The following is a 54488-nucleotide window of genomic DNA, read 5'->3' as shown; positions in this document are numbered from 1 at the left end:
CGGCCGTCTACAACTACCGCGGGCGGGCCGGGCCGTCGCCCTCGTCCTCGCCCGCACCCGCGCTCCGCGGCAGCAGCAGCCGGAAGACCGCGCCCTCGCCGGGGGCGGTGCGGACAATGGCGAGGCCGAGTCCCGTACCGCCGCCGTCGCTGTCACCGTCGCCCCATCCGCCCTCCCCTGCCCGGCCCGGCCGCGGGCATCGCCCGCCCGCCCGACTCCGATACGGACGGACCACCCTGCCCCGTTCCGGCATTCCGCCTATTCGGTACAACTCGGTGAAGCCGTTGATGCCGAAGATCGGCGTGCGCAGCTCGTAGCTGGTGTCCGCGATGAAGCGGCGCATCCGGTCGGCGGCGGCGGCCCGTTCGGCGTCGCTCGCTTCGATGCGGTCGAGCATGCCGTTGAGCGCGGCGGACAGGCGGCCGAGTTCGGTACGGGCCGTGGCGGCGTCCCGGGCCGTAAGGAAGAGGACGGGCACCATGGGGCCCGTATAAGAGGTGTGCCGCCCGCGCAGCGTTACGCGTCCCGCCGCCGGAAGGTGAGGAAGCTACAGCCCGGCGCCGTTAGGGCCGAGCGCCTCTCGCATGGGAGCGCGATGTACGAATCTGAGCGACGCATGTACCCGGCCCGGTCAACACCCAAGCACCACAAGGGAAGTGACGTATGCCACGTTGCATTACGGCTCAACCATCAATCCAGCCGAACCGCTTGGCCGGAGCCCCAGCGAGGTGATAACGGACCCTTATGCGCCCGAAACCTCGTGCGTACGCACATGATCACTGGTGGCCCACCGCCAAAGCCCGTGTCCGAATTGCCCGTTCGAGCCGGAGATTTGAAGGCGCGTACACGTCAAATGTGACGCACCCCACTTGCTTGAACCGCCCCTTAGGGGACTGGTAGCCATGAGCCCCATGTCCCCGAATGCTCAGATACGCAGCCACCGGAAACCCCGGAGCAGCAACCCCGCCACCAAGTGGGTTGTCCGCGCCGGGATCACCGGTGGCGCACTCACGACGATGGTGACGACCGGCGCCGCCGCCCCCGCTCTGGGCGACAAGGCACCGGCCGGAGCCGCCGAGACCACCGCTCAGCTCCCCGCCGTTCCCGTCGCCGACGCGGTCACCGCGCCGGCCCAGCGGACCGCGGAGGCCACCGAGCAGGCCGCGCTCAAGTACGCGCTGCAGGCCGAGCAGTCGGACGCCGCCAAGGACGCCCGCAAGGCCGCCGCCAAGGCCAAGGAAGAGGCCGAGCAGCGCAAGGCGGAGGCCGCGAAGAAGGCCAAGGCCAAGCGCGCCGCGGAGGCCCAGCAGGCCGCCAGCCGCTCCTCCGAGCGCACCACCCTCTCCGCCCCCGCGACGAGCAGCGGCTCCGGCAGCGCCGCGACCGTCGTCGCCTTCATGAAGGCCCAGCTCGGCGACGCGTACGTCATGGGCGCCTCGGGCCCCAACTCCTGGGACTGCTCCAGCCTTGTCCAGGCCGCCTTCAAGCAGGCCGGCATCTCCCTGCCGCGCGTCTCGCAGGACCAGTCGACGGTCGGCACCGAGGTCGGCACGTCCAACCTCCAGGTCGGCGACATCCTGTACTGGGGCGGCAAGGGCTCCGCGTACCACACCGGCGTCTACATCGGCGGCGGCCAGTACCTGGACGCCGCGAACCCGAGCAAGGGCGTCGTTATCCAGGACCTGTCGGGCTACCCGGCGAGCGGCGCGGTCCGCGTCCTCTGAGGCTCCTTTACGGCCACACATGAGTGAGGGCCCCCGGCCTGGCGGCGGGGGCCCTCACTCATGTCCGTATACGGGCGGCTGTCGTACGGGCGGCTGTGCGGCCTCTCAGGCGCCTCTCAGGCCTTAGGGGCCACCTTCGCCAGCCCGTTGATGATCCGGTCCATCGAGTCGCCGCCACGCGGGTCCGTCAGGTTGGCGAGCATCTTGAGCGTGAAGCGCATCAGCATCGGGTGCGACAGCCCGCGCTGCGCGGCCAGCTGCATCACCTTCGGGTTGCCGATCAGCTTCACGAAGGCGCGGCCCATCGAGTAATAGCCGCCGTACGTCTCCTTGAGCACCTTCGGGTACGCGTGCAGCGCCCGCTCGCGCTGCGCGGCCGTGGCGCGCGCCTGCGCCTGCACGACGACGTCAGCGGCGATCTGGCCGCTCTCCATCGCGTACGCGATGCCCTCGCCGTTGAACGGGTTCACCAGCCCGCCCGCGTCGCCGACCAGCATCAGGCCGTGGTCGTAATGCGGCTTGCGGTTGAAGGCCATCGGGAGGGCGGCGCCGCGGATGGGGCCGGTCATGTTCTCCGGGGTGTAGCCCCAGTCCTCGGGCATCGAGGCGCACCAGGCCTTCAGCACATCGCGCCAGTCCAGCTCCTTGAAGGCGGACGACGAATTCAGGATGCCGAGGCCGACGTTGGAGGTGCCGTCGCCCATGCCGAAGATCCAGCCGTAGCCGGGCAGCAGCCGGTCCTGCGCACCGCGCTTGTCCCACAGCTCCAGCCAGGACTCCAGATAGTCGTCCTCGTGCCGCGGCGAGTGGAAGTACGTGCGCACCGCGACGCCCATCGGGCGGCTCTCGTCCCGGTGCCGGTTCATCGCGAGGGAGAGCCGCGAGGAGTTGCCGTCGGCGGCGATGACGAGCGGGGCGTGGAAGGAGGCCGGGGTCTTCTCCTCGCCCATCTTGGCGGTGACGCCGATGATCCGGCCCGTACGCTCATCGCGGATCGGCCCGCTGACATTGCACCGCTCGTGCAGCCGCGCGCCCGCCTTCTGCGCCTGCCGGGCGAGCTGCTCGTCGAAGTCGTCGCGCTTGCGGACGAGGCCGTAGTCGGGGAAGGAGGCGAGGTCGGGCCAGTCGAGCTGGAGGCGGTGGCCGCCGCCGATGATGCGCAGGCCTTTGTTGCGCAGCCAGCCGGCTTCCTCGGAGATGTCGATCCCCATGGCGACGAGCTGCTTGGTGGCGCGTGGCGTCAGCCCGTCACCGCAGACCTTCTCGCGTGGGAACGCGGTCTTCTCCAGCAGCAGGACGTCGAGTCCGGCTTTGGCCAGGTAGTAGGCGGTCGTCGATCCGGCGGGCCCGGCGCCGACGACGATGACGTCGGCGCTCTGCGAGGTGTCGGTCACGGTCTCGGCTGACATGGCCAAAGTCTACGGTCGCCCGCTGACAGTCCCGCGCCGGGTCGCCTTTGAGCCGCCGCGGCCGTTACGCCGGTGCGTACCCTCGGTGCAGCGCCACGATCCCGCCGGTCAGATTGCGCCAGGCGACCCGGCTCCAGCCCGCCTGCTCCAGCCGGCTGGCGAGGGCCGGCTGGTCCGGCCAGGTGCGGATGGAGTCGGCGAGATAGACGTACGCGTCGGGGTTGCTGCTGACCGCCGTGGCGACCGGGGGCAGCGCGCGCATCAGGTACTCGGTGTAGACGGTCCTGAAGGGCGCCCACGTCGGGTGGCTGAACTCGCACACCACCACACGCCCCCCGGGCCGCGTCACCCGCAGCATCTCCCGCAGCCCGGCATCCGTGTCCTGCACATTGCGCAGCCCGAAGGAGATCGTGACGGCGTCGAAGACCCCGTCCGCGAACGGCAGCTTCGTGGCATCCCCAGCCGTCAGCGGCAGCTGCGGCTGCCGCCGCTTGCCCTCGCGCAGCATCCCGAGCGAGAAGTCGCACGGCACCACATACGCGCCCGCGGCGGCGAACGGCAGCGACGACGTGCCCGTACCGGCGGCGAGGTCCAGCACCCGGTCCCCCGGCTTGGCGTCGACGGCCTGCGCGACGGCACGCCGCCACAGCCGGGCCTGGCCGAGCGACAGCACATCGTTGGTGAGGTCGTACTTCGCGGCGACGTCGTCGAACATCGCGGCGACTTCGTGCGGCTGCTTGTCGAGCGTTGCGCGGGTCACGGAACCCATTCAAGCAGGGCGCTCTGACATCAGCGGCGCCGGTACACCAGCCGGCCGTCGATGACGGTGGCGATGCAGGTGGACGCGCCCTGCTCGGCGAGGGCGGCCTCGTCCCGTACGGCGAAGACCGCGAAGTCCGCGGCCCGCGGCGGCAGCCCGCCGGCCCGCGTGAGGTGCCGCAGCGGCGACCGCTCCACCGCCTCCCGTACGGCCGCGCGCCGGAACTCCCCCGCCACCGCCGTCGTGCCGTTCGCCAGCATCCGCTGCAGCCCGCGCCGGGCGCTCGCGCCCCAGCGCGTGTCGTCCATCTCGAGCCCGGCCGCGGCCGGGTCTAGCGGCTCGGTACCCAGGGTGTCCGCCTCGCGCGGATCCGGGTGGTAGAGCCGCTCCAGCAGCTCGGCGGCGTGCCGGTTGACCAGCCCAGGGGTCAGCAGACCGCCCGGCCAGCGGCGCATCCGGGCGTCGGGGTTGGCCTCGGCCAGCTCCTCGTACGGGCCTACGGCCACGATCTGGCGCCCGTCGACGAGGACGGCCTGCCCGGCCTCCGGCGGCTTCCCGGGCACGGACAGCACCGTGTCCGGGACGTGCAGTGTGCGCATCTTCCGGCGTCTTCCGGCGTCAGTTCGCGTCGACGAGCTTCAGCTCGGGATGCGCCGTGCCGCCCTCGATCGCCGTCGAGGAGAAGTGCGAGACGACGCGCTCGTCCACCGGGTCGTTCGCCGGGTCGTCGTGCACCACCAGGTGCTCGTACGTCGTCGCGCGCTGCGCCGGGATCCGGTCCGCGCCGCGGATCATGTCGATGATCTCGCGGAGGTTGGAGCGGTGCCGGGCGCCGGCGGAGGAGACGACGTTCTCCTCCAGCATGACGGAGCCGAGGTCGTCGGCACCGTAGTGGAGGGTGAGCTGGCCGATCTCCTTGCCGGTCGTCAGCCAGGAGCCCTGGATGTGCGCGACATTGTCGAGGAAGAGCCGGGCGATGGCGATCAGCCGCAGGTACTCCAGGTCGGTGGCCTGGGTGCGGCCCTTCAGGGCGTTGTTCTGCGGCTGGTAGGTGTACGGGATGAAGGCGCGGAAGCCGCCCGTACGGTCCTGGACGTCGCGGATCATGCGCAGGTGCTCGATCCGCTCGGCGTTGGTCTCACCCGTACCCATGAGCATCGTGGAGGTGGACTCGACGCCGATGCCGTGCGCGATCTCCATGATCTCCAGCCAGCGCTCGCCGGACTCCTTCAGCGGGGCGATGGCCTTGCGCGGGCGGGCCGGGAGCAGCTCGGCGCCGGCGCCGGCGAAGGAGTCGAGGCCGGCGGCGTGGATGCGGCGGATGGCGTCCTCGGCGGAGACGCCGGAGATCTTCGACATGTGCTCGACCTCGGAGGCGCCGAGGGAGTGGATGACGAGCTGCGGGTAGGCCTTCTTGATCGCGGAGAAGTGCTCTTCGTAGTACTCCACGCCGAAGTCCGGGTGGTGCCCGCCCTGGAACATGATCTGCGTGCCGCCGAGCTCGACCGTCTCCGCGCAGCGGCGCAGGATGTCGTCGAGGTCGCGGGTCCAGACCTTGTCGCTCTTCGGGGCGGCGAAGAAGGCGCAGAACTTGCATGCGGTGACGCATGAGTTCGTGTAGTTGATGTTGCGCTCGATGATGTACGTCGCGATGTCCTCGGTGCCGGCGTAGCGACGGCGCCTTGCGGCGTCCGCCGCTGACCCGAGGGCGTGCAGGGGCGCGCTGCGGTAGAGCTCGAGGGCTTCCTCGGGCGTGATGCGATCGCCTGCGGCGGCGCGGTCCAGTGCGGCGGTCAGATCGGCCATTGCATCAGCGTACGCTCCGCGCTGCGGCGGTCTGCGGTGGAGGGTTGTTTCCCACCCACCCACCCGTTGCTGTCGCTCGGGGTGGGGTGGGCACTCCGCCGGGGCAGGGGGCGCTCGGCCTTGGCGGGGGCTCCGCCTTGGCCGGGGGCCCGCCTTGGCCGGGGGCCCGCCTTGGCCGGGGGCCCGCCTTGGCCGGGGGCCCGCCTTGGCGGGGTGAGGACTCCGCCGGGGCGGGTGGGGGCTGCCCCGCCCTGTCAGGCGCGGCTACTGCGACCGCCTCAGTGTCGCCCTCGGGTTGCCGCCCGCGTCGTCGTCCGAGCGGTACTCCAGGACGTCGCCGCCCTTGTTCGTCAGGGTGACCGTCGACTTTCCGCCCGTGCACAGCGGCGCGCTCTGCTTGTTCGGGTTCACCGTCTCCGAGAGCGTCAGCCTCTGGTCCGTGGCCGCGGCCAGCTCGCCCTGGCTGTGGCACTCCAGGCCGAAGACGTTGTACGTCAGCACCGCCACGTCATCGCCCTTGGCGCCCTCCTTCACGACCACCGTCACCTGCCCGTTCGGCGTGCCGTCGTCCTGGATGACGTCGCCGCGCCAGGTGCCGGCGAAGGTCTTCGGGACCTCGCCCCTGCCGCCGCCGTCGGGGCGGGTGGTCGCCGAGGGGAGCGGCTCCTCGGAGCCGCCGCCCGTACTGCCGCCGCCACCCGTACTGCCGCCCGAGTCGCCGGGGGCCGTCGACACCGGCGGCTGCTTGCCCGCCTGATCGCCGCCGCCACCGCCGCCGTCGCCGGGAAGCACGCCGCCCAGGTAGAGCCCGAGCATCGCCACCGCCATGGCCGCGGCCACCGACAGCACCACCGAGCAGCCGAGCCGCCGCGACCGCCAGGCCGCACGGACCTCGCGGCCGGGGGCGGTGCCGTCGGCGGCCTCCGCGGGAGACGCGTGCGCGGGCATGGCAGCAGCGGACCCGGCGGCCGCGGCCGCACCCGCCGCACCCGCCGCACCCGCCGCACCCGCCGCACCCGCGGCACCCGCCGCACCCGCCGCACCCGCGGCACCCGCCGCCGGCCCGAAGCCCGGCGGCGGCACCACCGGCTCCGACGGATGCTCGGCCGGCGGCACGTCCACCAGCCCCGACTCCGCCTCCTGCGCCGCCTCCAGATCCAGCAGCTGGACCGCCGCCCGGCTGATCTCCTCGACCAGCGGCCGCGGCAGCCACCCCTCCCGTACCAGACCGGCCGCATTCCCGTCCGGAGCCAGCCGCCGGGCGAGCTCGCGCGGCTGCGGGCGGTCGGCGGCGTCCTTGGACAGGCACCGCTCGGCCAGCTCGCGCAGCTCACCGTCGATCTCGTCGAGGTCGTAGAGATAGGGGTCCTCATTCACGACCTGATAGAGCAGCGCATGCGCGCTCTCGCCCGGGAACGGCGCCCGGCCGGTGGCGGCAAAGACGAGCACGGCCCCCAGTGAGAAGACGTCGCTCTCGGCGGCCGCCCCCCGCCCGAGAATCTGCTCGGGCGCCATATATCCGGGCGACCCGACCGACACCCCCGTCGCGGTCAGCGAGGCGGTGCCGTCCGTCGCCCGGGCTATCCCGAAGTCGATCAGACGCGGCCCGTCCAGGGTCAGCAGCACATTGGACGGCTTCACATCCCGGTGTACGAGCCCCAGCCCGTGCACCGCCTCCAGCGCTTCCGCAAGCCCCGCCCCCAGCGCCCGCACACTCGCGGCCGGCAGCGCCCCGTGCTCCGCCACCGCCTGGCTCAGCGCGGGCCCGGCCACATAGCCGGTGGCCACCCAAGGCACCTCGTCGTCAGGCCCGGCATCCAGCACCGGCGCCGTCCACGCCCCGCCAACCCGCCGCGCCGCCTCGACCTCCCGCCTGAACCGCGCCCGGAACTGGTCATCGGTAGCGAAATGCGGATGCACCACCTTCACGGCGACGGTCCGCCCCCCGGCGCTCCGCCCGAGAAACACCCGGCCCATCCCGCCGGCCCCGAGCCGCCCGAGCAGCCGGTACGGCCCGATGCCCCGCGGATCCGACCCCGCAAGTGGCTGCACTGCCCCTCCCCCTAGCCCCAAGTCACCAGTGGCACAGCCAGCTTAGAGGCCCGCCCCAAGCGCCCGCTCAGGGATCCGCACCCACCCTTTCCACAGGCCGTGGTTCAGGGCCCTGGCGATGCGTAATATTTGCGGATCGAGGCGGTGGCAGCCGCGGTGGGCAAGGCGGTCGGCTGGATGCGCGGCGCCGGTATCGCCGGCAGCGTCGCGGGGACCGGGCTGGGCATCGCCGACCTGGTCGCCCAGGAGAACCCACCGGCTACGTGTCTATGGCGGGCTACTGGTCTGGAACAACAGGAAGGCCATCGGCGAAGGCATCCAGAAGGCCGGAAAGGCCATCGGCGACGGTGCCAAGAAGATCGGTGGCGCCGCCGTCGACGGGGCGAAGAAGCTCGGCAGCGCACTGAATCCGTTCGACTGATCTCACTGCAAGAGCGCAAGGGAGTAACCCATCGTGGCCAACGACTCGCCTCGCCGAGCGAGGCACGAGCAGCGGAAGTGGGAACAGGAGAAGGAGGACGGCCCGTGCATGAGCTGCATGGACATGCTGAGGCACCCATGCACCTGCCCTGACCTGGCCCTGATCTCCATCATGCTCCCGGCAGCCCTCCGCCTCCTCACCACCCGCGGCCCCCTCCTCCTCGGCGACGACCCGGCCGCCCCCGCCCCGAAGGGCCGCCTCGCCGCCCGCCTCTACGGCGTCGTCCGCTACTACCGCACCGAGGTCAGCCCCACCCGCGCCGCCCGCTGCCCGTACACCCCCAGCTGCTCGACCTACGCCGTGCAGGCCCTGCACCGGCACGGCGCCCTCCGCGGCCTGCGCCTGACGGCCGGGCGGCTGCTGCGCTGCCGTCCGGGCGCCGCCCTCCGCCTCGGCGGCGTCGACCCCGTGCCGAACCACTGACGAGAGTCCCTTCCACGCCTTCATACGACAGCGCCCGGGCCCGCCTCGCCTGGCGGACGACCACCTCACCGCGCTCGCCTTCCTGGTGCAAGGAGAAGAAGCCGCCGAAGCCGCTGCTGAAGGTGCTGGCCGAGCCGGCGCTGCAGATCCAGGTGGAGATCACCCGCGAGCGACCTGAAGGTGGTGCGTACGAGCGCGGCGGAGGTCTGGAAGCGGATCACGGCGCTGCTGCCGGACGCGGACCGGATGGTCACCCCGTAGCGGCGCAGATCACCCCGTAGGCAGCAGCTCCACCTTCACGTCCGCCGGAAAGCCCGTGTTCGGCCCGGTGCGGCGCGCGAACTCGGTGATGCCCGCCAGCTGCCGCTCGCCCAGGGTGAACTTCAGCGTTGTGAAGTAGCGCTCGAGCAGCGGGGCGTCGAAGGCCTCCCAGCGGGCCGCCTGCTCGGCCACCTTCGTGACCTCCTCGCCGGAGAGCTCCACCGACTCGAGGAAGGCGCGGTGCACCTCTCGTACGAGCTCCGGCCGGCGCTCGGCGTAGTCGCGGCGGGCCGCCCATACCGCGAAGACGAAGGGGAGCCCGGTCCAGTCCTTCCACATCTGGCCCAGGTCGTGGACGTGCAGGCCCAGCTCCGGGGCGTCGTGCAGCGAGGCGCGCAGCGCGGCGTCGCCGATCAGGACCGCCGCCTGGGCCTCCTGCATCATCAGGCGGAGGTCCGGGGGGCAGGTGAAGTAGTCGGGCGCGATGTCGTAGCGCTCGGCCAGCAGGAGCTGGGCCAGGCGGACCGATGTGCGGGACGTCGAGCCGAGCGCGACCCGCTCCCCGTGCAGCTGGTCGAGCGGCACCTGGGAAACGATCACGCAGGACATCACCGGGCCGTCGCAGCCCACCGCGATATCCGGCAGCGCAATGAGATCATCGGCATGCCGGAGGAATTCGACTAGGGTCACGGGACCGATATCGAGATCTCCGTCGATGAGGCGCTCGCTGAGCTTTTCCGGGGTGTCCTTCGTCAGCTCGAGGTCGAGCAGCGTGCCGGTGCGGGCGAGGCCCCAGTACAGCGGCAGGCAGTTCAGAAACTGGATGTGGCCGACTCGTGGCCGGGTAGGAGTCACAAGCCGCAGGCTACGCCTGATGCGATCCGCACGGGGGTGCGGGGGTTCACTGAAACGTGATCTTGGGCTCTTCCGCGCCTGCCGGGTGCGTGCTAGGCTCGCCGCAAGTTGCAGTTAGGTTTCCCTTGCAGTACAGAGCCTGCGGAGCTACTGACGCCGCAGGCTTTTGTAGTTTTCAGACTTCGCAGTTGCAGGTTCTGGAGCAGAGGGCAACCCTTTTTAGGCCCAAGGAGGGCTTATGGCTACCGGAACCGTGAAGTGGTTCAACGCCGAGAAGGGCTTCGGCTTCATCGCCCAGGACGGCGGCGGTCCCGACGTCTTCGTCCACTACTCCGCGATCAACGCGACTGGCTTCCGCTCGCTTGAGGAGAACCAGATCGTGACGTTCGACGTCACGCAGGGCCCGAAGGGCCCGCAGGCGGAGAACGTGCAGCCCAGCTGAAGCTGAGCTCGTTTCTCACGTAGGACGGCCCGGGACCGGAAGGTCCCGGGCCGTTTTGCGTTCCCGCAGCCCCCGCTACTCGTACAGCGCGTCGATCTCCTTCGCGTACAGCCGCGCCACCTGCGCCCGCCGCACCTTCAGCGTCGGCGTCAGCGCCCCCGAGTCGATCGACAGATCCTCGTCCAGAATCGCGAAGGCCCGCACTCGCGCCGGCCGCGCGACCTGCTCGTTCGCCGCGTCGACCGCCTCCTGCACCAGCTCCCGGACCCGCGGCTCCCGGGCCGGCGGCCCGGTGAGGTCCAGCCGCCCGACCTCCTCCTCGTCCAGCGTGATCAGCGCTACGGGATGCGGCCGCCGGTCGCCGATCATGATCGCCCGCGAGACCCACCGCGACTGCTGAATCGCGAATTCCACCTGCGAAGGCGTGAGGTTCTTGCCCGCCGACGTAATCACAATGTCCTTCTTCCGGCCCGTCACCCGCAGATAGCCGTCGTCGTCCAACGACCCCAGATCGCCGGTGTGCAGCCACCCGTCCGCATCCAGCGCCTCCGCGGTGGCGGCCGCATTCGCGTGATAGCCGGAGAAGATCATCGGGCCGCGGGCCAGGATTTCCCCGTCCCCGGCGATCCGGACCTCGCAGCCCGGGATCGGCTTGCCCACCGTGCCGTGCCGGAAGGCGCCCGGGTGGTTGAGCGAGATGACACCCGCCGACTCCGTCATCCCGTAGCCCTCGTAGAGCGGGATGCCGCACGCCCGCAGGAAGTCCAGGGTCTGCGGGGCGATCGGGGCGCCGCCGGAGTTGGCGTGCCGCAGCCGGCCGCCGAAGGCGGCGCGGACGAGGCTGAAGAGCTTGGCGTCGGCCTCCTCGTAGCGCTGCAGCAGCTCCCCGGTCGGCTCCTGCCCTGCCGCCCGCAGCTCGTCAACCTCGACGCCGGTACGTATCGCCGCCTCGAAGCGGTCGCGCCCGTCCGCGCCCTGCGCCTCCGCGAGCGCCTGGACCTGGGCGTGCACCTTCTCGAAGAGGCGCGGGACGGACGGCAGATGGGTGGGCTGGGCCTGGCCGAGCTCGGCGACGATGTTCTCTATCCGGCCGCCGAAGTAGTGCAGCGTCGAGCCGCCGAGCAGCGTCGCCATCTCGGTGAGCTGGGCGAGGAGGTGGGCGAGCGGGAGGTAGATGTACGTGCAGTCGCCCGGATTCTGCTGCTGGAAGCCCTCGGTGGCGTCGCGGATGGCGGCGGAGTTGCCGTGAGTGAGGCGGCAGCCCTTGGGCAGGCCGGTGGTGCCGGAGGTGTAGATGATCGTCGACAGGTCGTCGTCCGTGACGGACTCGGCGCGGGCGAGCTGCTCGGCCTCCGGTACGGAGTCCCCGAGGCGGTCCATGTGCAACGGCGCGTCGTCCCCGGTCATGTGCACCACGTGCCGCAGCCCCGGGAGCTGCGGCCGCAGCCGCGCCACCTTCTCCGCCTGCGCGGCGTCCTCTACGAGCACCACCGTCGCCGCCGAGTCGGACAACACCCAGGTGACCTCCTCATCACCCGCCGTCGGATAGACCGGCACCAGCACGGCCCCCGTGGCCAGCACCGCGAAGTGCGCGTACGTCCACTCCGGCCGGGTCTCGGCGAGGATCGCGACCCGGTCGCCCTTCGCCACCCCCAGCCCCAGCAGGCCGCGGGCGATGGCGCGGACGCGGTGGCGCAGTTCTTCGTACGAGACGTCGGGGATCGCCTCGGGCCCGCCGCGGAGCGCGGGCAGGCCGCCGAATTCATCGGCGGTCCATTCGGTGAAAAGGGCGAGGGTACGGGGGCGTTGTGGCTCGGACTGCGGCTCGTTCATGTCGGCTCCACCTCCGTAAAAGAAGCTAGGCAGCGCTGATCCAGCGGGTCATGGCCGGAAGTGTCACCTCCACTGACCTGACGGCTCATCAACAATTACCGTGCAGCACATGGCAGAGCCGTACGGCGGCAAGACCGTCACCGTCCATCACGTCCGCGCCGCCCTGCGCGGCGCCGAGCGCGGCGGGCTCGACACGCTGCCGCTGCTGCAGTACGCGCGGATCGCGCCGCTGCTGCTCGCCGACGACCGGGCGCGGGTGACGCCGGAGCAGTTCACGCGGCTGATCCAGGCGCTGCATGTGGCGACGGACGACGAGTTCCTCGGGCTGGGCCCGACGCGCAGCAAGCGCGGCACCTTCGCGATGATGTGTTACGCGGCGATCGGCTGCCGCGATCTGCGGTCGGCGCTGCGCCGGGCGGCCCGGTTCTACGCGCTCTTCCCGGGCGGCCCCGAGCTGACGCTTGAGGTGCAGGATGAAGACGCCGTCCTCGCCATACGGAACGAGGCCGAGTTCGCCGACCCCTTTCTCGCCGAATGCCTGATGATCATCTGGCATCGCCTCTCCAGCTGGCTGATCGGCCGCCGCATACCCCTGTCGGGCGCCGACTTCGCCTTCGCCCCACCGGTGTACGCCGCCGACTACCCGGCGCTCTTCGGCTGCCCGGCCCGCTTCCGCGCCGCCCGTACCGAGGCGCGCTTCGCCGCCCACTGGCTCGCCGCGCCGGTCATCCGGGACGAGAGCGAGCTGGAACTGCTGCTCCGGCACGCCCCCGCCGACCTGCTGTCCCGCCGCGAGTACGGCACGACGGTCAGCGAGCAGGTGCGGCACGCGCTCGCGGCAGCGCTGCGGGACGGTGGCCGGCGGCGGCCGCGGCTGCCGGAGCTGCGCGAGGTCGCGGGCCGGCTGGCGGTGAGCCCGGCGACGCTGCGGCGGCGGCTTGAGGCGGAGGGGACGTCGTTCACGGGGCTGAAGGACGCGGTGCGGCGGGACGCGGCGATCACCTCGCTCGCGCAGGGACAGGAGCCGATCGCCGAGCTGGCGGCGCGGCTCGGGTTCGCGGAGGACGCGTCCTTCCACCGGGCGTTCCGGCGGTGGACGGGGACGACGCCGGGGGCGTACCGCGGCCGCTGTGAGACATCGGGTCAGCAAAGCTGAGCCGTAAGGACAGCCCGCTCGTTACTGATGCGTCACTACGTTGCCCATCCGACCTGCTCCCTCACAGCAGACGAACGGAGCCAACATGCGCCGCAGAATCGCCGCCCTCGCGGCCGCGCTCGGCCTGGCCTTCGCGCTCCCGGCCACCACCGGCAGCGCGGACGCCGCCCCGAACGCCGCCCCCGGCGACCTGGTCAGCAGCTCGAAAACGGACTTCCGCACCATCAACCCGCAGCTGTCCAAGGCCTGGCACATGGAATACGCCTCGACCTCGGGCACCAACAAGCCGAACACCGTCTCCGGCACCATCATCGTCCCGCGCGACGGCCGCACCGGCACCCGCCCGCTGATCACGTACGCCGTGGGCACCGTCGGCCTCGCCGACAACTGCGCCCCGTCCGCGGGCTTCCCGACGGCCACCACGCTCGAGGGCAACCTCATCGCCCAGGCCATCTGGCGCGGCTACGCCGTCGCCGTCACCGACTACGAGGGCCTCGGCACCCCCGGCGACCACACGTACACGGTCGGCCGCGCCGCCGGCACGGCGATGCTCGACGCGGCCCGCGCGGCCATGAAGGTGCCGGGCGCCCGCGAGGCCGGCGTCAACGAGAACTCGCCCGTCGGCATCATGGGCTATTCGCAGGGTGGCCAGGCCTCGAGCTGGGCGGCGCAGCTGCACCAGTCGTACGCGCCCGAGCTGAAGGTGAAGGGCACCGCGACCGGCGGGGTGCCGGCCGACCTGATCAAGGCCGCGGAGTTCAACGACGGCGGGCTCGGCTCGGGGCTGATCCTGATGGCCGCGATCGGGCAGAACGCGGCCTTCCCCGAGCTGAAGCTCGACTCGTATCTCAACGACCGGGGCCGCTCGCTGGTGAGCATCATGAAGAAGAACTGCGTCGCCGTCGACGCGGTGGCCGGCTCGTTCACGAAGATCACCGACGTCACGACGAAGAACCCCCTGGAACAGCCCGACTGGCAGGCCCGCCTGGCCGAATCGAAGCTCGGCGGGACGGCCCCTGACGCGCCGGTGTACCTCTACCACGCGCAGAACGACGAGCTGATCCCGCGCACCCTGGGCGAGGGCCTGCGGGCGGGCTGGTGCGCGAAGGGGGCGCAGGTCTCGTACAAGACGATCCCGGTGCTGGAGCACATCAGCGGCGTGATCGCGGAGACCCCGGCGGCGCTGAGCTGGCTCGGCGACCGCTTCGCGGGGAAGCCGGCGGCGGGCAACTGCACCTGAGCCTGTGCGGGGGGCTCGGCCTGCTACACCCCGAGCCCCTTCGCCAGCACCGGCCAGCTCGCCTTGAACTCGGTCTGCCAGTGCGGCCATTCATGCGAGCCGCCCTGGTAATAATGCACGGTCGCCGGGATGCCGAGGTCTTCGAGCCGGTCGGTGAAGGAGTGCGCCTGCACCCACAGGGCGCCTTCGAGCACGCCGCCGACGATGAGGTTGGCGAAGTCCTTGTTGGGGCCGAAGCCGGTGCCCTGGGAGATGTAGAGGGAGGTGCCCTTGAGCTTCTCCATCTGGGTGTACGGGTTGTTCGCCTTCCACGTCCCGCGATTGAGAATCGGCCCGCCCCACAGGCTGGTGGGGAACTGGAACTCGCGGCCGACGATCGCGGAGACCGTCGTCGGCATCCCGGTGTTGAGGGTGTCGAGGATCCCGCTGTACGAGGCGACGGCGGTGTACGCACCCGGGTGCCGGACCGCGGCGGCCATCGCGCTGTAGCCGCCGGTGGAGATGCCGGCGACGGCGCGGGTGCCGTTGGCGCGGTAGTTCTTCTGCAGCAGCTGCCAGACCTCGGTGTTCTGGAAGGTGTCGTAGTCGGGGCTGTTGCTGCCGAAGTTCCACCACTTGCTGACGATGCCGGTCGGCCCGGCGTCGGGGATGACGGTGATGACGTCCTTGTCCGCCATGAATTCTTCGACGTCGGTCTGCTCGGTCCAGTCCGAGAACTTCCCGCCCGCGCCGTGCTGGAGATAAAGCACGGGATAGGTGCGCTCGGGCGCGGTCTCGTACGACTTCGGCAGCAGGATCCGTACCGGCGCGGACTTGCCGCCCAGCGCCGGGGACTGGACGGTGATGTCGACGGCCTGCGCGCCGGCCGCCTTGGTGGCGGTGATCCGCGCGCCGTCATCGGCCGCGAGTGGGGCAGTGCCCGCGTCGGCGGCGGTCCCGAGGGCGCCGCCGGTCAGCGCGAGAGCGGCGGCCAGCAGTACGGCGGCGAGCTTGCGGCGGGGGCGCCTGAGGCGGCGGGTTCCGGACACGACGCAAGGGTCGGTGGTCGTGGGCGCTGCGGAAAGACTCGGGACTGACAGTCGCCCCGGGCCGTTCTGTCACCGCAGTGACAACCACGTACGCTCATGCCTGACGGCACCGACCAGGGATGGGGCGTAACGGATCATGGACGCGGAGCGCAAGCGCCAGCTGGAACAGAAGATCGCGAGCGGGGCGCGCCTCGACCGCGCGGACGGCATCGCGCTCTACGAGTCCGGGGATCTGGCGTGGCTGGGCGGGCTGGCGCATGCGGCGCGGGTGGCGCGGCATGGTGACGCGGGGTATTTCGGCACGGGTGAGGCAGCGGAGCTGCCCCTCTCTTACGGGGCTGACGCCGGCGAGCTGGTCGACGAGCTGCTTCGGCTGCGCGACCGCGAGGAGAACGCCGAGGTCCTGGTCCCCACGCGCGCGACGGACGCGGTCACCGGCGCCCAGACCCTCAAGACCTACGCGCTCGCCCGCCTGCTGGTGGACAACATCCCGCACCTGCGCACATCGGCCGACGCCGACGGGGAGCAGGGCGCCAAGCTGGCGCTGCAGCACGGGGCGGACGAGCTGGCGTCCGCAGAGCTGCCCGACGACGACCTGGTCATCCTCATCCGCGAGGCGGGCTTCCGCCCGGTGCAGCGGGGGGCGCACTACACGGTGGTCGCGGAGCACCCGGGCCCGGACGCGTCGATCCGCGAGACGCCGCAGGCGATGCGCCTTTAGCCGTCGGCCGCATCGGACGCGCGCCGCCGCGCCGTTTCGATATCGCTGAGCACATCATCAGTGCTGAACTCCGCCGTTACCTGAGAGCGAAGGCGCTCAAGCAATTCGTCCAGCGACGGCGGGACTGGGTCACACTCCAATGACCTCGACCCCCTGCTCCAGACCTTTGAAATCGTCAACGTTACGGGTGTAGAGCGGCAGGTCATTCGCGGCCGCGGTCGCTGCGATCATGAGATCGAGATGTCGGGCACGCGGCTCCCGGCCAGCCTGGATGATGAGCGCGACCAGCGTGCCATACCTGCGGGCCGCTGCCCGGTCGAACGGTTTCGTCTCGAACTCGGCCTCGATGTCCGCGAGCCGCTGCGACCTGGCCAGTATCTTCACTGGGTCACGGGCCATGGCTACGCCTTGAGCCAGCTCTGCGAGCGCCACCGCGGGCACGGCCGCCACCACCGGGAGCGAACCGGGGTCGATCTCCTCCAGGTCGATGAGCACGCAGGTGTCCAGGAGTCCGTGCTGCCGTTGCGACTTCGTCACGCGCGCTCCCACGGGTCGTCGCCCTCATCGACGCGGCCTTCGTCGCCGAAGAACTCGTCCACCTCAGCCCGCATCTCCGCGTAGTCCACCTTCGGAGCCCGCCTCCACTTCCGCTGAAGCTCGGCCACGGGGACGAAGGTACGCCGGGAGCTTATGGGGCGGACCTCGGCAATCTCCGTCCCGTTGCGCGTAATGCGGTAGACCTCGCCGGTCGCGACGTCGTCCAGCACAGCCTTGGAGCGAGCAGCGAGTTCGCGCTGAGTAATGGTCTTCATGTAGTTCAGCGTATTGCGGTGTAATGCACTGTGCAACGTAGGTACCGCAGCGACGTCGTCCACACACCGATACTCCATCGCTGACGCACCCACCTCCCGATTAGCCTCGCCCCCATGCGCTTCCAGCTCGACCCCCCGATCGACCGCCTCCTCCGCGACCAGATGCTGGCCCTCTGGTCGGACGTCACCGACGCCGGCGGGGCCGTCGGGTTTCTGCCCGGGACTGACCCTGAGGTGATACGGCCCGAGCTCGTACGGCACCTTGTCGCCATCGCCGAGGGGCGAGCGCGGTTGCTGGTCGGGCGGGATGAGGAGGACGGGCGGGTGGTGGCCACCGCGTTCGTGTACTTCAACGGGCACCGGCTGATGAAGCACTGGATCTGGGTCTACACCGTCATGGTGCAACCGGAACAGCAGGGCGGCGGCAGCGGGCGCGCGCTCATGGAAGCCGTCGCGGAGGCCGGGCGCGGGTTCGGCGGCATTGAGGGGATCCGGCTCACCTGCCGGGGCGGGACCGGGGCCGAGCACTTCTACGCCGCGTGCGGATACAAGGAGGTCGGGCGGGTGCCGGGGGCGATCCGTACCGATGACGGGGACCGCGACGACATCACGATGTGGCTGCCCCTGCATACTTAGTGGGCGAAAGCCTCGCATAGCCCGTATTGCAGGAGAGAGAAGTTGTCCGCCGTGACCCCCAAGCCGAGCGCCGCCCTCCGCTACACCACGATGCGTCTGGGCATCTTCATCCTCTGCTTCGTCGTCCTCGCGGGCCTGGTCCGGCTGCGCGTGCTGCCCTCGGGCCTGGGCGACTCCAATTACCTGTGGGTGCTGCTGCTCGCGCTCGTCGTCTCCATGCCGCTGAGCCTCGTGCTGCTGCGGCGCCAGCGCGACGAGATGTCCGCGCAGATCGTGGGCCGCATGGATCGCGCGAAGGAGCGCCTCGACGCGAACCGCGGCATGGAGGACGAGGCCGTGGACGAGGCCGAGGACGAGACCGCCGACGCCGCTGAGCGACGGAACGAGTCGCAGCAGTAACGTCCAGTAGCGACACGCACACCAGGCCTGTGCGCCTGGTCACAGTGGGCCCCTATATCAAAGCCTGGCTTTGGGTATCCCAAAGTGCCGGTGTTAACGTAATCGACATGAGGTCTTCCGCTTTCGTGCTGCCGCAGCCCACGAGCCCCCTGCTCGTCGGGCGCCTGCACGTCGACCTCTGCCGCCGCGTGGCCGCGGCCTGTACGGGCCGCTGACCTGCGCGCTTTCCGCGCCGCAAAGGTCCCCGGCTGTCCCCGTCTCTTCATCCCCACGGAGTGCCCGCGTGTCCACGCACACCCCTGCCGCGCCTGAGGCAAAGCCCACCGGCGGCATACGAATACCCAAGGTGCCCTTCTGGGCGCAGATCCTTGCCGGTCTCGTCGTCGGTGTCCTGCTCGGCTGGGTCGCCCGCAGCGGCGACGTCGGCTGGCTCAAGGACACCCTTGAGCAGATCGGCAACATCTTCGTCCAGCTGCTGAAGCTGGTCGTCGCCCCGCTGGTGTTCTTCGCCATCCTGGTGTCGATCACCAATCTGCGTAAGGTCAACAACGCCGCCCGGCTGGCCTCCCGCACGCTGCTGTGGTTCCTCATCACCTCCCTGATCGCGGTGGCGCTCGGCCTGGCGATCGGCCTGCTGACCAACCCCGGCGCCGGTACGGGCCTGACCCCGAAGGACGGCGCCAAGCCCGACCAGGCCGGCTCCTGGATCGACTTCCTGACCGGGATCGTCCCGACGGACATCATCACGCCGTTCACCGAGCTGCAGGTCCTGCAGATCGTCTTCATGGGCGCGGTCATGGGCATCGCGGCGCTGAAGCTCGGCGAGCGCGCCAAGCCGGTCATCACGCTCAGCGAGACCGTGCTGGAGCTGCTGCAGAAGGCCCTGTGGTGGGTCATCAAGCTCGCCCCGATCGGCAGCGTCGGCCTCATCGGCTTCGCGATCGCCGACTACGGCTGGAACCTGATCTCGAAGTACGCGACCTTCACCGCCGACGTCTATATCGGCTGCGCGATCGTCCTCTTCGGCGTCTACCCGCTGCTGCTGGCGACCGTCGCCAAGGTCAACCCGCTGCAGTTCTTCCGCGGCGCCTGGCCCGCGATCCAGCTGGGCTTCGTCTCCCGCTCGTCGGTCGGCACCATGCCGGTCACCCAGAAGGTCACCGAGCGGCTCGGCGTGCCGAAGAACTACACCTCGTTCGCCGTCCCCTTCGGCTCCACGACCAAGATGGACGGCTGCGCCGCGATCTACCCGGCCATCGCCGCGATCTTCGTCGCCGAGATCTTCGACGTCAGCCTGGGCCTGCAGGACTACATCCTGATCGCCTTCGTCTCGGTCATCGGCTCGGCGGCGACCGCGGGCCTCACCGGCGCCACGATCATGCTGACCCTGACCCTGTCGACGCTCGGCCTCCCGCTGGAGGGCGTGGGCCTGCTGCTGGCCATCGACCCGATCCTGGACATGATGCGGACGGCCACGAACGTCGCCGGCCAAGCAGTCGTCCCGGTCATCGTGGCGGCCCGGGAGAACATCCTGGACCGCGACGCGTTCGACTCGGCCACCAGCTTCGACGTGTCCGACCTGGACAACGACGCCGACGCCACCCCGGTGCAGGACGCGGCCGAGCAGAAGCCGGCTGTGCCTGCTGCCGCCACCGCGTAGCGGGAAAACCGTCCCCCAGCTCACGCCGCGAGTCCCTGGCTCGCGGCGTGAGCTGCTTTCTGCGGCGGGACGCGGCGCATCGTGTACGCGCCCAGGGCCACGTGCAGCGCGGCGGCGACCAGGCCGACGACGTGCAGGCCTGTGGTGAAGGCGGACTTTGCGTCGGCGATGGCCGCCCCCGTGAGGCCGGGGAGTTCGAGCGTCTCCGGGAGGGTGGCCGCCAGGTCGGGGCCCGTGACCCGGAAGAGCACGGTGGCGAGGGAGCCGAGGAGCGCGATGCCGAGGGCGTTGCCGATCTCGTTGCTGGTCTCGGCGATCGCGCCTGCGGCCCCGGCCCGCTCGGGGGGTGCGGCGGCGACAGCGGTGTCGGCGACGACGGCGAAGGAGATGCCGTAGCCGAGGCCCGAGACCACGGTGGCGGCGACGTACCAGCCGACCCCGCTGCCGCTGCCCACCGGCAGCAGCAGGAGCAGCCCGGCCGCGATCAGGAAGTGGGTGGCGATCAGCGCGGCGCGGGTGCCGACGCGGGCGACCGCCAGCGGTGTGACGATCGAGGTGGCCGTGAGGACGACGGCGCCCGGCAGCGCGACGAGCGCCGCCTCCAGCGCGCTCAGGCCGAGCACCGACTGCAGATAGATGCCGCCGAGATACGCCACCGCCGACCAGGCCGCGAGCGGCAGCAGCCCGGTGATGACGGCGATCGCGAAGACGCGGTCGCGGAAGAGCCGGAAGTCGATCAGCGGCTGGTCGAGGCGCAGCTGGCGGCGTACGAAGGCGGTCAGCATCGCGGCGCCCGCCGCGCCGCTGACCAGCGCGGACACGGTCGGGCCCGCCGCGGCCAGGTGCTTGATCGCGTAGACGCCGAGCAGGATGCCCGCCGCCGACAGCACCACGCTCGCGGCGTCGACGCGGCCCGTACCGCCGGAGCGGACCTCCTTCAGCAGGACCGGGGCCAGGCCGAGGAAGAGGGCCACCACCGGCAGGTTGATCAGGAAGACCGAGCCCCACCAGAAGTGGCTGAGCAGCTGCCCGCCGGTCACCGGGCCGATCGCGAAGCCCGCGGCGAAGGCGGCCGCGAAGATCCCGATCGCCCGGGCCCGCTGCCGACGGTCGGTGAAGAGTTCGCTGAGTACGGCCAGGGCGGACGGCAGCAGCGTGGCCCCCGCGATGCCCATCAGCGCGCGGAAGGCGATCAGCAGCTCGGGGGTCGGGGCGAAGGCCGCGCCCAGCGAGGCGGCGCCGAAGGCCGCGGTGCCGATCATCAGGAGCTTCAGCCGGCCGTAGCGGTCGCCGAGGTTGCCGAAGGCGATGAGGAGCGAGCCGACGGCGAAGCCGTACACGTCGAGGATCCACAGGGACTGGTCGGCGGTGGGCGACAGGGCCGCGGAGATCTGCGGCATGGCGAGGAAGAGGACCGAGCCGTCCATCGCGACCAGGAGCACGGGGCCGAGGATCACCAGCAGGCCGAGCCAGGCCCGCAGGCCGGGGGTTTGTGTCTTCATGGCTACGACCCTGCGGCGGGGCGCACCGACCAGCCAGCCACCTCCCGTGGGTACACCTCGCAGGGATACCTTCCGCCCTCCCGCCGCGGTGGTCCTGCCGCTTAGGCTCGTAAACATGCAGCTGGAGAGCCTCGGTGCCTACCTCAAGACCCGCCGCGACCGCGTCACGCCGGACGCCATCGGGCTGCGCACGTACGGCGCCACCCGTCGGGTGCCTGGCCTGCGCCGCGAGGAGCTGGCGCAGCTCGCGGGGGTGAGCGTCGGCTACTACACGCGGCTGGAGCAGGACCAGGCGGGCCTCGCCTCGAACCAGGTCCTCGACGCGCTCGCGGGCGTGCTCCGCCTCGACCCGGCCGAGTCCGCCCACCTGCACAACCTGGCCCGCCGGACGACGCCGTCGCGTCTCGTACGCCCCGAGCCGGAGCAGCTGCACCCGCGGGTGCTCGCGCTGCTGTCCTCCCTGGGCGAGTCGATGCCGGCGCTGGTCCTGGGCCGCCGCGGCGACGTGCTGGCCTGGAACCACACCGGTCACGCCCTGCACGCGGGCCACGTCGACTTCGACGCGCCGGGCGACCCCGACCGGCGCCCCTCGATACCGCGGATGTTCTTCCTCGACCCGCTCACCCGCGACTCGCTGCGCAACTGGGACGAGCTGGCCCGCATCCACGTCGGCTATCTCCGCCTGACCGCGGGCCGCTACCCGACCGACGCCCGCCTGGCCGAGCTGATCGGCGAACTGGCCATGGGCAGCCGCGACTTCTCCCGCCTCTGGGCGGACGGCGACGTCGCCGACTGCACCACGGGCCCGATGCTGCTGCGGCACCCGACGGTCGGCCCGGTCGACGTCGACTACCAGGTCTGGCTCCAGCCCGACAGCCCCGACCACCGCCTGGAGGTCTACACCCCGAGCGACCCCGCCTCGGCGGACGCGCTGCGGTTGCTGTGACGGCTGGGGAGCGGCCGGCTCACGGGTCGCTGAGCTTGAGGATCGACCGTCGGTCGGGGGCAGCCGGCTTCACGACGACGTCGGCATCCCAGGTGAACCTGTTGTCGTAGTTGAGCATGTACGGCATTTCGATCGCGCGCGTAACGTCACCGTCGTTCACGAAGATCAGGAGGTTGGTGTTCTGTGCGCTGTAGTACTCATCGTCGATCACTGGCTCGCCCACGATCTTCTCGATCCTCTTCGCATCCGCGTACTCCTCGAAAATGTGGACCCGGTCCCAGGAAAAGTCGGTGAGATCGGCGAGCTTGGCTGTGCCTTCCTCGTCCACGAGATCCTTCAACTTATCGACAAGCTCCTGGTCGTGCTCGATGTCGACGCCGCCGCCGAATTGCGAACAGCCACCGCAGAGCAGTGCGAACACGGCGATCGCCGCCATCAGAAAGCGTTTCAACTCGCGTCCCCCGAACTCTCCGTACCGTCGGAGTCTCCGGTGCCCGGCTCATGCGGGTCCTCCGGGGCCCGAAGGCGAGGCTCACCCGTCTCTCCGTGGCCGACATCGCTGAACGACAGTCCACCACCGCCTTCCCGCACCACCACCATCTCGCCGTCCCGCACGGCCTGCTCCACCAGGTCGGCCAGCTCCTCCGGGCTCGCATCCGGGTTCTCCACCGCGATCCGCCGTCCGACCTCGTTGTTATGCAGGTCCATCGCCTCTCGTTCCTGAAAGTTTCCCGGCAGGCGTTCGTGTGCGGTGGCGAAGTCCGTGGTCCAGTCCTCGCCGTACTTGCTTGCCATCAGGGCGTTCCCATAGGCATGCCGGAAGGCGTCGTTGTGGTCGTCGTTCTTGTCGGCGCTGTAGAAACGGGCATCGGCTTCCTTGTGCGCTGTCTCCCGGATCTCGGCTATCTCACGTCCCCGCGTCCAGCTGCCCGCGTCTTCGAGCATCTCCACCTCAGTGGCCGTGACTTCCTGTCCGCCGACGAGCTTGCGCATCAGCCAGTCCCGGGGGAACTGCACCATGCCATCGGGATCCGGCGAGACCTGGTACTCCCGCATGATCCGGTCCAGGTCCTTCTTCGAATGCGGGGGTATGTACTCAACCTTGTCCGCATTGAAGCCGTCCGCACCGGCCACCCGCGTGCCTGGCGGCGCCACGGCCTTCACGAGGGCCGCCTTGATGGCGCGGTCCGCCTCATTGACGGATTCGACGGCCTTGTCGATCGCCTCCTGCCACTCCGTCACCCGCGCGGAGACCGCCGAGGCATAGCCGGGGTCATTGCGTAGGGCCAGCGCCTGGGAGTCGGACAGCGCCGCGGAGTCGAGCGAGACGCGGCCATCGCCGTCGACCTTCATCAGCGCTTCCTCGGCGGCGGCCGTCTGCTTGCGCAGGGCCTTCTGCCGGGCCATCAGATCCTCATACGCGTCCGTCATGAGCTGCGCAATGCCCTGTGCCTGCGTCTTGGCATGGTCGAACTCGGCGGAGGAGACCTTGGCCACCCGCTCGTAACTGATCCGCCCCAGTCCCGACCACTGGCTGCCGGCCACCGCGCCGTACACCTGCGAGTCGTAATTCCTTCGCAGCTCACCGAAGCGTTTGCTCATCCGCCGCCAGTCGGCGGCCGTGTCCGACAGCGGGGTGAGGTCCGCCGCCATGATCTCGCGGTACGTCAGCGCCATCGCCGGACCGCCTTTCAGCCGGCCGGGCGCAGGCCGGTGGGCTGATTGCCCGGGAGGGCGGGCAGCTGCAGCGGATCGGAGAACATCCCGTGCACCAGGCCGTCCTGGGTCTGATAGAGCACGCGCGCGCCACGAAGGGCGTCCCGCTCACCCTGCAGCCGGTTCTCGAGGTTGCGCACGTGCTTGGCCCACTCGCCCAGCACATGCTCGACGCCCTGCCAGGCATCCCAGGTCTGCATGGTGCCACCGGGCTGCGCCCGCTCACTCCCCAGCATCCCGGGCTGCGAACCGCCGCCCCCCTCGCCGCCGAGCTTCCCCGCAGCCCGGGTGTCCGGCAGCAGCGTCTCCTCGAGATACCCCGCCGCCGCCCTCTTCGCCGCCGAATCGGTGGTCAGCCGGTCGGCACTCCCGGGCCCGGCGCCCCCGTCCTCTGCCGGTACGGAGTTCACCCGCGTGCGCGCATTGGCCACCAGCGCGTCCCACTCAGCCTTGAACGAATCGCCCACGAAGACCTCCGGCCCGCAGTCGCTGTCGAGCTTAACCAGGCGTGCTGACAACCAAGTTGACCCACCAGCATCCCATGCGCAGGTAAAACGCAGGCGGTTCGTTCAGGCCCCGCGGAAGTAGTGCCCCGCGTCCAGGTCGGCGAGCAGGCCCGGCTGGGTCGGCTGCCAGTCGATGAGGTCGCGGGTGAGGGTGGCGGAGGCGGGCTGGTCGGCGGTGAGCACCATGGTCAGCCAGCCGAAGTGGTCCTGCGCCTGCTCCGGCGGTACGGAGGCCACCGGCAGGTCCAGGTGACGCCCGATGACCTCGGCCATGTCACGCAGCGTCACGCCCTCGTCGGCTACGGCGTGCAGCGTCGAGCCCGCGGGGGCGGTCTCCAGGGCGACCCGGAACATGTGCGCCGAGTCGAGGCGGTGCACGGCCGGCCAGCGGTTGGCGCCGTCGCCGTAATACCCGGAGACGCCCTTGTCGCGCGCCGTCTGCACTATCGTCGCCACGAAGCCGTGGTCGCCCTCGCCGTGGTTGGTGCGCGGCAGCCGTACGACCGAGGCGCGGACGCCGCGGTCGGCGAGGCCGAGCACGTACTCCGCGGTCGCCATCCGGGCCACCGCGCCGGCGGCCTCCGGCGGGACGGCGTCGAGTGGCGGCAGGTCGTGCCCGTCGCGCTCGGTCGCCACCTTTCCCGCCTCTACGGGCGTGCCCGAGGTGAGGACGAACGGCTTGTCCGTGCCCGCCAAGGCCTCCGCCATCGCCTCCACGGCCGCCCGGTCGGCGTCGGCCGCCGACTTGAAGTCGCCCTGGGCGAAGGCGACTTCGTGGTTGAACGCCAGGTGGATGACGCCGTCCGCGGCGGCCGCGGCGGCGCGCAGGGTGTCGAGGTCGTCCAGCGAGCCGCGGACCACCTCGACCCCCGCCCGTACGAGAGCGTCGGCCGAGCGGTCCGAGCGTGCCAGGCCGACGACCTCGTGGCCCCCCTCGATCAGGTCGGGGACGACGGCGGAGCCGATCCAGCCGGATGCACCGGTCACAAATACCCGCATCTCAAAAACCTCCTCGCTATGACAGTCACTGACATCAGAATAGCACGCCATGACAGCCACTGACATCACGTACGATGAGCACATGGCCAGATGGGAGCCCAACGCGCGCGGGCGCCTGGAGCAGGCGGCGCTGGAGCTGTACAGCGAGCGCGGGTACGACGCGACCACCGTGAAGGAGATCGCCCAGCGGGCCGGGCTGACGGAGCGGACCTTCTTCCGCCACTTCGCCGACAAGCGCGAGGTGCTGTTCGGCGGGACCGCGCTGCAGGACGGCCTGGTCGCCGCCCTCGCGGAGGTCCGTAAAGACGCGGAGCCGCTCGACGCGGTGGCGGCGGCGCTGGAAGCCGCCGGCGAGGTCTTCGATGAGCGCCGCGAGCTGGTCAAGCGGCGGCAGGCCATCATCGCCGCGCATGCGGAGCTCCAGGAGCGGGAGTTGATCAAGCTCGCCGCGATCGGGGCCGCCCTCGCCGGCGCGCTGCGCGAGCGCGGCGCCGCGGAGCCGGCGGCGAGCCTCGCCGCCGAGGTGGGTGTGGCGGTCTTCAAAGTCGCGTACGAGCAGTGGCTCGACGGCTCGGATGCGCGGGGATTCACAGATCATTTGCGAGAAGGGTTCACCCGCCTCCAAACCCTCACAGCAAGCGCTTGACGCGCCATTCCCCCGTAGACGAAGCGTCAGTACGGTTACTGGAGGGTTACACCGACGCCGTGCAATCCCTCGGGGGCCGCCATGTCGCAGCAGACCGCGCCTGTTCACAAACTCGTTTCCGATCGCCTGACGCCGGGCGCGGCCGTGCCGGAACTGACGCCCCCTGCCCTGGACTTACACACCATGGACGGCGGGGCCAGGGAGGCGGCCGTCCCGCTCATCGCCCCCACCGTCGTCCACGGCTCGCTCGCCGACATCCCCTTCGACAACGCCGCCGCGGAGCCGAAAACCGCCGTCCTCGCCCAGAAGGACGAGCACGGGCAGTGGAATGACGTCTCCGCCGCCGAGTTCGCCTTACAAGTGCGGGCGCTCGCCAAGGGGTTACTCGCGCAGGGTTTCCAGCCCGGCGAGCGGATCGCGATCATGTCCCGTACGACCTACGAGTGGACGCTGCTGGACTTCGCCGCCTGGGCCGCCGGGCTGATCACCGTCCCGATCTACCCCACCTCCTCCGCCTTCCAGGCCGCCTGGATCCTGGAGGACTGCGGCGCCTCCGCCTGCGCCGTGGAGAACGTCGAGCAGGCCAGGATGCTCAGCGCCGAGCGCCGCGAGCTGCCGTACATGCGGCATCTGTGGCAGCTCGACACCGGCGCCCTCAGCCGCCTCGCCGCCGAGGGCCGGCACCTGCCGAACGCCGCGGTCGACGAGCGCCGCGCCGCGCTCACCCCCGACTCGGTCGCGACGGTGATGTACACGTCGGGCACCACCGGACGCCCCAAGGGCTGCGTGCTCACCCACGGCAATTTCTTCGCCGAGGTCGACAACGCCATCGAGCTGCTCTACCCGGTCTTCCAGGCGGTCAGCAAGGACCCGGCGTCCACCCTCCTCTTCCTCCCGCTCTCCCACGTCCTCGGCCGCATGGTCGCCATCGGCTGCCTGCGGGCGCGGGTGAAGCTCGGGCACGCGCCGAGCATCGCCACCGAGGAACTCCTCGACGACCTGGCCGGCTTCGCCCCGACCTTCCTGGTGGCCATCCCGTACGTCCTGGAGAAGGTCTACAACACCGGCCGCGCCACCGCGGAGGCCATGGGCCGCGCCGCGTCCTTCGACCGCGCCGCGCATGTCGCGGTGCGGTACGGCGAGGAGATCGAGGCCGAGCTGCACGGCACCGGGCCTGGCCCGAGCCTCGGCCTGCGGGCGCTGCGCAAGCTCTACGACGCCCTCGTCTACCGCCGCATCCGCGCCGCCCTCGGCGGCAAGGTCCGGTACGCCATCTGCGGCGGCTCCCCGCTCGGCCGCCGGATGGCCGCCTTCTACGCGGGCGCCGACGTCATGGTCTTCGAGGGCTACGGCCTCACCGAGACCACCGCCGCCACCACGGTCACCCCGCCGCTGCGCCCCAAGCTCGGCACGGTCGGCTGGCCGATGCCCGGCACCGCCGTCCGCATCGCCCACGACGGGGAGGTGCTGGTGCGCGGCGGCCAGCTGTTCTCCGGCTACTGGGACGCGGCGACGCAGACGGTGGAGCCCGCGACGATGGACGGCTGGTTCCCCACCGGGGACATCGGCGAGCTGGACGAGGAGGGCTATCTGACGATCACCGGCCGCAAGAAGGACCTGATCGTCACCGCGTCGGGCAAGAACCTCGCCCCCGCCCCGCTGGAGGACCGCCTCCGCGCCCACCCGCTGGTCAGCCAGTGCATGGTGATCGGCGACAACCGCCCGTACGTCTCCGCCCTCCTCACCCTCGACGAGGACGGCCTCGCCCACTGGCGCACGATCCACAAGCGCGAGTACGTGCCCGTGGACGAGCTGATCCGCGACGAGCTGCTGCTGAAGGACCTGCAGCGCGCCGTGGACGAGGCGAATCTGCTGGTCTCCCGCGCCGAGTCCATCCGCCGCTTCGCCGTCCTGGCCGAGGACTTCACCGAGCTCAACGGCCATCTGACGCCCTCGCTGAAGCTCAAGCGCAAAAGGATCCTGCGGGACTTCGCGGAGCCCATCGAGCGGCTCCTGTACGGGTAGGCGCCGCGGCGCCCTACTCGACGTCCTCCGCCAGCTCCCCCACCCGGTGCTCCCACTTGGTCGACAGCACAATCGTCGACCGGGTACGGGACACGCCCTTGATCCCGGACAGCCGCCGGATCGTCCGCTCCAGGCCGTCCACATCGCCCGCGCGCACCTTCAGCATGTACGAGTCGTCGCCCGCGATGAACCAGCAGTCCTCGATCTCGGTCACATCCCGCAGCCGGTGCGCCACATCCTCGTGGTCCACCGCGTCCGACAGCTGCACGCCGATCAGCGCGGTCACGCCGAGGCCGAGTCTCGCCGCGTCCACGGTGGCGCGGTAGCCCGTAATCACGCCGGCCGTCTCAAGACGGTTGATCCGGTCCGTGACGCTGGGGCCCGAGAGCCCCACCAGCCGGCCCAGCTCGGCATACGAGGCCCTGCCGTTTTCGCGCAGGGCCGTGATGAGCTGCCTGTCGACCTCGTCCATGTTGGTGTAGCGCCTTCCGTCACTCACGGCTTTCTCCCGGGGTGCCGCGCCTGGTGCTGCGCCCCCAGCTCCCCTTCCCACCTGCGATAGAGCTTGTGCGGAACGCCGGCCGAGTCAAGCACCCGGCCCGCGACGAAGTCGACGAGGTCCTGGATTCCGGTCGCGCCCGCGTAAAAGGCGGGCGCGGCCGGGAGCACCACGGCGCCCGCCTCGTCGAGGGCGACCAGGTGCTTGAGCGTCGTACCGGGGAGCGGGGTCTCGCGCACCGCGACGACCAGCGGCCGCCGCTCCTTGAGCGTCACGCTCGCGGCCCGCTGCAGCAAGTCCTTGGAGAGCCCGAGCGCCACGCCGGCGACGCAGGCGGTGGAGGCGGGGACGATCAGCATGCCCTTCGCGGGATACGAGCCCGAGGACGGGCCCGCGGCGAGGTCGCCCGCGGCCCAGTGCCGTACGCCGTCCTCCGGAAGGTGCACGTCGAAGGCGTCCGTACGGCCATCGGCCCCGGTCGCGAGCCAGCGCCGCAGGTCCTCGCGCCAGTGCGCGTCCCGGAAGGGCCCGCCGGTCTCGTCGAGGACGGTCAGCCGGGCGGCCCTGCTGACCACCAGGTCGACGGCCTCCCCGGCATGCAGCAGCGCGCGCAGCACGGACGCCGCGTAGGGCGTGCCGGAGGCGCCGGACACCCCGACGATCCAGGGTCGGCGCCCGCTGCCCGCGGCGCTGTCACCGGGGGTCGGAAGGGGCGGGTTCGTCGGGGGAGGTGCCACACCCCCGAGCCTATCGGGCCGGGGCTAGTGCGGAACTGGGGCGGGGTCGTCAAGCGTTCCCTATGGTGGGATGAGTGGCTTGAAGGGGGCATTCGGTGGCTTACGAACCTCAGGGTGGTAAAGGCTCCCGCTTCTCTGCCCGCAAGGGCGTCAGCGGTCAGCGGGCCAAGCAGGCGATCGTCATCATGGCGGGGTGGGTGGCGCTGCTGTGGCTGCTCGAAGCCATCGACAGCATCTCCGGGCATGCGCTGGACACCTTCGGGATCCAGGCGCGGCAGTTCAGCGAGCTGCGCGATGTGATCCCGGCGTCCTTCATGCACTTCGGCTTCGCGCACCTGGCGGCCAATACGGTGCCGCTGCTGGTGCTCGGCTTCCTGGCGGCGCTGCGCGGGATCGGGCGCTTCATCGGCGTAGTGCTCACGATCATGATCATCAGTGGGCTCGGGGTGTGGTTCATCGCCCCGGCCGGCACGAACACGGCGGGCGTGTCCGGCGTCATCTTCGGCCTGTTCGGCTATCTGGTGGTCCGCGGCTTCGTGGACAAGCGGATCTCGGACGTGCTGATCGGCGTGGTGGTGGCGGTCATCTACGGCTCGATCCTGCTGGGCGCGCTGCCGGTCGAGGGCAACGAGGAGATCTCCTGGCAGGGCCACTTCTTCGGGCTGCTCGGCGGCGTGGCGGCGGCGTTCTTCTTCAGCGAGCGGCGGCTGCCGTCGCCGTTCAAACTGTCAGGCCGCGGACCAGGAGGTCCAGCAAAGCGCACATGAACAGGGCGATCCCGATGAATCCGTTCACCGTGAAGAACGCCCGGTTCAGGCGGCTCAGATCGTCCGGGCGCACCAGGCTGTGCTCGTAGACGAAGGCCGCCGCCACGATCACCAGGCCGAACCAGAAGAACCCGCCGGCGTCGGTGGCCAGCGCGTACCAGACGAAGAGCAGCACCGTGATCACATGGCAGGCCCGCGCCCCGTACAGCGCGGCCGCGATGCCGAAGCGGGCCGGCACCGACTTCACGCCGTGCGCCCGGTCCGCCGCCACGTCCTGGCAGCCGAAGATCAGGTCGAAGCCGCCGATCCAGATGCCGACGGCGAGGCCGAGGATCACCGCGTCCCACGACCAGCTGCCGCTGATCGCGATCCACGCCCCGACCGGGCCCATCGCCTGGGCCAGGCCGAGGATCGCGTGCGGAAAGTTCGTGAAGCGCTTCCCGTACGGATAGACCACCATCGGCACGATCGCGAGCGGCGCGAGCGCGAGGCAGAGCGGGTTGAGCAGCGCGGCCGCGCCGAGGAAGACGGCCAGCGCCACCGCGGCGCCGGTCCACGCCTGCCGTACGGAGACGGTGCCCGAGGGGATCTCCCGCCCGGCCGTGCGCGGGTTCTTCGCGTCGATCTCGCGGTCGATGATCCGGTTCGCCGCCATGGCGAAGGTGCGCAGCCCGACCATGGCGATGGTGACCAGGAGCAGCCGGCCCCAGTGGATGTTCTCGTCCCACTGGAACATCGCGGTCAGCGCGGCGATGTAGGCGAAGGGCAGCGCGAAGACCGAGTGCTCGATCATGACCAGGCGCAAAAACGCCTTCGTCCGACCCGGCTGCGCCGGAATCGCGGCAGAAGCGGCGCTCACGAGATTCCGTACTCCTTCCAGCGGCGGTCGACCTTCGCCGCCGTCTCCGGGTCGGACACGACCATCTCCGGCCAGCCCCCGTCCCGGGTGTAGCCCTCCTCGGGCCACTTGGTGGTCGCGTCGATGCCCGCCTTGCCGCCCCAGAATTGCTGGTACGACGCATGGTCGAGGTGATCGACGGGTCCCTCGACGAGGGAGAGGTCGCGGGCGTAGTCCGTGTTCCCGAGCGCCCGCCACGCCACCTCATGCAGGTCGTGGACGTCACAGTCGGCGTCGACCACGATGATCAGCTTCGTCAGCGACATCATGTGCGCGCCCCAGACGGCGTGCATCACCTTCTGGGCGTGCTTCGGGTACTTCTTGTCGATCGAGACGATCGCGCAGTTGTGGAAGCCGCCGGCCTCGGGGAGGTGGTAGTCCACGATGTCCGGGATGATGATCTTGAGGAGCGGGAGGAAGAACCGCTCGGTGGCGCGGCCGAGGGGCCCGTCCTCGGTGGGCGGACGGCCGACCACGATGGACTGCAGCAGCGGCCGCTTGCGCATGGTGACGCAGTCGATGGTGAGGGCGGGGAAGGGCTCCTGCGGGGTGTAGAAGCCGGTGTGGTCGCCGAAGGGCCCTTCCGGCAGCATCTTGCCGGGCTCCAGCCAGCCCTCGATCACGACCTCCGCATTGGCCGGGACCTGCAGCGGGACGGTCTTGCAGTCGACCATCTCGATGCGCTTGCCCTGGAGGAAGCCGGCGAAGAGATATTCGTCGATGTCGCCGGGCAGCGGCGCGGTGGAGGCGTAGGTGACGGCGGGCGGGCAGCCGAAGGCGATGGCGACGGGCAGCTTCTCGCCCTTGCGGGCCGCGACCTGGTAGTGGTTCCGGCTGTCCTTGTGGATCTGCCAGTGCATGCCGATGGTGTTGCGGTCGTGCCGCTGCAGCCGGTAAAGCCCGAGGTTCCGTACGCCGCTCTCGGGGTCCTTGGTGTGGGTCAGCCCGAGATTGAAGAAGGACCCGCCGTCTTCCGGCCAGGTGAAAAGGGCGGGCAGCTGGTCAAGGTCGACGTCATCGCCTTCGAGGACCACCTCCTGTACGGGCGCGTCCTTCACCTTCTTCGGCGGTACGTGCGCCATCCCGGCGAGCTTCCCGAAAGCCTCGCGGAAGCCGGTGAAGCCCTGCGGCAGCTCGGGCTTCAGCAGCCCGCCGATCTTGTCGCTGATGTCCTCGTACGAGCTCAGGCCGAGGGCCTTCAGCAGCCGCCGGTCGGTCCCGAAGACATTCATGGCCAGCGGCATCGCCGAGCCCTTGACGTTCTCGAAGAGCAGCGCGGGCCCGCCCGCCTTGTTCACCCGGTCGGTGATCTCACCGACCTCGAGGTACGGATCCACTTCAGCCTTGATCCGCGCAAGGTCACCGTCGCGCTCCAGCGCCCGCAGCAGCGAGCGGAGATCGTCGTAAGCCATGCGGACCAGTATCCGTCAGGGCGACGTGCGCACCCGTAGCCGGGTGGCGTCAACGGGGAGGTTTCGTTCACACGTGCGCGTGGTGGCGGAATTCCTCCTCCGGGAATGCGCTCCGGCCGAGCTGCTCCCCGTACGGCCGCCCTCACCCGCCCGCGCCGCGGCCCCGCGTAATTGGTCCCGTAACGCGCGATCTCTTTGGCCCTTCAGCGCGGGCCCGAGGCAGGCCAGGCTGGGGCGCATGACACGCACCTTCCACCACTCCGCCGCCCTGTGGGCCGACCACCCCGACCTCGTCGCCGGGGTCCTGCACGCCGACGGTCTCGATGCCGTTACGGACAGCGGGCCGCGGGTCGCCGCGTACACCGGCATCGCAAGGGAGCGGCTGGCCGGTGTCGGTACGGAGAGCGAGCTCGGCGAGATTCAGGCGTGGCGGCGGGCCTTTGCCGCGATGGGGCTGAAGCCGACGCAGTACCGGTGTGCGTCCGAGTCGCTGCTGCGGCGGCTGCGCAAGGAGGGGGAGCTGCCGCGGATTCATCCGCTGGTGGATCTGTGCAATGCGGTGTCGGTCGCGTACGCCATCCCGGTGGCGGCGATCGACGCGAGCCGGGTGGCGTGGCCGCTTCAGGTGCGGCATGCGGAGGGGGACGAGACGTACGAGACCTTCGGCGGGACCGTCGAGCACCCGCAGCCCGGGGAGGTCACCTTCGCGGACGCCGGGGGGCGGTCGCACGCCCGGCGCTGGACGAACCGGCAGTCCGGGTATTCGGCCGTCGGTCCCGGCACGACGGAGGTGCTGATCGTCGCCGAGGCGCTGCACGACACGGCGGCGCAGGACGTACCGAAGCTGATCGCGGCGCTGGGGGACGAGCTGCGGTCGCTGTGGGGGGCGGAGCCGCGGACGGGGCTGCTGACTCCGGCCGCGCCCCGCTTCGAGCTGCCGGGCAGCTGACCGGACCGGCGCCGGACAGTAACCGCGCCGCGGCCCGTACCCTGGATGGAGCACACCGCACCGCCGCACCGTCGAGGGGTCCGCTCATGCTCAGGTATCTGCCGTTCCTGCTGGTCCTGGCGGTGTGGATCTATGCGTTCATCGACTGCCTGAACACGCCGGAGAAGGAAGTCCGCAATCTCCCGAAGCTGGTGTGGGTGGCGATCATCGTCCTCTTCGGCTCGGTCCTCTTCGGCCCGCTCGCCTGGCTCTTCGCCGGCCGCCCCCGCGGCCCGCGCCCGGCGGCGGCGGGCGGCGGCACCTCCCGCGGGCGCGGCCCGCGCCGCGGCGGCTGGGTGGCCCCGGACGACAACCCGGACTTTCTCCGCTCCCTCGATGACGACAAGAAGAAGCGCAACGAGGACGGCACGGGCGGCGGCCCGGAGGACAGCGCCCGGTAATCGCCGGGAATTCCGCCGCGCGCCGTACGGTCCGTAAGCCGGGCGGGCTCCCGGTGCGGACACGCTGACCGTTGGCGGGGTCCGGCGCCGCCACCAGACTCGTGGCATGACCGCCGCCTCTGACGCCTCCTCGGCGAGCGCCGCATCGCCCGGCTCCGCCGACACCGCCACCGGCTACGGCGGCAAGGTCGCCGTCGTCGAGACCGCAGGCGCCGAGCCGATCCCCGACGCCGAGCGGCACGGGCGGCCGCTGCAGCTGCTGTGGACGTGGGCGTCGCCGCAGCTGGAGTTCGCGACCGTCTATATCGGCGTCATCTCCGTGCTCTTCTTCGGGCTGAGCTTCTGGCAGGCCGCCGCCGCGCTCGTACTCGGGACGGCCTGCGGGGCCGCCGCGCACGGGGTGCTCAGCCTCGACGGGCCGCGGTTCGGGGTGCCGCAGATGGTCGCCGGGCGGATCGCTTTCGGGCGGAAAGGGAATGCCTTCCCGGCCGCCCTCAATGCCGCCGTCGCCGGGGTCGGCTGGTTCGCCGTGAACTCCGTCAGCGCCGCCTTCGCGCTCAATACCCTCACCGGGCTGCGGCCGCTGCCCAGCCTGCTCCTGGTCGTCGCCGCCGAGATCGCGATCGGCTTCGTCGGGCACAACTTCGTGCACACCTTTGAGCGCTACGCCTTCCCGCTGCTCGGCATCGTCTTCGTGCTGGCGGCGGGGTGGATCATCAGCGGCGCCGACCTCGGCGCACCGGCCGCCGCGAGCGGCCCCGGCACCACCGCCGGCCTGCTGCTGACCTTCAGCGCCGCCTTCGGGTACGCGGCGGGCTGGAATCCGTACGCCGCCGACTACGCCCGCTATCTGCCGCGCGCCTTCGCCAAGTCCAAGACCACGGCGCTCTTCCCGGCCGTCGGCATGTTCCTCGCCATCTCCGTCGTCGCCGTCACCGGCGCGGCCTCGGCGACCGTCGCCGCGCCCGAAGGGGCCTCCCCCACCGACGCGTTCACCGGCCAGCTGCCCGGCTGGCTCGGCAATCTCGTCCTCGTCGGCATCGTCCTGGGCGCGCTCTCCGCCAACGCCCTGAACATCTACTCCTCCGCCATCTCCATCACCGCCCTCGGCCTGAAGCTCCCGCCGTGGCTGAACCGCGCCACGCTGTGCGTCGTCGCGGGCGCGGGCGGGACAGCCGCGGCGTGGGCTTCGCTGGCGGACGCGGGGCATGCGTACGAGGCGTTTCTGCTGATCATCGCGTATTGGGTGGCGCCCTGGCTGGCGGTCACGCTCACCGAGCGCCGGCTCTCCCGGCGTACGGACGACGGCGTGCTCGCCGCCCGTATCGCGGATCCGGCACACCGCAACTGGGCGGGCCCCATCGCCATGCTCGCCGGGATCGCCGTATCGGTGCCGCTCTTCTCCAACCAGGAGAAGTACGTCGGCTGGGCCGCCGAACGCTGGCCGGGCATCGGCGACCTGACCTGCGTCGTCGGCTTCGCCGTCGGTGCCGTGGTCTACGCGGCGCTCAGGCCGCTGCTGGGCCGGGGCGCGACTTCGGCGGCCGCGGAGGCCGATGCCGTGGCCGCCGACGCTCCCACCAGAATGCGGTGAGCGCACGCCGCCACCAGAAAGGCGGTGTGCTGCTCCGGGTCCGTGACCGGGACCCCCAGCAGCGTCTCGATGCGCTCCAGCCGCTGATAGAGCGACTGCCGTCCGATGTGCAGCAGCGCGGCGGTACGGGTCGGACTGCAGCCGTGCCGCAGGTGCACCTCCAGGGTGCGTACGAGGTCGCTCGGGTGCGCCGCGTCCCATGCGAGCAGCGGGCCGAGGGTGTCCTCGGCGAGGCAGGCGAGGCGGGGGCGGTTCTCGGTCAGCCCGCCGCGGGTGAGCTCCCGCTCGAGGGAGAGGGCGGCGGCGGAGACGATGCGCGGGGCCGCGCGGTCGCCGTCGCCGGCGGGCCTGGGCGCGGGCGCCGGCTCGGGGTCCGGGACGGTGAGGGCCAGCTCAAGGGTCTCCCGGGCCGCCCGCAGCGTCTCGCTCCAGCCCAGCCAGCCGTCGGCGGGCACAGCGTGGCCGAGCGCGGCGGTGATACGGGCGTCCTCCCGCCGCGTCGACTGCTCCAGCGCCTCCTGTACGGCCCGTACCGCACCTGTGCCCACCCCCGCCGACGGCACCGCCACCAACGCCAACGTGTCCCCGGGGAACGCCGCCCGCAGCACCCCGCCAAATCCCAGCACCCGCACCGCCCCGTCCAGCGCACCCCGCGCCGCCGCCGCAGGCCCGTACAAACACACTCCCACCAGCCGATGCCCCGCCGGCGGCCGGAAGCCCGCCAGGGCGGAACGGGCCGTCACCTCGGGCTGGTTGAGCGCCCGCCCCTCCGCCAGGTCGGCGAGCAGCGCGGCCGCCGCGTCGCCGCCCGGCGAGTGGTGCCGGGTGGCGGCGGCGGTGAGCAGCCGGGTCACGATGACGGTGTTGGCGGCCTCCGTGATCCGTACGAAAGGCACCACCCGGCGCAGCGCGATCAGCGGCAGCCCGAGCCGCCGGCACTCCTCCGTCACCTCCGCGGGCATCGCGGCCAGCCCCCGCCCCACCTCGACGGCCACCCCGGCCACGCCGCGGGCGGCGAGCTCGCGCACGTACGAGCGACGGGTCGGAGCGTCGGCGGTGCGGATGCCGAAGCCATTGGTCAGCAGCAGCTCCCCGCCGTCCAGGAAGGACACCGCCTCGTACACCTCGCTGGAGTGCACCCATCGCACCGGATGGTCCAAAGCCGCCGCACCCGCCAGGACTTCGGGCGCCGCCTCCCTGACCGTGTCGAGGGTGAGGATTTCGCGGAGGGTGAGTGCGGCCATGACGGGGCCTCCCATACGGGCGGGGCGGACACTTCGTCGGGGGCGGGGACGTCGGGAGAGTACGTGTCGCACGTTGCCGTGGTGTTTCCCGGAACGGAGAGTGGTGGGCATGGACGTACACGGCATGCTGGCGACCGCGGTCGACGAGGCGCGGGCCGGACTCGCCGAGGGCGGCATACCCATCGGGGCGGCACTCTACGGCCCCGACGGCAAGCCGCTCGGCCGCGGCCACAACCGCCGGGTCCAGGACGGCGATCCGTCGGTGCACGCCGAGACGGCGGCCTTCCGCGCGGCCGGGCGGCAGCGGACGTATCGCGGCACAACCATGGTGACGACGCTGTCGCCGTGCTGGTACTGCAGCGGCCTGGTGCGGCAGTTCGGCATCTCGCGGGTGGTGATCGGCGAGGCGCGGACCTTCCACGGCGGCCATGACTGGCTGGCGGAGCACGGCGTGGAGGTGGTCCTGCTGGACGACCCCGAATGCGCGGCCATGATGGCCGACTTCATCGACAAGCATCCGGATCTGTGGAACGAGGACATCGGCGCATGAAGCCTTCGAGCAGCATCCCCACCATCGACCTCACCCCCTGGCGCTCCGGCGACCCGGCGGCGCGGGCCCGGATCGCGGCGACGGTGGACGAGGCCCTGCAGACGGCGGGCTTTCTGCTGGTCACGGGCCATGGCGTGGATCCGGCGCTACGGACCGGAATCCGGGCCGCGGCGCGGGAGTTCTTCGGGCTGCCGGCGGCGGTGAAGGAGCCGTACGCGGTGAAGGTCGGCGGCCGCGGCTGGCTGGGCCCGGGCGCGGAGGCGAACGGCTACGCGGAGGGCACGGAGACGCCGCCCGACCTGAAGGAGTCCTGGTCGATGGCGGCGGACGAGCCGACGGGCGACGCTGCGGTGGACGCGGAGTGGTTCCTGCCGAACGCCTGGCCCGCGGAGGCGCCGCGGCTGCGGGCGCTGGTGACGGCGTATCTGGAGCAGATGCGGGCGCTGTCGGACGAGCTGCTGGAGCTGCTGGCAGCGGCGCTGGGCCAGGACGCCGACTTCTTCACCCGCCACACCGGGCACCCCACCTGGGGCTTCAACGTCAACTGGTACCCGGGTACGGAGGTGGTGGGCGCCCCGGCGCCCGGCCAGTTCCGGATCGGGCCGCACACGGACTTCGGGACGGTGACGGTCCTGGACCGGCAGCAGGGCAAGGGCGGGCTGCAGGTGCACACGGACGCGGGCGGCTGGGAGGACGCCCCGTACGATCCCGACGGCTTCACCATCAACATCGGCGACCTGATGGCCCGCTGGACCGGCGACCGCTGGCGGTCGGGGCGGCATCGCGTACTGCCGCCGCCGGCGGACGCGCCGGCGGAGGAGCTGATGTCGCTCGTGTACTTCTACGAGTGCGATCCCGGCACCGTGGTCGCGCCGGTCCCGGCGCCGACCGGGCGGGTGGCGTACGAGCCCGTGGACTCGCACGCCTACCTGCGCGGGAAGCTGGACGCGATCACGGTCGGGTGACCGTGATCGCACCGGCCGGGCCTCACTCGGCCGAGTCCGCGCGCCACTGCTGGGACGGCCGGACGCCGGGGAGCGGCTTGCCGATCACGGCGAGCGGGATGAAGAAGGTGACCTGACCGATCACCATGGCGAGCGTGGCCAGCTCGGCCTCGTTGTAGTGCTCGGCCGCCCGCGCGTACAGCTCGTCGGGCACCCGCTCGCCGCCCCTGCCGAGCGTGAGCACGGCCTCCACCAGCTCCAGCGCGACCCGCTCGGCGTCGGTGAAGTACGGGGCGTCCTGCCAAGAGGCCACGGCGGTGATCTTCTCCTCCGGGACGTGCGCCCGCTGCGCGTTCCCGGTGTGCAGCACCGTCAGGTAGGTGTTCCCGACGAGCTGCCCGGCGCGCAGGTGCATCAGCGCGACGGTGCCGCGCGGCACTTCGCCGTTGGCGGCGAGCTTGAACAGCGCGACGCTGATGTCGCCGAGCTCGGGGACCAGCTGGGTCGGGTCGGAGAAGCGGGGGGTGTGGGTGGCGGTCGCGTTCATGGCGAGTGTCCCTTCCAGGGCGGCGGGCGCCGGTTGCGCCCGCCTGATCGGCTGGTTCACTGCACTGACGACCCCGGTCGCGGGAAGGTGACCGCCGCGCCGGATTTTCTTCGGGAGTTTTTTCCTACGGGACCAGTCCGGCCACCCGCTCCGGGTCGGACAGGATGTCGATGGCGACGATCCGCCCGCCGGAGACGGTGAAGCTGACGACCGAGAACGGCTTCCCCTCCACGCTGCTCACCACGCCGGCGACGCCGTTGACCAGCGCGGGGTGCGTGATCGTGGCGGTCGCCATCCGCTGGAAGGTGGCCGCCTGGCCGCCCACGGCCGCCACACCGCTGAGCACCTTGAGCCCACCGGCGCCCGCGCCGCCGTCCGCCCGTAGCACCACATCCGGGTCGAGCAGCGTGACGAGGCGCTCGAAGTCGCCGCCGCGCGCGGCGGCCAGAAAGGCGTCCACCACCCGGCGCTGATCGGCCGGATCCGGGTCCGGCGGCGGGGTGGCGCCGCTGACCCGCTGCCGGGCCCGGCTGGCCAGCTTCCGTGTGGTCGCGGGCGTACGGTCGACGATCGGCGCGATGTCCTCGAACGGCACCGCGAACAGGTCGTGCAGCACGAACGCCAGCCGCTCGGCCGGGCTCAGCTCGTCCAGCACCACGAGCAGCGCAAGCCCGACCGAGTCGGTCAGCAGCGCCTGCTGCTCGGGTCCCGCCGGCACCCCCTCCGGGGTGATCACCGGGTCGGGCAGCCGGGCCTCCAGGGACTCCTCGCCGCGCCGCTTCCGGCCGCGCAGCAGATCCAGGCAGACCCGGCCCACGACGGTGGTCAGCCACCCGCCGAGATTCTCGATCCTCTCGTCCGCGGACCGGCTCAGCCGGAACCAGGCCTCCTGCACCGCGTCCTCCGCCTCGGCCAGCGAGCCGAGCATGCGATAGGCGACGGCCTTCAGATGCGGACGGTGTTCCTCGAACCGGACGGCAAGAACCTCGGCAGAATCCACGCCGCCGAACCTAGCCGGGCACCCCGGCCGCCTCCACCGATTTGTTTACGGCCGCTGCCCGGGCTTGTCGACGATGGCGCGCTGCAGCGTGGCGCTGGTGCCCAGCACCGTGCCCGGCTCGCAGGCGAGTTCGGGGTCGCCGTCGGTGCGGCCCTCAAGCAGGACCTCGCGTTCGCCGAGGTACTCCAGGGTCTCCTTGTCGAAGATCAGCTCCACCCGGGTCTCGACGCCGTGGTTCTCCTGGCGGGTGATCGCCACCCCGGGGCGGCCAAGGAAGTCGACGGCGTCGTTCACCACGGTCACGCCCGGGATCTTCGCGGTCGCCCGGTACATGGCGGCGCTCACCTTCGGGGGCAGCACGGACTCCCGGATCGTGTCGCCGACCAGCGTGAAGGCGGCCGCGTCCGTGGTCTTCTCCTCGTCCCGCTTCTCGTACAGCCAGCCGAGCATGCCCTCGGTCGTAGTGGGCAACTGCTCGTACTCGCGGTAGTTCTCGGCGTCCTTGCCGCCATATGAGTCCTGCCAGGGCAGCTTCATGTCCTTGCGGTCGACCCGCCGGTCGCGCAGCAGGCCGTCGTGCTTGCCGTCCACCGACTCCCAGATCTCGCGCTGGGTGGCGGGCTTCAGCTTGCAGGGCTCGCCCTTGACCGAGTCGTACGAGGACTTGCTCCGGATGTACATGAACTGGTCGTCGCGCACCTCGCGCGGCGCCGGTTCCTTCGCCGCCACCGCGGCGATGCGGTTCAGCAGCTGGGTGGCCGACTTGCCCTGCGGGGGGACGTCGTCGCCGGAACCGGAGCCGCCGGGCTCAAGACCGACGATCAGGCCGGCCGCGACGGCGGCGACCGCCCCGGCGGCGATCACGGGGCGCAGCCACGGGCGGCGCTTCTCAACAGGGGCTTCGGACTGCCGGATCTCGCGCATCAGGTGCTCCTTCAGCAGGAGGTGACGGCCCGGCGGAAGGTCCCTTTCCGAGTGCTTCGGGAAGTCGTTCATCGCTGTCCCTCCGGGGTGGGCCTCGCCGCAGGTTTGCGGCCACCTCTCAGCTGTCCGCCACCGCCCGGCGGTTCCACGCCCAGCTCGGCGGCGAGCTTCGTACGGGCCCGGGACAGCCGGGAGCGCACCGTGCCCACCGGGATCCCGAGCGCGTCCGCCGCGTCCTCGTAGGAGAGCTCCGCCCACGCGCACAGCGCGAACACCTCGCGCTCCTGCCGCCGCAGTCCCAGCACCGCCTCGCGTACGGCCGCAACCCGCGCGAGGTCGTCGAGCCGCCCGGCCACGTCGTCCGCGAAGTCCGGCTCGGCGGCGCGGTCGCGCGGCAGCCGGTCCATCGCCGCGGCATGCCGGCGCAGGCCGCGGCGCGTATTACGGGCGGTGTTGGTCGCGATGCCGAGCAGCCAGGGCCGTAGCGAACCGCCCTCCGCCTCCACCCGCTCGCGCAGCCGCCACGCCTCCAGGAACGTCAGCGAGACGACGTCCTCGGCCGTGGCCCAGTCGCCGGTCAGGCGATAGGCGTGGTTGTAGACGGCGCGCGCGTACGCGTCGAAGAGCTCCCCGAACGCGTCCGCGTCCCCGGCCCTGATCCGCTCCCGCAAAGAATTCGACCCCACGGTTACATACTGTCCGTGGGGCCGAGTCCGGTTCCCGGTCCGTCAGACCCCCGAGTACGAGTGCAGTCCGTCGACGAACATGTTCACGCCGTAGTAGTTGAAGAGGAAGCACAGGAACGCGACGATCGCGAGATACGCGGCCTTGCGGCCCTTCCAGCCGGCGGTGGCGCGGGCGTGCAGGTAGCAGGCGTAGACGACCCAGGTGATGAAGGACCAGACCTCCTTGGGGTCCCAGCCCCAGTAGCGGCCCCAGGCGCTCTCCGCCCAGATCGCGCCCGCCACGATGGTGAAGGTCCAGAAGGGGAAGACGGCCGCGTTCACCCGGTACGCGAACTTGTCCAGGGATGCCGCCGCCGGCGTCCGGGACAGCACCGACTTGGCGAAGGAGCCGGGCTGCGGGCCCTTCGGGTCGGCGAGCTTGGCCTCGTAGCGGTCGCGGAAGAGGTAGAGGATCGTCGCGACCGCGCCCAGGTAGAAGAGGGCGCCGCAGGTAATCGCCAGGGAGACGTGGATCCACAGCCAGTACGAGTCGAGGGCCGGGACCAACTGGTCGGAGTCGGTGTACAGGACCGTGACGGCCAGGCCCAGGTCCAGCAGCACCGTGGTGATCAGCGGCAGGCCCATCCAGCGGACGTTCTTCTTCGCCGCCAGGAAGACCAGGTACGCGCCCACGGCCACCATCGAGAAGGTGGTGGAGAACTCGTACATGTTGCCCCACGGGGCGCGCTGCACCGACCAGCCGCGGGTGAACACCCCGGCCGCGTGCAGCACGAACGCCAGCGTGGTCAGCGCGATCGCGAAGCGCCCGTACAGGTCGCCCTGCTCGTCCCCCGCCGCCGCGCCGGGGCCGTCGGCGACATCGCGGGTGCCCGCGGCGGAGCGGGTGACGACCTTCGGGCGCTCCAGCACGGTGGTGCCGCCGGCCTGCTTGACCTCGACCTTCACCGAGTCGGCGGGGGCAGCCGCCGCGCCCTCGGCGGTCAGCGCCGCCGCGGTCTTCGCGACCTTGCTGCGGCTGCCGAAGAGCCACTCGGCGATATGCGCGAAGAAAGCGAGGACGTACACCGCCATGGCCGAATAGACCAGGTAGTTGCTGATGTTCGCCAGATTCTCGTTGGTCGCGGCAGCGATGTTCACGCTCGCGCTCCTTCTTTCTGGTCTTCTTCGGTTACGGGCGGCGCCGCCGGATGCAGCGCCACCGCAAGGTCTGCGAGTTCCTCGGGCAGCTTGGCGCTCTCGCTGCGGCCGAGCCCGGCGATCTCCACGGTCGTACGGCCATCAGCACCCTCGGCCGCCCGCACCCACACCCGGCGCCGCTGGATGAACAGCGACCCGGCCAGGCCGAAGATCGCGGCCATGGCGCCGCCGAGCGCCCAGCCGTTGCCCTTCTGCTGGGAGATCTGGAAGCTGGCCCACTGCTCGAAGCCCTCGAACTTCAGCGAGCCCGCGCCGTTCGGCAGCTTCATCGTCTCGCCGGGCAGCATCATCTGCGCGAGCGGCCCGCCGCCCTTGCGCTTGAACTGCTTCATGCTCTTGGTCTCGAGCTGGTAGACGTTCTGCGGGATGCCCGCGTCCAGGCCGAGGTCGCCGTGGTAGGCGGTGAGGAAGAGCACCGGATAGTCGGGCTCGGGGAACTGGGAGAACATCGAGCCGGAGCCCTTGCCGCCGTACGTCGGGACGAAGAAGCCCTGGAAGGCCAGCTGGTCCTTCTTGCCGTTCTTGTCCTTGGCGTCGGTGACCTTGATGGCGCCGGACGAGGTCAGGTTGTTGTCCTGCGGCAGGAAGGGGGTCGGGCCCTTGTACGCGGTCTGGCCCTTGCCGTCCTTGACCGTGACCACGGGCGCGTAGCCGTGAGCCATCAGATACACCTTGGTGTCGTCGATGCTCAGCGGGTGGTTCGAGGAGATCGAGTCGCGCTGCTTCTTGCCGTCGGCGCCCTTCCACCACGTGATGTCGGCGTTGAAGACGCGCGCCGAGCCCTTCTGCGGGCCGCTGCGGGAGAACTTCGCGGTGAAGTCGTTGAGCCTGAAGCCGAAGGGGTCGAGGTCCTCGGAGCCGGAGAAGGTGCCGGGCCGGAAGTCGTCGTACTGGGTGAGCGTGTTGGAGAACTCGGTGTGCTCCAGCACCAGCTTGCCGCCGTCGGCCTTCCACAGCTGCCCCACCGCGAAGGCGATGAGCAGCACGAAGAGCGCGATGTGGAAGAGGAGGTTGCCCGCCTCGCGCAGATAGCCCTTCTCCGCGGCCACCGCGCCGCCCGTCGTGTACGAGCGGAAGCGGCGCTTCTTCAGCATCCGCTCGGCGGCCTCCAGGACCTCGTCGGCCGGCTTCTCGGTCTCCCAGGTGGTGTACGCCGGGAGCCGGTTCAGCCGCCGCGGCGCCTTCGGCGGCTTGGCGCGCAGCTGGCCGACGAACTGCCAGGAGCGCGGCACGATGCAGCCGGCGAGGGAGATGAACAGCAGGATGTAGATCGCCGAGAACCACACCGAGCTGTAGACGTGGAAGAGCTGCAGCTTGTCGTAGAGCGGCGCGAGCGTCTCGTGCTGCTCACGGAAGCGGTCGACCTTGATCTGGTCGACGGACGTCTGCGGGATGAGCGAGCCGGGGATCGCGCCGAGCGAGAGCAGGAAGAGCAGGATCAGCGCGACCCGCATCGAGGTCAGCTGCCGCCAGATCCACCGCACCCAGCCGAAGGCCTCCCGCCCGGCGAAGGCGAGGGCGCCGGCCGCGCCCGGCTTCCGTACGCCGCCGAACGATCCCGGGACGGCCTGGCCGCCCTGCGCGGGGACGGTGGCGTCCTCGTCCACGGGGGCGGTCGAGAGCTGTGAGGTGGCGGCGTCGAGATCGGCGTCGGGGCCCCGCTCGTCGGTCGTGGCCCCTCCTTCTACGGACATTGGCTCAGATCCCTACGGTGAAGTTCGACGACCAGACCTGCATGTCGTAGACGATGCGGTCCCAGACCCCCGTGACGAGCAGGATGCCGACCGCGACGAGCATGCCGCCACCGATCCGCATGACCCACACGTAATGCTGCTTGACCCAGCTGAAGGCGCCGAGCGCCCGCCGGAAGGCGATGGCGGCGAGCACGAAGGGCACGCCGAGTCCGATGCAGTACGCCACCGTGAGCAGCGCGCCGCGCCCCGCGCTGGCCTCGTTGGTGGAGAGCGTGAGCACCGCGGCCAGCGTCGGCCCGATGCAGGGCGTCCAGCCGACGCCGAAGAGCACCCCGAGCATGGGCGCGCCCGCAAGCCCGAGCGCGGGCTTCTTGTGGATACGGAACTCGCGCTGCGTCAGCCCGCCCAGGATCCCCATGAAGGCGAGGCCGAGCACGATCGTCAGCGAGCCGAGCACCTTGGAGATGGTCTCCTGGTGCTCCTTGAGCTCGTATCCGACGCTGCCGAAGAAGGTGCCGAAAGAGACGAAGACGGCGGTGAAGCCGAGCACGAAGAGCGCGGCCCCGGCGGCCATCCGCCCGCGCCGCGCCTCGGCCAGGTCCGTACCGCTGACGCCGGTGACGTACGACAGATAGCCGGGCACCAGCGGCAGCACGCACGGCGAGAAGAAGGAGACGAGGCCGCCGGCCACGGCGATGGGCAGGGCCAGCAGCAGGGCCCCGCTCAGTACGGTCTGGTTCTCGCCGGTGACGGCCGCGAGCGTCGTCAGCACGTGTACGTCACTACTCCGCGGACTTCTTCTCGGCGATCACCGGGTCGAGCGCCTTGCGCAGCTCCTTCTCGGTGAGCGGCTTCAGGGCGCGGGCCGCGATCTTGCCGTCGCGGTCGAGGATCAGGGTGGACGGGATCGCCTGCGGCGACAGCGTGCCCTTGGGGAACTTCAGGATGAGCTTGCCGGCCGGGTCGTACAGGCTCGGGTAGGTGATCCCGAAGTTGCGGTCGAAGGCCTTGGCCTGGTTGACCTCGAGGTCGCGGGTGTTGATGCCGACGAACTGCACACCCTTGTCCTTGGTGTCGTCGGAGACCTTCTTGAGGTTCGGCGCCTCGGCGCGGCAGGGCGCGCACCAGGAGCCCCAGACGTTGACGACGACGACCTTGCCCTTGTAGTCGGAGAGCTTCAGCTGCTTGTCGTGGGTCGTCTTGCCGGAGATGTCGGGGGCCGCGATGCGGTCGGCGGCCTTGACCGTGCTGATCTTGCCGGTGCCGGCGACGAACTGGGTGTTGTTGCCGCCGGACGCCTTGTTGTCACCGGAGCCGCAGCCCGCGAGGAGCAGCGCTCCGGCCGCGGTGGCGGCGGCGAGCGCCGCGCCCTTGCGCGCCCTCGAAAAAATCATGTGAAAAGTTTCCCATGCCGACTTGGGGGATCTTGGGCACCCCCCTAGTTCCTACTTTTTGCCGGACACGTTCCCGGACGCGTTCGCGGCCGCGCCGCGGATCGCACCCCGCCCGAGCCGCCGCTGCGCACCCGCCAGCAGATGCGAGGGCACCAGGTCGCGGGCCGGTTCGCTGTAGCCGACGGAGACGATCGTGTCGCCCTCGTACGTAAAAGAGGTCAGCGAGGCGAGCGTGCACTGCCGGCGCCGCGGGTCGTGCCAGAGCTTGCGCCCCTCGACGTACGACCGCACGGTCCAGATCGGCAGCTGGTGGCTGACCGCGACGGCCTCGTGCCCGCGGGCCGCGTCCTTGGCGGCGTCGAGCGCGCCCATCATCCGTACGACCTGCTGGACGTACGCCTCGCCCCAGGAGGGCTTGAAGGGATTGGAGAAGTGCTTCCAGTTGCCCGGCTTGCGCAGGGCGCCGTCGCCGACGCCGAAGGTCTTGCCCTCGAAGACGTTCGCCGCCTCGATCAGCCGGGCGTCGGTGGCGGTCTCCAGGCCGTGCGCCTCGCCGATCGGCGCCGCGGTCTCCTGCGCCCGTTCCAGCGGCGAGGCGACGACGTACTGGATGTCGCGGTCGGCGAGGGACTCCGCGACCCGCTCGGCCATCTTCCGGCCGAGGTCGGACAGGTGATAGCCGGGCGCCCGGCCGTACAGCACGCCGTCCGGGTTATGCACCTCGCCGTGCCGCATGACGTGCACGACGGTGATGTCTTTGTCCATGGAAGCCATCATGCGCCCGCCTCCGCAGCGGCCCGCGCCGCGGCGGGCAGCGCGTCGGCGATCCGCTGGACGGCGCGGTCGTCGTGGGCGGTGGAGACAAACCAGCACTCGAAGGCGGAGGGCGGCAGGTAGACGCCCTGCGACAGCATCGAGTGGAAGAAGGGGGTGAAGCGGTCGGCGTCCTGCGCCTTGGCGGAGGCGTAGTCGGTGACCGGGTTCTCGGAGAAGAAGACCGAGAACATATTGGATCCGCTCTGCACCTGGTGGGCCACGCCCTCCTTGCTGAGCGCCTCGGTCACCATGCCCTGGATCTGCGCCGAGACCGCGTCGATCTTCTCGTACGCGGCATCGTCCAGCAGCCGCAGCTGGGTGACGCCGGCGGCGGTGGCGACGGGGTTACCGGAGAGGGTGCCGGCCTGGTAGACGGGCCCGGCGGGGGCGAGGTGCGCCATGACGTCCTTACGACCGCCGAAGGCGGCCGCCGGGAAGCCGCCGCCCATGACCTTCCCGAAGGTCATCAGGTCGGGCACGACCCCGTCGACCCCGAACCAGCCGGCCTTGCTGGTCCGGAACCCGGTCATCACCTCGTCGGAGATGAAGAGCGCACCGAACTCCTGGCACAGGTCCTTCAGCCCCTGATTGAAGCCCTCGCCGGGCGGCACCATGCCCATGTTCCCCGGGGCCGCCTCCGTGATCACACAGGCGACCTCTTCCGGATGCGCCTCGAAGGCGGCGCGCACGGCTGCCAAATCGTTATACGGAAGGACGACCGTCTCGCCGGCCTGCGCCCCGGTGACGCCCGGGGTGTCCGGGAGACCGAAGGTCGCCACCCCGGAGCCGGCCGCGGCGAGCAGCGCGTCGACATGCCCGTGGTAGCACCCGGCGAACTTGATCACCTTCGCCCGCCCGGTGAACCCGCGGGCGAGCCGGATCGCGCTCATGGTCGCCTCGGTCCCGGAGGACACGAGTCGTACCTGCTCAACGGGCTGAATGCGCTCGACGATCGCCTCGGCGAGCTCGACCTCGCCTTCGCCGGGCGTACCGAAGGAGGTGCCGCGCGCGACGGCGGCCTGCACGGCGGCGATGACCTCGGGGTGCGAGTGGCCGAGGATCATCGGCCCCCACGAGCACACAAGATCGACGTATTCGCGCCCGTCCGCGTCCGTCAGGTACGGACCCGTACCCGACACCATGAATCGGGGCGTACCTCCCACGGCGCGGAAGGCGCGCACCGGAGAGTTCACGCCGCCGGGTGTCACGACGGCCGCGCGGTCGAAGAGCGTCTGCGAGACTGGAGCCTGGTACGAGTAAGTCACGCAAGCCATGTTCTCAGAGCCGTGGAGTAAGGCGCTTCAGGGGCGTTTCGCGGCCGTTCCTCTGGGGAGGACTCTGAGACGATGATCGGGTTGCGCGGCGGGGGCTGCGAGTGGTCGGGTGGAGATATGCATCGCGGTGGCGACATTGGCGAGGGGACGGATGACCGAGGGCCAGGCCCTCGGCGAGCCAAGTCTGGCCGCCACCGACGACCCTCCGAGACCTCTTCCTCCGGCCGGAGCGGCCGCATGGGTGTGACGTACCGATACTTCGGCGCCCCCGACGGCGCCACCGCCGCCCGCGTCCCGATCTCCATGCGCCCCGAGGAACTCGGCGGCGACGAGCTGGGCCAGGGCATGTTCTCCAAGATCAAGCCGGAGACGATGGCGGCCATGGTCCTCACCGGCATCGAGGGCATACCCCTCCATAAGGTCCCGCCGCTGGAGCTGGTGGTCCTGCACCCGGACTATGCGGTGGTGCGGCTGCCGATGACGGTGGTCGACCCGCTGCGCGGCATCGGCGAGGAGGCGGTCGGCGCGGCGGCTTTCATCTGGTCGACGGTCCCGGACCGCGGGGGCCCGCGGGACGCGTTCGCGGTGTACCAGATGCTCCACGAGTGGCAGGACTTCGCTGATCGGCTGCATGAGGCGGGGCATCAGCTTTATTGCCTGGTGTGGCCCTGACCTGCGATTTATTCACTTGAGGTGCCTTGTTTTGGGCGCCTCAGCGGAATCTTTGCGAAGCGGCCGTCAGGCCGCCAGGGCACATTGAGGGCACACGCCGGCAATGATCTCCGGAGGTTGTGCCCTCCGTCGTGCCCGCTCCCCCGCCTCCCATGGCGACGTCGATGGCCGACCGGGTACGCGCCTCGCTCTGCGGCATGAGGTGCGTGTAGGTCCGGAGCGTGAACCCTGGATCCGAATGCCCGAGGTACTCCGAGAGGGCCTTGATGCTCTCCCCCGCGTCGAGCAGCACCGAGGCGTAGGTGTGGCGGAGGGCGTGCATGCCGTCCTCGGGTGCTGCCGCCATGTACTTCGCGCCTCGCACGCGGGGCGGGATGACCTCGGCCGCTACGAGCGCGCGCTTCCAGTCGCCCTGGTTGAAGACGCTGCGGTTGTAGGCGTTGCCCTTGGCGTCGGTGAAGAGCAGCTGGAATTCACGCGGCTCTCCCTCCGGCGTCGCCCATGGGAGGGACACGGACGTCGCCGGGAACTGCGTGATGTGCTGGGCCAGTGCCTTCGCCAATTGGTCGGGCAGGGGCACGGATCGCATCTTGTCACCCTTGGACAGCGCGAACACCTTCTGATTGCGTACGAGGCGGACCTGGCGCCGGACATGGACGAGCTTGCGGGTGAAGTCGATGTCATCCAGCGCGATGCCGAATATCTCTCCCTGGCGCAGGCCGCATCCGAAGCCGAGGGCGCCGCCGGCACGAAACCGGCCAGGGAGACCTGCGATTACAGCGTGCGCGACGGTCGAAGAGCCCAAAGCCGCTGGTGCCGATGTCCTCGACCCCGAGGCCGGAGCCGCAGCCGAGGAAGCCATGAAGACGCTGATGAAGCTCATGTACCGGTACTACCGCCTTGCCCCTGCAGCCGCCGTCCCCTCCACAAGCAGCGAGGAGCGGGCCGAATACGACCGGCTACACGCCATCGCTGACAAGCACCGTGAAGCCTGCGAGGCCGCCGGAGTCTCCATCTTCGACCCCGCAGCCGGAGCCGAAGCCAACCAGGCCATCTCCGCGGTCATCGCGTGCCAGATCCGATACCTCGTTTTCAACCCGCAGGGCGTCGTCCCTCTCATGACCGACGACGACCTCCTCGAATACCTCCGCCTCTACGCCATCGCCCAGGAAGGAGCCCACCTCCTACTCCCGCCCGACGAGGACTGACCGACCACTGGCTAAACGGCTGCAGGGGAAGCCAGCCGCCTCGGGGCCAACGCCAGCGTCGCGTTGGCCCCGAGCGGGATATCGACTGTGCAAGAGATGTCGGCCAGGCAGCACGTCTCAGGACCGGAATCAGGCTTCCCCGTCACTAGCCCTCGCTGCAGGCGCTGTCGTCGCCAGCTTTCAGGCCGCACGCCGGGTGGCCGCCTGCGTGTCGTCTGCCCAGTCGGCGACAGCCTGCAGGTGCGCCTGGGTGAGGCCCTCGTACGGGTCGGGCTGGATGAGCAGGGTGGGGCATCCCGCTGCTGTGCGCCGGGCTGCCCACTCGATGTCCAGCGGGGTGAAGTCGTCGTCAATCCAGGCGGCCGGAGCTGCGCCGAGCCACTGGTCGACGTAGTCGCGTTTCCACAGGTATCCGTCGGGGTGGCTGGTGGTGATCGGCAGCCGGGGCAGGTCCAGATGGGGGACGGTGGGCAGGTCGAGGAGCGGCGCGATGAGACGGTGGGCGTCCTGGCGCCAGCTTGTGCACCAGGCCGGGGCGACGAGGCCGGTCTCCAATAGATCGCGGATCAGTGGCCCGTGTGCCGGGTTGAGCCAGACCGTGACGGGGTCGTCGGCAGACCGTCCGGCAGGGAGGACGTCGTGGCGGCGGTGCGTGCGCGGGGTGCTGCCGTCGGCGGCGGGGAAAGGTATGAGGACGCCGTCGATATCGAGCAGCAGGTATGGCGGGGGCATGGCCATCGCCAGGGTTTGTGTGGGGGTGGGGTTCACTGCTTACGTGCGGTGACCAGAAGGGTCGTAGGCCAGCGACCAAGGCGGGAGTCGTTGAATTCCTGCGCGGCAGTCATCGCGAGGCCGGCGGCGGCGAGGTGGGTTGCCCAGCGTTCGGCGTCGAACTCCCAGCGAGCCAGGGGCAGGCGGGTGTGGTCGGGAAGGGTGACGAAGTCCTGCCGGGGGCGGTCATCGGCGGCAGGTCGGTGGCCTCGGCGCACGGGGTGCGGTACTGAGAAGGCGAGCTTTCGGCCTGGTTTGAGGTGTGCGGCGATAGCGGGGAGCAGGAGCTTCGGCATTACTAGGCCGACGGCGCCGAACACCGAGTAGATCGCGTCGTATTGCTGCGGGGATGCAAGCAGGAAGTGCAGGGCATGGCCGGCGACGAAGTTGGCGCCGGAGAGGCGGCCGTAGTGCGAGCGGGCCCGGCGGACCTGCAGGCCGACCAGGTCGACGCCGGTGGCGAGGGCGCCGTGGCGCGCGGCGAGATGGGCGACGTTGTGGCCGGGGCCGCAGCCGAGTTCCAGTATCTGGCGCCGGTAGAGGTCCGGGCCGAGGATTTCGGCGCCGGGCCCTTGGCCGGGGCGGGTGGTCCACTCCATGCGGGCCGGCACCGGTAGCGACTGGGCCGGGCCTGCGGCGGTGCGCTGGACGGCGTGCGCGTACCAGGGCGAGGCTTGGGCGAGCACGTCACGGCTCCAACAGCCGTACGGCGTCATTCAGATGCCGGCGGACGACCTTGATGTAGGCAGGGTCGCTGGCCGGGTCGTTGACCCAGTGCACGGCTTGCTCCATGAACCACTCGATGACCCAGACGCGATGCCAGCCCAGTGCCCACGCCTCCGCAGTCAGGCCGCCGCGATCGGCCACCGCCTCGCTATGTCCGCCCTCGGCTGCGTAGGTCTCCAGGAAGACGCGGGTGCGTACGAGGTCGGGTGCGTCGAGGGTGCCATGCCAGCTGGCCAGGTCCAGCAGGCCGGGGCCGGTGAAGGCGCGGGCGAAGTCCAGCAGCCGCCAGCCGGTCGCGCCGATGTGCAGGCTGGTGGGGTGGAATTCCGAGTGCACCCAGCCGAACGGCTCCAGCATCGCCCCGGCGGCGCGTGATTCGGCGGCAGCGGTGAGCAAAGTGAGGGCGTCAGCGAGGTCGTCCGTGCTCCCCCAGCGGCCCGCCTCGCGCAGCCGCCGCAGGTGATCGGAGGCTCGGGCGGGCAGCTTACGCAGGCCGACCTCGTCGAGGACCGGTAGGACGCCGGCGCGGGGCGCGACGTGCAGGGCCGCCGCTGCTGCGGCGCCGTCGAGGTCGTCCGCTTCCCGGCTGGCCGGGCCGAGGTCTTCGAGGAACATGCCCAGGCACTCCTCGCGGGCGGCGGAGGCGAAGACTTGCGGCACCGGAATGTCGCGGGCGCGGGCCAGCCGCAGTGCCCGGTCCTCGCGCTCGAAGGGGCGCTTGGCGTACTTGAAGATGGCGGTGGTGCCGTCGGGGAAGGTCAGCCGTTCCACGCCGGACATCGACCACACGCGAACCTCCTCCCGCTTGCCGGCGGGCTGACCGACAGCGACGCACAGGTCAGTGAAAAGGTTGTTGATCAATTGCTCGTGCATGGGGAGGTCTCCGTTCGGTGGAAGGGCTCCGGGGCAGACGAGAAACGCCGGCCCGCCCCGGAGCCCGGACAGGGGGCGCGCTCCTACGCGGCCGGGGCAATGCGGTGGGCGTAGACCTGCTCGATCCAGCCGGCCTTGAAGGCGGCCAGGTCGTCGCGGAAGACGCTCATGGAAGCGCCGTACGGGGCGACGACGCCGCCGGTCTGGTCGGGCACCGACTGGCAGCCGTGCACCAGGCGGCCGCCGAGCGCGGCATGAGCCTTGATGGACTCGATCCGGCGGTATTCGTTGAACCAGCCGCCGTGGTAGACCTCGTCCAGCAGGCCACCCATTTCCTCGTCCAGGTCGAAGACGACGGAGGTGGCGGCGGGGAAGAACCAGCACGGGCCGACGTTGGAGATGTGCCCGTCCAGCTCGACCTTGTTCAGCGCCATCAGCGTGGCAGCCTCGCGCAGCATCCGCAGATGGGCGGTGGTGATCTGCGGCAGTCCGAGGCTCGCCAGGTGCTCGTCGCGGAACAGGTACACGTACACCTCGAACGCCGTCCGCAGCACCAGCGCGGCGTCGGACGTCGAGGCGGCGTGCTCCTTGATGAACTGCAACGCGAGCTGCTCGACCGTGCTCTCCGTAGTCTCCTGCACCCCGAGCAACTGGTTGGTGACCAGCTGCCAGTCGGCGACGAGCCAGGTGTGGGACTCGAAGCGGAAGAAGTACTCAGCGGGGTCGACGGTCAGCCGGGTGCCGTCGACCTGGATGCCGGGCAGGCGGCTCCAGCGCGGATCGAATGCCTGCGGTAAGTCGACCGAGATCACTGTGGTGTCGATGGTCGTCATGGTGGTTCTCCGTCCTCGTCGCGCCCGACAGTGACAGTGCAATGCACCAGCGCATCGGGCTGTGTACGGAATGGGACTAGCCGCCCGGCCCGGGGGAGCCATGGATGACCTGGCATGCGCCGGGCGGCCTGCCAGTTAGTGAACCGGCCGCTACGCACAGTGGGTACGGTGAAGGGCAGGCAAGGCGGTATACGCGGTTTACAGCCTCACGATCGGGGAGGGTCGTGCACGCGCCGAAGCAGCCCAACACGCGCCTGAAGGCGGCCATCGCCGAGGCCGGCTGCACCCTGGACGCCGTCGCCCGCGATGTACGCCGTATCGCCGCGCAGAACGGCGAGATCATCCAGACCAACAAGTCCGCGATCTCGCACTGGGTCAACGGCACCCGCCGCCCCACGGGCCAGACAGACCGCTACCTCGCCGAAGCCCTCTCCCGCCGCCTGGCGCGCATCGTGACCCCGGCCGAACTCGGCTTCCACGGCGATCGGGACGAGGCCCCGAACGACGACAGCGATCCGGTCATCGCCGTCACCGACCTCGGCCGCGCGGATGTCGAACGCCACCGCTATCTCGCCGTCGCCGCCTTCACCACCGCCGGCGTCGCCATGCCCCTGGCGTACGACCACGAGGCCGCCTCCCGCATGCTGCGCGCCCGCACCGGCCAGACCCTCATCGGCGCCGAGGACATCGCCGTCGTTCGGCAGATCACCGCCGCCTTCTCCGCCGCCGACGAACGCCTGGGCGGCGGCCACGGCCTGACCACCGTCACCGCCTACCTCGCCGACACCGCCTCCCCCATGCTCCGAGGCCGCTTCCCTTCGGAGGCGTTACGCCGGGCCGCCTTCGGCGCCGTCGCAGAACTCGCCTACCTCGCGGGCTGGAAACACCACGACCTCGGCCAGGAAGGCGCCGCCCAGCGCTACTACCAAGCCGGCTACCGGCTGGCCTGCGAAGCCGACCCGCACGCCCACGCCGCCTGGATGATGCGCGCCCTGGCCCACCAGGCCCTCAGCCTCAAACAACCCCACCACTGCATCGACCTCGCCGAAGCCGCCCTCGCCGCCGGCCTGGGCCACATCGACGGCCAGACCGAAGCCCTGCTCCACGTCACCCACGCCCGCGCCTACGCCGCCACCAAAAACAAGCCCGCCGCCGCCCGCGCCCTCCTGTCCGCCGAAGACGCCCTGCTACGCGACGACGGGCCGCAGCCCAGCTACTCCCTCGTCTCCGGCCCGGCCGCCGGCACCGTGGCCAGCCACACCGCCCGCACCCTCACCGACCTCGCCGACCACCTCGGCACGGAGCAACAACATCGCGACGCCCTGATCCGCTGGGACCCGGTCAAGTACAAGCGGGTCCATGCCCTCACCCACGCCGACCTCGGCGACAGCCTCGCCGCCCAGGCTCGTGCCGACGAAGCCATCGCCGCTTGGAGCACGGCCCTGGGCCTCATGGACGGCATGACTTCAGACCGCACCCGCAAGGCCATCGACTCGATCCGCCCCACCCTCGCGATCTACCAACGCCGCAAGGTTCCCGGCGCCACCGAACTCGCCCGCCGCGCCCGCGAGGCACTGACCTAACATGCCGAACACCCCTGCCGATGAAGGGATCGCCGTGGCCCAGCCCGACACCGACGCTCATCCCCGAGCCCTCAAGCCCGCCACCGAATCCATGACGCTGCTGGTCGCCGCCGTCATCCTCCACGACAAGACCACCGACCGCGTCCTGCTCCTGCAGCGCGGCCCCAACGCCAAATTCGCCCAGGACCAGTGGGACCTGCCGGTCGGCAAGTCCGACC

At 70.8% G+C, this 54488-nt stretch carries 58 protein-coding genes (1 of these 58 cut by a window edge); 22 read left to right on the top strand and 36 right to left on the bottom strand.

All coding sequences use genetic code 11. The annotated features are described in order from the left end of the window. Window positions 1–13 precede the first annotated feature (13 nt). Window positions 14–481, bottom strand: a complete 468-nt coding sequence (locus ACNNMR_RS26040; protein WP_419997098.1) for a hypothetical protein — start codon at window positions 479–481, stop codon at window positions 14–16. A gap of 430 nt (window positions 482–911) precedes the next feature. Here ACNNMR_RS26040 and ACNNMR_RS26035 point away from each other — a divergent pair, with 430 nt between their 5' ends. Next, the gene (locus tag ACNNMR_RS26035) at window positions 912–1724 is read left to right on the top strand and encodes a C40 family peptidase (protein ID WP_420000476.1); all 813 of its coding nucleotides are present in this window, start codon (window positions 912–914) and stop codon (window positions 1722–1724) included. A gap of 116 nt (window positions 1725–1840) precedes the next feature. Here ACNNMR_RS26035 and ACNNMR_RS26030 read toward each other — a convergent pair whose 3' ends face one another. From ACNNMR_RS26030 to ACNNMR_RS26010, 5 genes are all read right to left on the bottom strand, one after another. Continuing rightward, a complete protein-coding gene (locus ACNNMR_RS26030; RefSeq protein WP_419997097.1) occupies window positions 1841–3133 on the bottom strand; it encodes a geranylgeranyl reductase family protein in 1293 nt (430 codons plus the stop codon). A gap of 64 nt (window positions 3134–3197) precedes the next feature. After that, window positions 3198–3893 carry a demethylmenaquinone methyltransferase gene (locus tag ACNNMR_RS26025; RefSeq protein ID WP_419997096.1) on the bottom strand — a complete coding sequence of 232 codons (696 nt, stop codon included), beginning with the start codon at window positions 3891–3893 and terminating at the stop codon, window positions 3198–3200. A 29-nt stretch (window positions 3894–3922) separates the two neighbouring features. After that, complete coding sequence (locus ACNNMR_RS26020) at window positions 3923–4492, bottom strand: imidazolonepropionase-like domain-containing protein (protein WP_419997095.1); 570 nt, start codon at window positions 4490–4492, stop codon at window positions 3923–3925. 19 nt (window positions 4493–4511) lie between these two features. Further along, window positions 4512–5699, bottom strand: coding sequence for a cyclic dehypoxanthinyl futalosine synthase (mqnC, locus tag ACNNMR_RS26015; RefSeq protein WP_419997094.1), 1188 nt, complete (start codon window positions 5697–5699; stop codon window positions 4512–4514). A 264-nt stretch (window positions 5700–5963) separates the two neighbouring features. Then, window positions 5964–7751: a serine/threonine-protein kinase gene (locus tag ACNNMR_RS26010; RefSeq protein ID WP_419997093.1), complete on the bottom strand. Its 1788-nt coding sequence runs from the start codon at window positions 7749–7751 to the stop codon at window positions 5964–5966. A gap of 544 nt (window positions 7752–8295) precedes the next feature. Between ACNNMR_RS26010 and yidD the strand changes: the two genes are divergently transcribed. Next, a complete protein-coding gene (yidD, locus tag ACNNMR_RS26005; protein ID WP_419997092.1) occupies window positions 8296–8655 on the top strand; it encodes a membrane protein insertion efficiency factor YidD in 360 nt (119 codons plus the stop codon). A gap of 270 nt (window positions 8656–8925) precedes the next feature. Here yidD and ACNNMR_RS26000 read toward each other — a convergent pair whose 3' ends face one another. After that, entirely contained in the window at window positions 8926–9771 is an 846-nt protein-coding gene (locus tag ACNNMR_RS26000) for a menaquinone biosynthetic enzyme MqnA/MqnD family protein (protein WP_419997091.1), read from the bottom strand. A 238-nt stretch (window positions 9772–10009) separates the two neighbouring features. On the opposite strand from ACNNMR_RS26000, the gene ACNNMR_RS25995 reads away from it, so the two are divergent. After that, window positions 10010–10213, top strand: a complete 204-nt coding sequence (locus ACNNMR_RS25995) for a cold-shock protein (RefSeq protein ID WP_165233495.1) — start codon at window positions 10010–10012, stop codon at window positions 10211–10213. Between the two features lie 75 nt (window positions 10214–10288). On the opposite strand, the gene ACNNMR_RS25990 is transcribed toward ACNNMR_RS25995, so the two are convergent. Further along, a complete protein-coding gene (locus ACNNMR_RS25990; protein ID WP_419997090.1) occupies window positions 10289–12046 on the bottom strand; it encodes an AMP-dependent synthetase/ligase in 1758 nt (585 codons plus the stop codon). A gap of 109 nt (window positions 12047–12155) precedes the next feature. Here ACNNMR_RS25990 and ACNNMR_RS25985 point away from each other — a divergent pair, with 109 nt between their 5' ends. Both ACNNMR_RS25985 and ACNNMR_RS25980 read left to right on the top strand, forming a co-directional pair. Further along, on the top strand, window positions 12156–13202 hold the full coding sequence (locus ACNNMR_RS25985) for an AraC family transcriptional regulator (RefSeq protein ID WP_419997089.1): 1047 nt from the start codon (window positions 12156–12158) through the stop codon (window positions 13200–13202). Between the two features lie 85 nt (window positions 13203–13287). After that, a complete protein-coding gene (locus tag ACNNMR_RS25980; protein WP_419997088.1) occupies window positions 13288–14442 on the top strand; it encodes a lipase family protein in 1155 nt (384 codons plus the stop codon). 23 nt (window positions 14443–14465) lie between these two features. Here ACNNMR_RS25980 and ACNNMR_RS25975 read toward each other — a convergent pair whose 3' ends face one another. Continuing rightward, window positions 14466–15470 (bottom strand): alpha/beta hydrolase, encoded by a 1005-nt coding sequence (locus tag ACNNMR_RS25975; protein WP_419997087.1) that lies wholly within the window; start codon window positions 15468–15470, stop codon window positions 14466–14468. 136 nt (window positions 15471–15606) lie between these two features. On the opposite strand from ACNNMR_RS25975, the gene ACNNMR_RS25970 reads away from it, so the two are divergent. Beyond that, entirely contained in the window at window positions 15607–16191 is a 585-nt protein-coding gene (locus ACNNMR_RS25970) for a hypothetical protein (protein ID WP_419997086.1), read from the top strand. 129 nt (window positions 16192–16320) lie between these two features. On the opposite strand, the gene ACNNMR_RS25965 is transcribed toward ACNNMR_RS25970, so the two are convergent. Both ACNNMR_RS25965 and ACNNMR_RS25960 read right to left on the bottom strand, forming a co-directional pair. Beyond that, the gene (locus ACNNMR_RS25965) at window positions 16321–16728 is read right to left on the bottom strand and encodes a type II toxin-antitoxin system VapC family toxin (RefSeq protein WP_419997085.1); all 408 of its coding nucleotides are present in this window, start codon (window positions 16726–16728) and stop codon (window positions 16321–16323) included. Further along, the gene (locus ACNNMR_RS25960; protein WP_419997084.1) at window positions 16725–17003 is read right to left on the bottom strand and encodes a type II toxin-antitoxin system Phd/YefM family antitoxin; all 279 of its coding nucleotides are present in this window, start codon (window positions 17001–17003) and stop codon (window positions 16725–16727) included. Before ACNNMR_RS25960 ends, ACNNMR_RS25965 begins: the two co-directional genes overlap by 4 nt. Before the next feature lie 114 nt (window positions 17004–17117). Here ACNNMR_RS25960 and ACNNMR_RS25955 point away from each other — a divergent pair, with 114 nt between their 5' ends. The 3 genes from ACNNMR_RS25955 (at window position 17118) to ACNNMR_RS25945 (ending at window position 19698) form a co-directional block, all read left to right on the top strand. Next, complete coding sequence (locus tag ACNNMR_RS25955; RefSeq protein ID WP_419997083.1) at window positions 17118–17639, top strand: N-acetyltransferase family protein; 522 nt, start codon at window positions 17118–17120, stop codon at window positions 17637–17639. A 51-nt stretch (window positions 17640–17690) separates the two neighbouring features. Then, window positions 17691–18038, top strand: coding sequence for a DUF4229 domain-containing protein (locus ACNNMR_RS25950; RefSeq protein WP_420000475.1), 348 nt, complete (start codon window positions 17691–17693; stop codon window positions 18036–18038). Between the two features lie 283 nt (window positions 18039–18321). After that, a complete protein-coding gene (locus ACNNMR_RS25945; RefSeq protein ID WP_419997082.1) occupies window positions 18322–19698 on the top strand; it encodes a dicarboxylate/amino acid:cation symporter in 1377 nt (458 codons plus the stop codon). 20 nt (window positions 19699–19718) lie between these two features. Here the strand turns inward: ACNNMR_RS25945 and ACNNMR_RS25940 are convergent, their stop codons facing one another. Next, on the bottom strand, window positions 19719–21200 hold the full coding sequence (locus tag ACNNMR_RS25940; protein WP_419997081.1) for an MFS transporter: 1482 nt from the start codon (window positions 21198–21200) through the stop codon (window positions 19719–19721). Between the two features lie 115 nt (window positions 21201–21315). Here ACNNMR_RS25940 and ACNNMR_RS25935 point away from each other — a divergent pair, with 115 nt between their 5' ends. Then, a complete protein-coding gene (locus tag ACNNMR_RS25935) occupies window positions 21316–22146 on the top strand; it encodes a helix-turn-helix transcriptional regulator (RefSeq protein ID WP_419997080.1) in 831 nt (276 codons plus the stop codon). Window positions 22147–22165: 19 nt separating this feature from the next. Here the strand turns inward: ACNNMR_RS25935 and ACNNMR_RS25930 are convergent, their stop codons facing one another. The 4 genes from ACNNMR_RS25930 to ACNNMR_RS25915 form a co-directional block, all read right to left on the bottom strand. Beyond that, window positions 22166–22582, bottom strand: coding sequence for a hypothetical protein (locus tag ACNNMR_RS25930; protein ID WP_419997079.1), 417 nt, complete (start codon window positions 22580–22582; stop codon window positions 22166–22168). Window positions 22583–22593: 11 nt separating this feature from the next. Continuing rightward, on the bottom strand, window positions 22594–23823 hold the full coding sequence (locus tag ACNNMR_RS25925; protein ID WP_419997078.1) for a DUF6973 domain-containing protein: 1230 nt from the start codon (window positions 23821–23823) through the stop codon (window positions 22594–22596). 14 nt (window positions 23824–23837) lie between these two features. After that, on the bottom strand, window positions 23838–24329 hold the full coding sequence (locus tag ACNNMR_RS25920; RefSeq protein WP_419997077.1) for a hypothetical protein: 492 nt from the start codon (window positions 24327–24329) through the stop codon (window positions 23838–23840). 102 nt (window positions 24330–24431) lie between these two features. Continuing rightward, window positions 24432–25367, bottom strand: coding sequence for an SDR family oxidoreductase (locus ACNNMR_RS25915; protein WP_419997076.1), 936 nt, complete (start codon window positions 25365–25367; stop codon window positions 24432–24434). An 82-nt stretch (window positions 25368–25449) separates the two neighbouring features. On the opposite strand from ACNNMR_RS25915, the gene ACNNMR_RS25910 reads away from it, so the two are divergent. Both ACNNMR_RS25910 and ACNNMR_RS25905 read left to right on the top strand, forming a co-directional pair. Beyond that, window positions 25450–26013: a helix-turn-helix domain-containing protein gene (locus ACNNMR_RS25910; RefSeq protein ID WP_420000474.1), complete on the top strand. Its 564-nt coding sequence runs from the start codon at window positions 25450–25452 to the stop codon at window positions 26011–26013. A gap of 81 nt (window positions 26014–26094) precedes the next feature. Next, window positions 26095–28038, top strand: a complete 1944-nt coding sequence (locus tag ACNNMR_RS25905) for an AMP-dependent synthetase/ligase (RefSeq protein WP_419997075.1) — start codon at window positions 26095–26097, stop codon at window positions 28036–28038. Between the two features lie 13 nt (window positions 28039–28051). Here the strand turns inward: ACNNMR_RS25905 and ACNNMR_RS25900 are convergent, their stop codons facing one another. Next, a complete protein-coding gene (locus ACNNMR_RS25900) occupies window positions 28052–28510 on the bottom strand; it encodes an Lrp/AsnC family transcriptional regulator (protein ID WP_420000473.1) in 459 nt (152 codons plus the stop codon). Between the two features lie 23 nt (window positions 28511–28533). Further along, complete coding sequence (locus ACNNMR_RS25895) at window positions 28534–29199, bottom strand: UbiX family flavin prenyltransferase (protein ID WP_420000472.1); 666 nt, start codon at window positions 29197–29199, stop codon at window positions 28534–28536. A gap of 260 nt (window positions 29200–29459) precedes the next feature. On the opposite strand from ACNNMR_RS25895, the gene ACNNMR_RS25890 reads away from it, so the two are divergent. Further along, a complete protein-coding gene (locus tag ACNNMR_RS25890) occupies window positions 29460–30041 on the top strand; it encodes a rhomboid family intramembrane serine protease (RefSeq protein ID WP_420000471.1) in 582 nt (193 codons plus the stop codon). Here ACNNMR_RS25890 and mqnP read toward each other — a convergent pair. Both mqnP and ACNNMR_RS25880 read right to left on the bottom strand, forming a co-directional pair. After that, window positions 29995–30900, bottom strand: a complete 906-nt coding sequence (mqnP, locus tag ACNNMR_RS25885; RefSeq protein ID WP_419997074.1) for a menaquinone biosynthesis prenyltransferase MqnP — start codon at window positions 30898–30900, stop codon at window positions 29995–29997. The two genes, ACNNMR_RS25890 and mqnP, sit on opposite strands and share 47 nt — an antisense overlap. Continuing rightward, complete coding sequence (locus ACNNMR_RS25880) at window positions 30897–32351, bottom strand: menaquinone biosynthesis decarboxylase (protein ID WP_419997073.1); 1455 nt, start codon at window positions 32349–32351, stop codon at window positions 30897–30899. The genes mqnP and ACNNMR_RS25880 overlap by 4 nt, the downstream gene beginning before the upstream one ends. A 238-nt stretch (window positions 32352–32589) precedes the next feature. Between ACNNMR_RS25880 and ACNNMR_RS25875 the strand changes: the two genes are divergently transcribed. The 3 genes from ACNNMR_RS25875 (at window position 32590) to ACNNMR_RS25865 (ending at window position 35334) form a co-directional block, all read left to right on the top strand. Continuing rightward, window positions 32590–33300 (top strand): B3/4 domain-containing protein, encoded by a 711-nt coding sequence (locus ACNNMR_RS25875; RefSeq protein ID WP_419997072.1) that lies wholly within the window; start codon window positions 32590–32592, stop codon window positions 33298–33300. 86 nt (window positions 33301–33386) lie between these two features. Beyond that, on the top strand, window positions 33387–33740 hold the full coding sequence (locus ACNNMR_RS25870; RefSeq protein WP_419997071.1) for a PLD nuclease N-terminal domain-containing protein: 354 nt from the start codon (window positions 33387–33389) through the stop codon (window positions 33738–33740). A gap of 106 nt (window positions 33741–33846) precedes the next feature. Beyond that, window positions 33847–35334 carry a purine-cytosine permease family protein gene (locus ACNNMR_RS25865; protein ID WP_419997070.1) on the top strand — a complete coding sequence of 496 codons (1488 nt, stop codon included), beginning with the start codon at window positions 33847–33849 and terminating at the stop codon, window positions 35332–35334. On the opposite strand, the gene ACNNMR_RS25860 is transcribed toward ACNNMR_RS25865, so the two are convergent. Beyond that, window positions 35238–36578, bottom strand: a complete 1341-nt coding sequence (locus ACNNMR_RS25860) for a PucR family transcriptional regulator (protein ID WP_419997069.1) — start codon at window positions 36576–36578, stop codon at window positions 35238–35240. The two genes, ACNNMR_RS25865 and ACNNMR_RS25860, sit on opposite strands and share 97 nt — an antisense overlap. A 109-nt stretch (window positions 36579–36687) precedes the next feature. On the opposite strand from ACNNMR_RS25860, the gene ACNNMR_RS25855 reads away from it, so the two are divergent. After that, a complete protein-coding gene (locus ACNNMR_RS25855) occupies window positions 36688–37128 on the top strand; it encodes a nucleoside deaminase (protein WP_419997068.1) in 441 nt (146 codons plus the stop codon). Beyond that, on the top strand, window positions 37125–38093 hold the full coding sequence (locus ACNNMR_RS25850) for an isopenicillin N synthase family dioxygenase (RefSeq protein WP_419997067.1): 969 nt from the start codon (window positions 37125–37127) through the stop codon (window positions 38091–38093). Before ACNNMR_RS25855 ends, ACNNMR_RS25850 begins: the two co-directional genes overlap by 4 nt. A 22-nt stretch (window positions 38094–38115) precedes the next feature. Here the strand turns inward: ACNNMR_RS25850 and ACNNMR_RS25845 are convergent, their stop codons facing one another. From ACNNMR_RS25845 to hemL, 10 genes are all read right to left on the bottom strand, one after another. Next, window positions 38116–38619, bottom strand: coding sequence for a carboxymuconolactone decarboxylase family protein (locus tag ACNNMR_RS25845; protein ID WP_419997066.1), 504 nt, complete (start codon window positions 38617–38619; stop codon window positions 38116–38118). 124 nt (window positions 38620–38743) lie between these two features. Continuing rightward, window positions 38744–39619: a sigma-70 family RNA polymerase sigma factor gene (locus ACNNMR_RS25840; protein ID WP_419997065.1), complete on the bottom strand. Its 876-nt coding sequence runs from the start codon at window positions 39617–39619 to the stop codon at window positions 38744–38746. Between the two features lie 45 nt (window positions 39620–39664). Continuing rightward, the gene (locus ACNNMR_RS25835; protein WP_419997064.1) at window positions 39665–40615 is read right to left on the bottom strand and encodes a CU044_5270 family protein; all 951 of its coding nucleotides are present in this window, start codon (window positions 40613–40615) and stop codon (window positions 39665–39667) included. Next, the gene (locus tag ACNNMR_RS25830) at window positions 40612–41214 is read right to left on the bottom strand and encodes an RNA polymerase sigma factor (RefSeq protein ID WP_420000470.1); all 603 of its coding nucleotides are present in this window, start codon (window positions 41212–41214) and stop codon (window positions 40612–40614) included. Before ACNNMR_RS25830 ends, ACNNMR_RS25835 begins: the two co-directional genes overlap by 4 nt. Window positions 41215–41271: 57 nt before the next feature. Beyond that, complete coding sequence (gene ccsB, locus ACNNMR_RS25825) at window positions 41272–42366, bottom strand: c-type cytochrome biogenesis protein CcsB (protein ID WP_419997063.1); 1095 nt, start codon at window positions 42364–42366, stop codon at window positions 41272–41274. Then, on the bottom strand, window positions 42363–44120 hold the full coding sequence (resB, locus tag ACNNMR_RS25820; RefSeq protein WP_419997062.1) for a cytochrome c biogenesis protein ResB: 1758 nt from the start codon (window positions 44118–44120) through the stop codon (window positions 42363–42365). Before resB ends, ccsB begins: the two co-directional genes overlap by 4 nt. A 4-nt stretch (window positions 44121–44124) precedes the next feature. After that, the gene (locus ACNNMR_RS25815; RefSeq protein WP_420000469.1) at window positions 44125–44889 is read right to left on the bottom strand and encodes a cytochrome c biogenesis CcdA family protein; all 765 of its coding nucleotides are present in this window, start codon (window positions 44887–44889) and stop codon (window positions 44125–44127) included. A gap of 13 nt (window positions 44890–44902) precedes the next feature. Next, complete coding sequence (locus ACNNMR_RS25810) at window positions 44903–45514, bottom strand: TlpA family protein disulfide reductase (protein WP_419997061.1); 612 nt, start codon at window positions 45512–45514, stop codon at window positions 44903–44905. 51 nt (window positions 45515–45565) lie between these two features. Beyond that, entirely contained in the window at window positions 45566–46279 is a 714-nt protein-coding gene (locus ACNNMR_RS25805) for a histidine phosphatase family protein (RefSeq protein ID WP_419997060.1), read from the bottom strand. Between the two features lie 8 nt (window positions 46280–46287). Beyond that, window positions 46288–47604, bottom strand: a complete 1317-nt coding sequence (gene hemL, locus ACNNMR_RS25800) for a glutamate-1-semialdehyde 2,1-aminomutase (RefSeq protein ID WP_419997059.1) — start codon at window positions 47602–47604, stop codon at window positions 46288–46290. A 117-nt stretch (window positions 47605–47721) separates the two neighbouring features. Here hemL and ACNNMR_RS25795 point away from each other — a divergent pair, with 117 nt between their 5' ends. Next, complete coding sequence (locus tag ACNNMR_RS25795) at window positions 47722–48276, top strand: hypothetical protein (protein ID WP_419997058.1); 555 nt, start codon at window positions 47722–47724, stop codon at window positions 48274–48276. A 40-nt stretch (window positions 48277–48316) separates the two neighbouring features. Here the strand turns inward: ACNNMR_RS25795 and ACNNMR_RS25790 are convergent, their stop codons facing one another. Then, a complete protein-coding gene (locus ACNNMR_RS25790; protein WP_419997057.1) occupies window positions 48317–49159 on the bottom strand; it encodes a tyrosine-type recombinase/integrase in 843 nt (280 codons plus the stop codon). Between ACNNMR_RS25790 and ACNNMR_RS25785 the strand changes: the two genes are divergently transcribed. Further along, complete coding sequence (locus ACNNMR_RS25785; RefSeq protein WP_419997056.1) at window positions 49137–49484, top strand: hypothetical protein; 348 nt, start codon at window positions 49137–49139, stop codon at window positions 49482–49484. The genes ACNNMR_RS25790 and ACNNMR_RS25785 overlap by 23 nt on opposite strands. A 180-nt stretch (window positions 49485–49664) precedes the next feature. On the opposite strand, the gene ACNNMR_RS25780 is transcribed toward ACNNMR_RS25785, so the two are convergent. The 4 genes from ACNNMR_RS25780 to ACNNMR_RS25765 form a co-directional block, all read right to left on the bottom strand. Then, window positions 49665–50216 (bottom strand): HAD domain-containing protein, encoded by a 552-nt coding sequence (locus tag ACNNMR_RS25780; RefSeq protein WP_419997055.1) that lies wholly within the window; start codon window positions 50214–50216, stop codon window positions 49665–49667. Between the two features lie 32 nt (window positions 50217–50248). Continuing rightward, window positions 50249–50941, bottom strand: coding sequence for a class I SAM-dependent methyltransferase (locus ACNNMR_RS25775; protein WP_419997054.1), 693 nt, complete (start codon window positions 50939–50941; stop codon window positions 50249–50251). Between the two features lies 1 nt (window position 50942). Beyond that, complete coding sequence (locus ACNNMR_RS25770; RefSeq protein WP_419997053.1) at window positions 50943–51854, bottom strand: aminoglycoside phosphotransferase family protein; 912 nt, start codon at window positions 51852–51854, stop codon at window positions 50943–50945. Between the two features lie 83 nt (window positions 51855–51937). Then, window positions 51938–52687 carry a hypothetical protein gene (locus ACNNMR_RS25765; protein ID WP_419997052.1) on the bottom strand — a complete coding sequence of 250 codons (750 nt, stop codon included), beginning with the start codon at window positions 52685–52687 and terminating at the stop codon, window positions 51938–51940. Window positions 52688–52911: 224 nt separating this feature from the next. On the opposite strand from ACNNMR_RS25765, the gene ACNNMR_RS25760 reads away from it, so the two are divergent. Both ACNNMR_RS25760 and ACNNMR_RS25755 read left to right on the top strand, forming a co-directional pair. Then, complete coding sequence (locus ACNNMR_RS25760; protein ID WP_419997051.1) at window positions 52912–54270, top strand: helix-turn-helix domain-containing protein; 1359 nt, start codon at window positions 52912–52914, stop codon at window positions 54268–54270. Between the two features lies 1 nt (window position 54271). Further along, window positions 54272–54488 carry the beginning of an NUDIX domain-containing protein gene (locus ACNNMR_RS25755; RefSeq protein ID WP_419997050.1) on the top strand. Its footprint extends 323 nt past the window's final position, so the window shows 217 of its 540 coding nt (coding positions 1–217); it begins with the start codon at window positions 54272–54274; its stop codon lies beyond the right edge, outside the window.

Origin of the sequence: Streptomyces boninensis (assembly GCF_048572725.1) — a bacterium.
Taxonomy (GTDB): Bacteria; Actinomycetota; Actinomycetes; order Streptomycetales; family Streptomycetaceae; genus Streptomyces; species Streptomyces boninensis.
This window is presented reverse-complemented; position numbering and strand designations above follow the sequence as displayed.

Bases quoted from the DNA above. Each gene is read 5' to 3' on its own strand.
- ACNNMR_RS26040 (WP_419997098.1), bottom strand. From the start codon at position 481: ATGGTGCCCGTCCTCTTCCTTACGGCCCGGGACGCCGCCACGGCCCGT.
- ACNNMR_RS26035 (WP_420000476.1), top strand. From the start codon at position 912: ATGTCCCCGAATGCTCAGATACGCAGCCACCGGAAACCCCGGAGCAGC.
- ACNNMR_RS26030 (WP_419997097.1), bottom strand. From the start codon at position 3,133: ATGTCAGCCGAGACCGTGACCGACACCTCGCAGAGCGCCGACGTCATC.
- ACNNMR_RS26020 (WP_419997095.1), bottom strand. From the start codon at position 4,492: ATGCGCACACTGCACGTCCCGGACACGGTGCTGTCCGTGCCCGGGAAG.
- mqnC (WP_419997094.1), bottom strand. From the start codon at position 5,699: ATGGCCGATCTGACCGCCGCACTGGACCGCGCCGCCGCAGGCGATCGC.
- yidD (WP_419997092.1), top strand. From the start codon at position 8,296: ATGCTGAGGCACCCATGCACCTGCCCTGACCTGGCCCTGATCTCCATC.
- ACNNMR_RS25995 (WP_165233495.1), top strand. From the start codon at position 10,010: ATGGCTACCGGAACCGTGAAGTGGTTCAACGCCGAGAAGGGCTTCGGC.
- ACNNMR_RS25990 (WP_419997090.1), bottom strand. From the start codon at position 12,046: ATGAACGAGCCGCAGTCCGAGCCACAACGCCCCCGTACCCTCGCCCTT.
- ACNNMR_RS25985 (WP_419997089.1), top strand. From the start codon at position 12,156: ATGGCAGAGCCGTACGGCGGCAAGACCGTCACCGTCCATCACGTCCGC.
- ACNNMR_RS25980 (WP_419997088.1), top strand. From the start codon at position 13,288: ATGCGCCGCAGAATCGCCGCCCTCGCGGCCGCGCTCGGCCTGGCCTTC.
- ACNNMR_RS25970 (WP_419997086.1), top strand. From the start codon at position 15,607: ATGGACGCGGAGCGCAAGCGCCAGCTGGAACAGAAGATCGCGAGCGGG.
- ACNNMR_RS25960 (WP_419997084.1), bottom strand. From the start codon at position 17,003: ATGAAGACCATTACTCAGCGCGAACTCGCTGCTCGCTCCAAGGCTGTG.
- ACNNMR_RS25955 (WP_419997083.1), top strand. From the start codon at position 17,118: ATGCGCTTCCAGCTCGACCCCCCGATCGACCGCCTCCTCCGCGACCAG.
- ACNNMR_RS25940 (WP_419997081.1), bottom strand. From the start codon at position 21,200: ATGAAGACACAAACCCCCGGCCTGCGGGCCTGGCTCGGCCTGCTGGTG.
- ACNNMR_RS25935 (WP_419997080.1), top strand. From the start codon at position 21,316: ATGCAGCTGGAGAGCCTCGGTGCCTACCTCAAGACCCGCCGCGACCGC.
- ACNNMR_RS25930 (WP_419997079.1), bottom strand. From the start codon at position 22,582: ATGGCGGCGATCGCCGTGTTCGCACTGCTCTGCGGTGGCTGTTCGCAA.
- ACNNMR_RS25925 (WP_419997078.1), bottom strand. From the start codon at position 23,823: ATGGCGCTGACGTACCGCGAGATCATGGCGGCGGACCTCACCCCGCTG.
- ACNNMR_RS25915 (WP_419997076.1), bottom strand. From the start codon at position 25,367: ATGCGGGTATTTGTGACCGGTGCATCCGGCTGGATCGGCTCCGCCGTC.
- ACNNMR_RS25910 (WP_420000474.1), top strand. From the start codon at position 25,450: ATGGCCAGATGGGAGCCCAACGCGCGCGGGCGCCTGGAGCAGGCGGCG.
- ACNNMR_RS25905 (WP_419997075.1), top strand. From the start codon at position 26,095: ATGTCGCAGCAGACCGCGCCTGTTCACAAACTCGTTTCCGATCGCCTG.
- ACNNMR_RS25900 (WP_420000473.1), bottom strand. From the start codon at position 28,510: ATGGACGAGGTCGACAGGCAGCTCATCACGGCCCTGCGCGAAAACGGC.
- ACNNMR_RS25890 (WP_420000471.1), top strand. From the start codon at position 29,460: ATGGCGGGGTGGGTGGCGCTGCTGTGGCTGCTCGAAGCCATCGACAGC.
- ACNNMR_RS25880 (WP_419997073.1), bottom strand. From the start codon at position 32,351: ATGGCTTACGACGATCTCCGCTCGCTGCTGCGGGCGCTGGAGCGCGAC.
- ACNNMR_RS25875 (WP_419997072.1), top strand. From the start codon at position 32,590: ATGACACGCACCTTCCACCACTCCGCCGCCCTGTGGGCCGACCACCCC.
- ACNNMR_RS25870 (WP_419997071.1), top strand. From the start codon at position 33,387: ATGCTCAGGTATCTGCCGTTCCTGCTGGTCCTGGCGGTGTGGATCTAT.
- ACNNMR_RS25865 (WP_419997070.1), top strand. From the start codon at position 33,847: ATGACCGCCGCCTCTGACGCCTCCTCGGCGAGCGCCGCATCGCCCGGC.
- ACNNMR_RS25860 (WP_419997069.1), bottom strand. From the start codon at position 36,578: ATGGCCGCACTCACCCTCCGCGAAATCCTCACCCTCGACACGGTCAGG.
- ACNNMR_RS25855 (WP_419997068.1), top strand. From the start codon at position 36,688: ATGGACGTACACGGCATGCTGGCGACCGCGGTCGACGAGGCGCGGGCC.
- ACNNMR_RS25850 (WP_419997067.1), top strand. From the start codon at position 37,125: ATGAAGCCTTCGAGCAGCATCCCCACCATCGACCTCACCCCCTGGCGC.
- ACNNMR_RS25845 (WP_419997066.1), bottom strand. From the start codon at position 38,619: ATGAACGCGACCGCCACCCACACCCCCCGCTTCTCCGACCCGACCCAG.
- ACNNMR_RS25835 (WP_419997064.1), bottom strand. From the start codon at position 40,615: ATGAACGACTTCCCGAAGCACTCGGAAAGGGACCTTCCGCCGGGCCGT.
- resB (WP_419997062.1), bottom strand. From the start codon at position 44,120: ATGTCCGTAGAAGGAGGGGCCACGACCGACGAGCGGGGCCCCGACGCC.
- ACNNMR_RS25810 (WP_419997061.1), bottom strand. From the start codon at position 45,514: ATGATTTTTTCGAGGGCGCGCAAGGGCGCGGCGCTCGCCGCCGCCACC.
- ACNNMR_RS25805 (WP_419997060.1), bottom strand. From the start codon at position 46,279: ATGGACAAAGACATCACCGTCGTGCACGTCATGCGGCACGGCGAGGTG.
- hemL (WP_419997059.1), bottom strand. From the start codon at position 47,604: ATGGCTTGCGTGACTTACTCGTACCAGGCTCCAGTCTCGCAGACGCTC.
- ACNNMR_RS25795 (WP_419997058.1), top strand. From the start codon at position 47,722: ATGCATCGCGGTGGCGACATTGGCGAGGGGACGGATGACCGAGGGCCA.
- ACNNMR_RS25785 (WP_419997056.1), top strand. From the start codon at position 49,137: ATGAAGACGCTGATGAAGCTCATGTACCGGTACTACCGCCTTGCCCCT.
- ACNNMR_RS25790 (WP_419997057.1), bottom strand. From the start codon at position 49,159: ATGAGCTTCATCAGCGTCTTCATGGCTTCCTCGGCTGCGGCTCCGGCC.
- ACNNMR_RS25780 (WP_419997055.1), bottom strand. From the start codon at position 50,216: ATGCCCCCGCCATACCTGCTGCTCGATATCGACGGCGTCCTCATACCT.
- ACNNMR_RS25770 (WP_419997053.1), bottom strand. From the start codon at position 51,854: ATGCACGAGCAATTGATCAACAACCTTTTCACTGACCTGTGCGTCGCT.
- ACNNMR_RS25765 (WP_419997052.1), bottom strand. From the start codon at position 52,687: ATGACGACCATCGACACCACAGTGATCTCGGTCGACTTACCGCAGGCA.